Raw genomic sequence first — 55,590 nt, forward strand, 5'->3', positions numbered from 1 at the left:
GGCCGGGTTCGCCCCGGCCGGCGCCGGTCGCGTCAGGCACGCAGGTGCCGGGCCAGGAACCCGTCGTCGACGCCGGTCCAGCGGATCGTGCGGTGGTCGCCCGGGTTGGCGTGCAACGTCTTCTCCGGTGAGGCGAAGGCGTCGAACAACGCGAGCGCGGAGTCCCGGCTGACGTGCTCGTCGTCCCACGGCAGCAGGAACTGGACCGGCACGGTGATCCGTCGGGCCGCCGCGATCAGCGCGTCGTAGGCGAAGAACCCGCCGCCGAAGATGGCCGCGGTGATCCGGGGGTCGGCCGCCGTCAGCGGCACCCCGATCGCGGTGCCGAGCGTGATCCCGCCGCCGTAGCCGACGGGCGAGTCGGCGAACTCCGGCAGCGCGCGCAGCGCGTCCAGCGTGGCCTGCCATTCCGGCACGGCGCGTTCCACCAGCGAGGCGGTGTAGCGGACGCCGGCGGACTCGAACCCGGGCTTGTCACCGGAGTCCAAAGCCTGCCGGAGCGCGGCGCGGGCCCGCTCGTCGTCCGCGGTGCGCGGGCGGTCGCCGTGCCCGGGCGCGTCGATGGCGGCCACGTGGAAGCCCCAGGTGGTCACGGCGTGACGGGCGCGCGCGGCGAGCGCCGGGGTCTTCTTGTGCAGGCCGCCGCCGTGCCCCATCAGCACCAGGGGCGCGTGATCGGGAGCGGACGGGGGCGACCACAGCACACCGGGAACCTCGCCGACGGTGAAGTCGCGCTCGACGACCTCGTCGCCGGAAGATTCCGCGGTGAACCGGAAAGATTGCATGGGTTGACGCCTTTCGGGAGTGCTGCGGGAAAACAGGCGCTCCCGGCGATCCCTACGTCAACCGCCCAGCCGTGACGCCGAGGGGAGCACCCACGTGCGTGCCAGGTTCATGGGTCTCACCTCCTCGCGGTCCGTCACAGCAGCAGGCAGGTTAGCCGGTCTCGTCGCGCTCCGCACCGGCATTTCCGGTCGCGGCGATGACGCGGGCGAGCGCGGCGTGCAGCTGCTCCAGCTCCGCGACCTCCATGCCGAGCGTCTCCACGACCCGGTACGGGATCTTCTCCGCCTCCGCGCGCAGGTCCCGGCCGGACTCGGTCAGGTCGACCATCAGCGCCCGCTCGTCGGACCGGTTGCGTTCCCGCGTCAGGTAACCCAGCGCCTCCAGCCGCTTGAGCAGCGGCGAGAGCGTGGCCGGCTCCTGGCGCAGGGTCTCGGCCAGGTCCTTCACCGACCGGGGCGCGCGGTCCCACAGCGCGAGCAGCACCAGGTACTGGGGGTGGGTGAGGCCGTAGGGCTTGAGCAGCGGCCGGTAGATCCCGATGACGCTGCGGGAGGCCACGGACAGGGCGAAGCACACCTGCCGGTCCAGCGCCAGCGGGTTCTCGCCCAGGTCGATCGCGGTCATGTGGCCGAGCCTACTCCATCCGTGAGGGCACTGATAATTAATGCACTAACTTTTAGGGTACTGTGGGGCACGTGACCGAGCGCCGACGCCCCAATCCCCTCCAGTGGCTGTGGTACGCCCTCGGCGGCCGCCTGCCCGAGCAGCACCGCACCTGGGTCCTGCACGACGTCACCGCCAAGACCTGGCTGTGGCGGCACGCGGCGCGGGCCTCGGTGCTGCTCCTGCCGCTCATGCTGGTCTGGCTGCTGCTGCCCGGCCCGCTCACCCTGCGGCTGAGCCTGGTGCTCATGGCCGGGATCGTCGGGTTCTTCTACTCCCTCGTCTACGCCGAGGAGAGCGTCGAGAACCGGATCCGCAAGCACGGCTACCCCTACGGCACCGCCCGCAAGGTGCGTGCCGAGGCCAAGGAGGAGGCCGAGCGGGAGGTCAAGGAGCGCTACATCGCGCGCTACCGCTCGCCGCAGTAGGACACCAGCCAGTCCACCGTCCGGTCGAGCACCTCCCCGCCCGCCTCGCGGAACCCGTGCCCGGCGCCGGCAATCGTGCACCAGCTCGTGTGGTCGCGCGCCAGCGCGGCATCCCGCGCCACCTCGTAGGGCACGTGCTCGTCGGCGTCGCCGTGCAGCACCAGCGCGGGCACCGTGCTCGCCAGGAACGCCGCACGCGGGTCGAGCCGGGCGAACTCCTCGAACAGCTCCGCGCCCAGCTCGAACCGGCCCTCGATGTCCAGGAAACCGTTCTCCCGCAACGACGACCGGTCGCCGTAGAGCAAGCGGCCCCGCGGCAGCGAGGGCTCCAGGAACGTCGCGCGCAGATCGAGCACCGGCTGCCACAGCACCAACCCGGACAACCGATCGCCCAGTTCCGGCAACGACAGCGTGGTGCTCACCGCGCCGAAGCTGGACGCCACCACCGCGACCCCGCGGCCTCGCGCGGCCGCCCAGTCCACCGCCGCCCGCAGGTCCAGCCGCTCCCCCGCGATCGTCATGTCCCGGGGCCGGCCCGCGCTCGCGCCGTGCCCGCGGAACGAGAACCGCAGCACCTCGAAGCCGTGCCCGGTCAGCCGGTCCGCCAGCGCGCCGAACAGCCCGTTCTCGGTCAGGTCGCCGGTGATCCCGTGCGCCAGCACCACCACCGGGCCGTCCCCGGGGTGCCGACGGGCGTCCAGTGTCAGCCCGTCGGCCGTCCGCAGCTTCACGGCAGGTACAGCACGGCGGTCAGGATCATCCCGCCCAGCGCGACCACCCACGTGTAGGGCAGGGTCGAGATCATCGCCCGCTCCGGCCGCACCCCGGCGTACTGCGCGCTCCACACCGTCTGCGTGCTCGTCGGGTCGGAGACGCTGAACACCTGGTTGTAGGAGGCCATCAGGCCGACCACCGCGGGCATCGGGTAGATCCCGCCAGACACCAGGACGCCGGCGACCCCGGCGCCGAGGCCGAACACGTTGAGCGGCCCGCGGAACAGGCACAGCGGCACCAGCACCGTGAACACCAACACGAACGCGACCGCGCCCGCCGGGCTGATCGCCGACACGATCGGCGTCAGCGCGGACTTCGCGCCGGGCAGCTTGACCGCGGCCAGCAGCATCCCGATCGCGATGAACAACACGATCGGCGGGGCGGCCACGTCGAACGCCTTGTAGAGCGAGCGCAGCGCCTGCCCGTTGAAGTTGCCCCACCGGGTCGTGGTCAGCAGCGCGAACACCACGCCCGCCAGCAGCGACGGCACGATCGGCACCTTCAGCCCGAGCGCGAGCACGATCGGCACCAGCGGGGTGAGCAGCGCGTACCAGGGCGCGTCGCCGCGGCGGACCCGCGCGCTCGGCCGGGCGGCCTTGACCGACCAGGTGTGCCGGGCGCCGCGGCGGCGGGTCTCGATCAGCACGTAGGCGATGCCGGCGGCCAGGGCCAGCGGGAACAGCTTGATCATGATCGAGCGCACGTCGGACACCGGCGCGCCGAGCGCGTCGGACAGGAACTGCCACACCGGCAGTTCCAGCGGCGAGCCCGCGGCGATGCCCATCAGCACCGTGCCGCCCGCCACCACCGGGGCGACGCCGACCGCGATCATCGCGGGGATGCCGACCACGCCGGCGAGCATCGCGGCCGGGGCGGACCCGGTGATGCTGCCGCACAGGATGGCCACGGCGAACACGCCGAGCGCCACCACCGAGGGCCGCTCGCCGCCGAACTCCACGATCTTGCGGACCAGCGTGGCAGCGATTCCGGTGTCGTCCATCAGCGCGCCCAGCCAGGACCCGAGCAGCACCGCGATCATCGTCGCGGCCAGCGCGGGCGCACCGTTCTGCAGGACGGTGGTGAGGATGCTGTTCTTGTCCCCGGTCAGGGGCGCGCCGGACAGCACGGCGATGCCCAGCGCGAGCAGCACGAGCGCGAACGCGGTCGGCAGCACGCGGGTGAGCATCAGGACCACGCCGGCGGCCATCAGGGCCAGGATCGCGATTCCCATGGTCAGTCTCCAGCTCGCAGGGAGGCGGCGAGTGCCGCGGTGAGGAGCAGCGGGCTCTTGCCCAGGCCGCTGCGGCGGTGGGCGAAGCGGTGCGCGACGAGCTCGTCGGCCCCGGCGACGTGGCCGCGCACGCGGAACCGCCCGAGCCGCATGGCGGTGTGCCCGAGGCGCCGGTTCAGTTCGCGCCCGGCGCCGTGGTGCAGCCGGTGGTGGACCAGCTCGTGCGCGACGGCCGCGGCGCGCAGGGCCTCGGCCGGCACGTCGGCGTCCCAGCCGTGGCGGACCGCGATCCGGCGCAGCAGGGCCAGCGAGTCGCGGTAGACGGTGACGACGCCGCGGCGCGCGTGGTACTCGGCCAGCAGAACTTCGCCGTCGCGGCGGCCGCCGACGGCTTCGGTCACGCGCACCGGCGGGTCCGGCTCGTCCCGGTCAGCCAGTTCGTCGCCGAAGGCCAGCGCCGTTTCGGCCCACCGGGCCAGCTGCTCCGCGGGCCGGTTCTCGTGCGTGGGGGTCTCGCGCAGCAGCCGGACGGCGAGCTCCACATCGGACTGCCCGGTCACGGCCGGTCCGCCACGACAGCCACCACCGGCTCCTCCGGCGCGCGGGTCTTCAGCTCGGCGCCGATCAGGGCCACCAGCTGATCGCGGTCGAGCACCCCGGACAGGTCGGCGATCTTCGGGCCGACCAGCAGCCACACCGCGGGCGCGCGGGACCCGCCGTCGCCGTAGCGGGTGTGCCGGTCGACCACCGTCGCGAGCCGGCCCGGCGCCTCGCCGACCGTCGTGCTCTCCACCAGCGCGCCCGCGCTGTGCAGGCGGATCACGCCCTCGCCGTCGACGACGCGGACGTGCTGCACCGGACGGCGGAACCGGCGGCGCGCCCGCGCGCCCCACACCCGGTGCTGGGGCGTGGCCGCGAGTTCGGTGACCTCGGCGGCCGGGACGCCCATGCTGCGGGCCACTTCGGCCCGCACCGCGGCTTCGTCCACAGTGGCCGCCCGGTCCTTCGTGCGCAGCTCGGTGGCGCCGGTGGCGACCGCGCGGATCAGGTTGCGCCGCGGGTCGACCGTCACGTCCACCTCGACCCCGGCCGGGTCCGCGCCCTGCTCGATCACCGCCGCCTCGGCCGCGGCGCGGGTGGCGAGGATGTCGGCGTTGGACGGGCTGGGCACGATCCGCTCGACCGACTCGCGCACCAGTGCCAGCGCCGCGCCGAGCGGGCTGATCACCTCGCTGTGCGCGGCGAGCTTCCAGTCGTGGCCGGTGTCCTGCCCGAGGAACGGCGTCACCGCGGCCGCTCCCCCGCCCCCGCCGACGAGCGTGATGTGCTCCAGGCGGTAGGCACGCACCAGCTCGTCGACCACGGCCCGGACCGGTTTGACCGCCTGCCGCAGCACGGCGCGGGCGGCCTCTTCGACCGAGGTGCCGAGCGCCTGGGCGAGCGGCAGCAGCGCGAGCCGGGCGGACTCGGCGTCGCTGCGGGCGTAGGCCCCGGACGGGACCGCGCCGAGGGCGTTGGCCGCGCAGGTCAGGGTCAATGCGTAGCGGGCGCCGGACGGGGACTCCAGGGCGACGTAGTCGGCTGGGTCGTCCGGGCGCGGCGCGATCGTGATCAGCTTGGCGCCGGCCAGGGCGGAGGCCGGCGCGAAGCAGGCGTAGGACAGGCCGGCGATGTGGGCGCTGCGCGGCCCGACGTCGGTGACCGCCCGGCCGGAGAACCGGACCAGCGAGCCGCCGCCGATGCCGACCGTGCGCACGTCGAGCGCGGGCAGGTAGGTCTCCCGGCCGCCGAGGTGCGCGTGCCCGACCTGGACCCGGCCGCGGCGCACCACGCTGATGTCGGTGGAGGTGCCGCCGGTCTCCAGGAAGATCCCCTCGGACAGCTTCTCCCCCATCAGCGCGCCCGCGACACCGGCGGCCGGCCCGGACAACGCGGTCAGCAGCGGGCGGCGGCGCATCTCGGGCAGCGACATCACGCCGCCGTCGCCACGCATCACCATCAGCGGCGCCGTGATGCCGGCGCGGGTGACGCTGCGCTCGACCAGGTCGGCGGTGGTGATCATGCGCGGCATGATGCCCGCGTTGAGCACCGCGGTGCGGGCGCGCTTGGCCAGCCCGTACAGCCCGGTGATCTCGTGGGTGGAGGTGCCGGGCAGGCCCTGCTCGTGCACGGCCGCCATCACCAGCCGCTCACCATCGGGATCGTCCACACTGAACGGTTCGACCGCCACGACCACCTCGGCGCCGTCCGCACGCAGGCTCGCGATCGCCTCCTTCACCGCGACCGGATCACCCGGATCACGCACGGCGGCGAACCGGACGGGCAGTTTGCGGCCCGGCGCGAGCTCCAGCCTGCCCAGCGCCCGCAGGCGTTTCGTGGCGAAGCCGTCGAAGCCGGAGCCGATCCCGGCGATGCCCACGGTCGCCACGTCGCCTTCGAGCAGCGCGTTGGTGGCCTGCGTGGTGCCGTGCGCCAGGAACGACACGTCACCGGCCCCGATTCCAGCACTGGCCTGCAGTTTCTCCAGCGCCTCGAGGATCCCGGCGGCGACTCCGTCGGCGTGGTCGTGGCTGGTGGGAACCTTGACCTGGGCGAGAAATTCGAACGAGCGCGCGTCGACGGCGACGGCGTCGGTGAACGTGCCACCGACGTCGATGCCGATCCGGACACCAGCCCGGCGGGGATGTTGCGTCATTGCCACACCTCCTTGGTGTGAGGGGTCAGTAGCCGCGGACCTCGGGCCAGTGGCGTTCCACGCCGGACTGGTCGAGCAGCCGGGCGAACTCGTCGAACAGCTTCTCGTCGTCGCGGACCTGGTGCGGTTCCACTCCGCGGCGCAGCGCGAAACCGGCCAGGTGCCCGGCGACCTCGCCGACGTTCCACTCCACCGGGTGCAGCCGGTAGCAGCCGTTGGTGATGTGCGTCGTGCCGATGTTCTTCGCGGCCGGCACCAGGTTGCGCACCCGCCGCGGCAGCAGCGCCCCGAGCGGGATTTCGAACGGCACGCTGGCGACGTCGACGTAGTTGTCGCCGGAGGTCGAGGGGTGCAGGTCGATGCGGTAGCTGCCGATGCCGACCGAGTCGGCGTGCCGCTTGCGCCCGTGCGGGCCGAGGACGTCCAGCGAGACGTCCTGCTCGGTGACGGTGGTGACCGCCTTGATCCGCCGCGATTCCCGCACGTAGGCGGACTTCGCGAGGCCGTCCGCGGTGCCGGTCACGTCGTGCCGCAGCTTCAGCCCGGGGAAGCCGGTGCCGCCGTCCGCGCGGGGCGCCTCGGTCTGCAGCCAGTACAGCACCGACAACGACAGCTGCTTGGCCTCGTGGTGGGCGCGCGCGACGTCGTCGGGCCCGGTGTGGCCGTCGATCTCCAGCGCCGGCCGCAGCCAGTAGTCGTTGAGCGGCCAGTTGACCAGGGTGATGTCGGAGTCGAACGCGCCCGCGTCGTGCAGGCCGCGGGCCAGGATCCGGCGGAAGCCCCACAGCTCCTTGTCACCGGCGTCGGCGCTCTGGTCGGCGGTGATCGCGAGCGGGTCGCCGTCCGGGTTGGGCACGAAGGTGCGCTCGACCGGCTCCAGCGTGCGCGGGTCCGGCGCGAGGAACCCGAGCAGCGGGCCGGGCCAGAACTCCGGGGCGTAGGAGCGCCAGAAGTCGTACATCTCCGGCCGGTCGATCACGTGGTCCTGCCCGGCGTGGTGCGACAGCGCGAAGCAGTAGGTGATGCCCTGCAGGTTGGCCGGGTCGGCGTGCTCGGGGGCGTGCGGCTCGCCGTGCTCGTCACGCGACTCGGCGCCCACGGCGAACTCGGTGCCGGTCATCGGCAGCAGGTCGCCGTTCTCGGTGGCGTCCAGCACGTAACCGGCGCGGACGGTGGTGCGGGTGCCGTCCCGGCCCTCCAGGGTGACCGCGTCCACCCGGTCGCCGGTCGTCTCGGCCGCCACCGGGCGGTGTTCGAGCAGGACGGTGACGCGCCCGGCCGCGCGGTGCGGGGCGAGCATGGCCTCCAGCACCGCCAGCGCGACCCGCGGCTCGTGGCACAGCTTGCTGACCCGGCCGGCGCCGGGGTTGAGGTCGGTCAGGCGCGCGGCCTCCGCCCGCAGCGGGTAGTGGCGCCGGTAGTAGTCGCGGATGCCCTCGCGCAGGCGGCGGTAGGTCGCGGTCGAGCCGAACCGCTCGATCCACGGGTTCTCGTCCGGCGGCACGGCTTGCGCGGTGAGCTGGCCGCCGAGCCAGTCGGTCTCCTCGGTGAGCACGACCCGGTGCCCGCCGCCCGCCGCGGCCAGCGCGGCGGCGACGCCGCCGAGTCCGCCGCCGACGACGAGGATTTCGGTGTCGAGTTCAGGCATGGTCCCTCTCCGGTGCGGGGCCGGCGGTCGTGCCGGCCACGGGCGGGCACCGCAGCAGCTGCTGCGGCGTGGTCTCGGTTTCGGTGATCAGGTCGACGAGCAGGCGCACGGCGCGCCGGCCCATCTCGCGGCGCGGGATGTCGAAGCCGCTGACCGGCTCGTCTCCCGGGGGGCGGCCGAGCACCGCCAGCGACAGATCGTCCGGTGTGGACAGTCCAGCGGCGTCGAGTGCCTGGCGCACCGCGGTGTAGGCGGCGCCGGTGTCGGTTTCCTCCACGACGATCGCCGTCACGCCGTCGGCGAGCCAGCCGCGGACCGTGTCAGTGGTCAGCGCGGGCCCGTCGAGGCGGACGATCCGCGCGTCCGGCGCCGCCTGGCGGAGGCCGCGTTCGCGGTCGGCCGAGGAAGGCGCCTCGTCGGCTTCCCGCACGTACAGCAGGTTCCGGTGCCCCAGCCCGGCCAGCCGTGTGGCGACCTCGGCCGAGGCCGCGACGTAATCCGCGCCCACGTAGGGGATGCGGCCGCCGAGTTCCTCGCGCCGTCCGATGTAGACGAGCGGGAACCCGGAGTCGACCAGCTTCGCGATCGGCTCCTCGGGCACGTGCCGCCCGAAGAACAGGCAGCCGTCGGCGACGCGGGTGCGCCGGATCGCGGCCTCCCCGGACGCCTCGGCGCCGCTCAGCCCGGTGAACAGGATCAGGTCCTGGCCGAGCGCGGCCGCCTCCTCCTCGACCCCGACCAGGATCGGGTAGTAGGAGTCGGCCACCTCCATCGGGAACGTGGCGCGGAAGGTGTATAGGCCGAGCATGTTCGAGCGCGCCGACGCCAGCCGGGTCGCGACCGGGTGCGGCACGTAGCCTAGGTTCTCCGCCACTTCGAGCACCCGGCGGCGCGTCGACTCGGCCATCCGGACCCCGGACCGGCCGCCGAGCACGACCGACACCGTGGCCTGCGAGACGCCGGCGATGCGGGCGATGTCGGCCTGCCGGGGCATGTCACGCCTGGACGGCACGGTACCTCCTGCTGTTGCTAATGCGGATTAGCTGAGGCTCTGGCACGAGCAAAGCGGTGTCAAGGAACTTGTCCGAAACCGGACAAGGACGGGACTAATACGTATTAGCACCTTGACGCCACTCGAACGGGTCACGGACAGTCCCGTGTCGTCAACGCCGACGAAAGGGAGTCACCGAATGACCGAGCTCTCCCGCCGGGCCACGCTCAAGGTCGCCGCCGGGCTGGGCCTGGCGGCCTTCGCCGTCCCCGCCCTGCCCGCGCAGGCCGCCCCCGCGGGCTTCCCCGACTACCGGTTCCTGCGCACCGCGTTCGACAAGAGCGCGCTGAAGTACAACCCGACCGGCGAGCTGATCTTCCCGTGCATCCGCGGCACGGTCGGCCGGGTGCGCAACGCGCTGGGCCGCTACTACCTGTACTACGCGCCGCACGACGCGCCCGGTGGGATCTGCCTGGCCTACGCGGATTCGCTGGAGGGGCCGTTCACGGAGTACCCGGCCAACCCGATCGTGTCCAACGTGTGGGCGCCGCACTACTCGGTCAGCCACGTCTCGTCGCCGCACGTGATGTGGCACGCGCCGACGCAGGAGATGTGGCTGTACTTCCACGGCGAGAACACCACGACCCGTCTGGCGCGGTCGAGCGACGGCATCGACTTCACCTACGACAAGGTCGTGCTGTCGGCGTCGATGCTGCCCGCCGGCACCAGCGAGACGTCCTACGCGCGGGTGTTCGAGCACAGCCTGCCCGCGCTGGGCGCGAAGTACGTGATGGTCTTCATGATCAACAACCAGACGAACCGGCGCACGATCGGCTGGGGCTGGTCGGCCGACGGGCGGAACTGGGAGTTCGCGCAGGAGCCGCTGATCCGCCCGGAGGAGGTCGGCGCGCGCGACATCAGCGGGCCGTCGGTTCTGAAGCGCAACGGCAGCACTTACGTGGTGTACCACTGCAACATCGAGGCCGGCGGGTCGATGCTGATCACCGAGGTGGGCAACGACTTCAGCCTGCGACGGCACCTCGGCGTGTTCCACGCGCCGCTGCCCGGAGCCCCCGACAACGGCCGGTGCGCATCGGCGTCGTTCGGCACCGAAAACGGCGTGGAGTACATGTTCTACGAGGCGGGCGCCCGTTTGGAGGGCTCGATCGCGATCGCGCGAGCGGTCTAGGCGGCCATCGCCTGGTGGGCGCGGCGCAGCTGGAGGGCGAACCACAGGGCGCCGGCGCCGCGCAGCACCAGGGCGATTCCGAGCCAGATCGCGAGCGTGAGGATGGTCAGGCCGGGCCACACCAGGGCCACCACCCCGATCAGCAGGGTCACCACGCCGAGGCCGAGCCACAGGCCCCACATCGGCAGGCGCCGCCGCCACGCGAGTGACGCCGCGATCTGCCCGGCGCCCGCGACGACGAACCCGATCCCGACCACCACGGCGAGCGTGAGCAGCGTGATGCCCGGCCAGGCCAGCGCGATCACGCCGATCCCGATCCACACCACGCCGAGCAGGTAGAACGGCCACCGGGTGCGGTGCCGGTCGGCGGTGAGGATCTCGTCGAAGCCCTCGAACAGCAGGGCGATCGCGACGATCACGGCGAGCGTCCCCACCGCCACGGCCAGGTTCACCAGCAGCAGCACCCCCAGCACCGCGGTGGCGACCCCCAGCAGGGCGACCATCCACCACCGCCCGGTGACCCGCCGCAACTCACCGCCCGTCCCCTCGCCGAGCGTCACCCGGAACGCCCCGTAGGGCTGGTGCACGGCCATGACGGTTCCCCTTTCCGCAGCCGGAACAGCCACCGTAGGCCCGCGCCGCACACCCCGCCAGTCCGGTGGGATACCAATGGAATCCGGCTCGGCCCTTAGATCATTCGGCGGCTTGTGCAACCGCGCGCCCCCTGATTGCGTCGTACCCCGGACGAGTCATGGGGGTGGCGCGTGTCGAATCCACTGGTGGCGCAGGCCCAGTCGCAGACGACGGGCGTGACGGGGATCGGCATCGCCGAATCCGCGACCGACCTGGCCAACGGCATCAAGGACGGCTCCTGGGTCGAGGGCGGGCTGGGCGCGCTCGGCGTCGGCCTGGAAGTGCTGTCGATGGTGATCGACCCGCTCGGCACCCTCGCGCAGTACGGGGTGTCCTGGCTGATCGAGCACGTCCGGCCGCTCAAGGAAGCCCTGGACTGGCTGGCGGGCGACCCGCCGGTGATCCAGTCCTTCGCCGACACCTGGGCCAACGTCGCGACCGAGGTGAACACGATCGCGCAGGACCTGACCACCGAGGCGAACACGGGCACGGCAGGGTGGACGGGCGAGGGCGGCGACGCCTACCGCGCCAACGTCGCCGCCCAGACCGACGCGATCGCGGGCGCGGCCACACTGGCCGACGGGATCTCCACGGGCGTCCTGATCATGGGCCAGGTCGTGGCCATGGTGCGGGAGATCGTCCGCGACCTGGTCGCGGAACTGGTCGGCAAGCTCATCACCTGGGCGCTGGAAGCCGTGTGCACCCTGGGTTTCGCGACCCCGCTGATCGCAGCGCAGGCCACCACGGCGATCAGCAGCGCCATCACGCGGATCGCCGACCTGATCCGCAAACTGGTGAAGACCGTGGGGAACGCGGCGCCGAAGATCCGCCGGGTGATCGACAAGCTGGGCGAGATCATCGAGAAGCTCTCGGCGCTGGGGCGGAAGTTCGGCCGCCACGGCGACGGCCCGACCACCCCGTCGGCCGCGCGGAGCGGGGACGGGATTTCCACCCCCGACGTGGACGGCACACCGTCCACTCCGGACACCCCAGCGAGCCCGGACACCCCGGGCACACCCGGCACCGCAGGCTCGCTGCGCACGGCGGTGAGCAACGCGGGGAACAAGCTCCGCGATCTGGCCGTCAGCGCGAAGGAGAAGATCGGGCGCGCGCTGGGCGACCCGGTGGACATGGTCAGCGGCGAGGTGCTGCTGACCCAGACCGACCTCGACCTCCCCGGGGTGTTCCCGCTGCGGCTGGAGCGCATCCACCTGTCGAACCACCGTTCGGGCCGGTGGTTCGGCCTGTCCTGGGCGTCCACACTGGACCAGCGGATCGAGGTCGACGCCGCCGGGGTGGTGTTCGCCGCCGCCGACGGGAAGCTGCTCGTCTACCCGCGGGGCGACGACGGCAGCCTCGCCAAGGTGCCCATGGCGGGGCCGAGGCACGTCCTGGCGGGGAGCCAGCGCGACGGATACACGATCACCGACCCGGAAACCGGCCGGGTGCTCAGGTTCTCGGTGGTCGACCCGCGCTCGCCGGGGACCATGCCGGTCACCGCGATGTCCGACCGCAACGGCAACACCGTGGAGTTCCGGTACGACGAGGCGGGCGCCCCGGTCGAGCTGCGGCACTCCGGCGGCTACCGCGTCGGCGTCACCACCGAGTCCGGGCGCGTCGTGGCGCTGACGATGCTCGGCGCCGGCGCGGGCGGCGCCGACGTCCCGGTGATGCGCTACGACCACGACGAGGACGGCAACCTCTCCGCGGTGGTCAACTCCTCCGGGCTCGCCATGCGCTTCGCCTACGACGGGCAGAGCCGGATGACCCGCTGGAAGGACCGCCGGGGAACCTGGTACGAGTTCACCTACGACGACGCCGGCCGTTGCGTGCGCGGCACCGGGGCCGACGGCATGCTGAACAGCACCTTCGCCTACGACGCCGCGCACCGCCTCACCCGGCACACCAATTCGCTCGGCCACACGACGACCTTCCACTACGACGAGCGCGGACAGGTCGTCCGCCGCGTCGACCCCCTTGGCGGCACCACCACCAGCGAGTGGGACGACCGCGGGCGGCTACTCGCCGAGACGGACCCCGTAGGCGCGACCACGCGGTACGTCACAGACGAAGCCGGCGATCTGATCGAGGTGGTCCAGCCCGGCGGGGGCCGCCTGCGCGCCGAGTACAACTCGCTGCACCAGCCGGTCGCCGTCACCGACGCCGCCGGCGCGGTCTGGCGCTGGACCTACGACGAGCGGGGCAATCCCCGCACCAGCACGAGCCCCACCGGCGCCACCACCACCTACACCCACGACGGCCGTGGCCACCTGCTGGCCGTCACCGACGCGCTGGGGCACACCAAGCGGTTCGAGACCAACGCGGCCGGCCTCCCGGTGACCGTGATCGACGAGGTGGGCGCCACCACCCGGCACACCTACGACGGGTTCGGCCGGGTCGTCAGCACCACCGACCCGCTGGGCGGGGTGACGCGGTTCGGGTGGACCGTCGAGGGCAGGCCCGCGTGGCGGACCCTGCCCGACGGGTCGACCGAGCGGATGACCTACGACGGCGAGGGCGACACGGTGGAGCACGTCGACCTCACCGGTGCGGTCACGCGGATCGAACACACGCACTTCGACCTCAAGTCGGCCGAGACGACCGCGGACGGCGCGCGCGTGGAGATCCGCTACGACACCGAGCTGCGCCCCGTCGCAGTGGTGAACCAGCAGGGCCTGGAGTGGCGCTACTCCTACGACGCCGCGGGCAACCTGGTCCGGGAGACCGACTTCAACGGCCGGGTCCTGACCTATCGGCACGACGCGGCCGGCCGGGTGGTGGAACGGGTCAACGCGGCCGGCGAGGTGATCCGCTACACCTACGACGCCAGGGGCGCGGTCGTCGAACAGGTCACCGGTGAGGAGGTCACGACCTTCGAGCACGATCCGGCCGGGCGCATCGTGCGGGCCGTGAACTCCGCGGCCGAGGTGACCGTCTCCTACGACGCGGCGGGGCGGGTGCTCGCCGAGACGTGCGACGGGCGAGCGGTGTCCTCGGTGTACGACGCGCTGGGCAGGCGGGTGCTCCGCACAACCCCGTCCGGCGGCCGGACGGTGTGGAGCTACGACGCGGCGGGCCGCCCCCGCGCCCTGGAGACCGCGGGCCGGGCGATCACGTTCGCCCACGACGCGGCCGGGCGGGAGACCGAGCGGCGGTTCGGCGCCGCGGCGCTGAGCCAGACCTGGACCGACAGCCACCGCCTGCACACGCAGGTGCTCACCGCCACCGGCGGGGGCCGGGGGCCGCGGGTCACGCAGCGGCGCGCCTTCACCTACCGCGCCGACGGCGGTGTCACCGCGATCGTCGACCAGCTGGCCGGGCCGCGCCAGTACTCGCTGGACGTGCTGGGCCGGGTCACCGAGGTGCGTACGCCGGGCGGGACGGAGCGCTACTCCTACGACCCCGCGGGCAACATCACCTTCGCCGCGTCCGCCGGGGCCGGCGAGGACGGGCCGCGCGCCTACCGCGGCACCCGGCTGGACCGGGCCGGCGGCCTGCACCTGGTGCACGACGCCGAGGGGCGCGTCGTGCTGCGCAGGCGCCGATCGCTGTCCGGGCGGGACCGGACGTGGCGCTACGAGTGGGACGCCGAAAGCAGGCTCACCGCGGTCGTCACCCCGGACGGCGTCCGGTGGCGCTACTCCTACGACGCGTTCGGGCGGCGGGTCGCCAAGGAGCGCCTGGCCGCCGACGGCAAAACCGTGGTCGAGCGCACCGTGTTCAGCTGGGACGGCACGCGCCTGGCCGAGCAGGTCACCTCCGGCGACGGCAGCGCGACGGCGACGGCGTGGGATTGGCACCCGGAGAGCTGGCGTCCGCTGACCCAGGTGGAGCGGACCTCCGCCGCGGACGCGCCCCAGGGGTGGGTGGACAGCCGCTTCCACGCCATCGTCACCGACCTGGTCGGCACGCCGACCGAGCTGGTCGACCCGGGCGGGACGGTCGCCTGGCGCGCCACCACCGCGTTGTGGGGCGGCGCGGCCGGCGGTGACGGGGCCGCCACGCCACTGCGGTTCCCCGGCCAGTACCACGACCCGGAAACCGGCCTGCACTACAACCTGCACCGCTACTACGATCCGCTCACCGGCCGCTACCACAGCCCCGATCCGCTGCACCTGCTCGGCGGCCTCGGCATCCACTCCTACGTCCGCAACCCGCTGACCTGGCTGGACCCGCTCGGGCTGCACGGGTACGACGACTCGCACAAGACCATCGCCTTCACCGACCGCGTCAACACCCTCAGCGGCTGGGGCAGGCACGAGCCGCACTTCACCCGGCCCTCCTTCAACGACATGCGGCAGTTCCACCAGCAGATCGGCCACCCGCTGGTCGCCGAGCCGAACGGACGGGACCTGGGAGTGTTCGGGCGGTACTTCGCGATGCACGCCGAGCGCCAAGCCGCCTACCTCGACCCCGACGCGCCGATCCGCGTGTCGTCCACGATGTGCGACGACTGCCAGGGGTTCTTCCTCGCCCTTGCGCAGCACCGCGGGATCCCCCAGCATGTCTCCGACCCGCACCACGATTTCACCTTCCACACCAACGGGACGATGAGTGCCACACCTCGACACTGACACCCTGACCCGCCTCGCGGACGCGTTGCCGCCCGACGGCGCACTGCCCTACGCCGACCGGCGCGCCATCCACACCGAACTGGGCGACGACGCGCTGTCCAGGCTGGAACTGCTGTGCGCGCAACGGGTCCGGCCGATCTGGGACGCCGCGTTCCCCGGCGACGACGAGCCGGTGCGGCTGCTCGCCGCCGCGCAGGCCGACCCCGCCGCCACGGGCCTGAAGCAGGCCGTCCGGGACGCGCACACCCACCTGGACAACCTCTCGCTGCGCGGCGGCACCGCCGTGTCCGCCGGTCTCGCATACTGGGCCGTGGCGCGCAACCTGGTGTTCGGCAGGCCAGAGGAACCCGGCGACGTCGACGACGAGACCGACCTCGACCCCGACGACTGGTCGCCCTGCTTCTACGCGGCCAACGCCGCGGCGGGCGGTCCTACGTGGCTGGACGGCAGCGACTCCGCCGCCCGGCGGGAGTTCTGGCGCTGGTACCTGCTCGAAGCCGTGCCGGCGGCCGCGCGGTCCTGACCCGCGCCCGGTGACCGTCCGCACCGACGGCTCCTCCATCGGAGCCGCGCGGATCACCGGACGAGTGCCCGCGCCGTGCCCGTCGTCACCGCACCGGGCACCGCGCGCGGCCCGAAGGGAGGAGATTAGTCCCTCCACCGCCCGGGTAACTCCTGCGCCGTGGACACGGCAGGCAAGATCACCAAGGCCCGCGAACCCGACGACCCGCCCCGCCCGCGCCGGCGGCCCAGGACCGCGAGAGCGTTGACCTGCCTGGGAATCCTGCTCTCCTCGGCGCTGCTGCCGGGTGCCGTGGCGCAGGCCGCGCCCGCCCCGCGGGTGCTGCTGAACCAGGACTTCCCGGACCCCGACGTGCTCAAGATCGGCACCGACTACCACGCCTTCGCCACCGGCGGCCCGTCCGGCCGGATCCCCGTCGCCGTCGCCAAGGACGCCGACGGGCCGTGGCGCGTCACCGGCGACGCGCTGGCCGCCGATCCGTCCTGGGTGGACCCCAAGGGCGGCTACTGGGCGCCCGACGTGACCCGCCGCGCGGACGGCACCTTCCTCATGTACTACGCGGCGGTGTCCAAAACGGACCGGCACCGCTGCATCGGCACGGCGGTCGCGAACTCCGTGGCGGGCCCCTACCAGCCGGCCGGGGACGCGCCGCTGATCTGCGACCCTGGCGACAAGGGCGACATCGACCCGCAGACCTTCCAGAGCCGCGACGGCACCCGCTACCTGCTCTACAAGGGCGAGCACCCCGGCGGCGGCGCCTCGGCGATCTTCGTGCAGAAGATGACCCAGGACGGCACCGCGCCCGACGGCCCGCGCACCGAGATCCTGCGCGCGGACCGCCCCGAGGAGAAGGGCATCGTCGAAGCGCCGGTGATCACCCAGCGCGGCGGCCAGTACGTGCTGTTCTACTCCGCCGACGACTACCGCAACGCCACCTACCAGACCCGCTACGCCACGGCGTCCTCGCTGACCGGCCCGTACACCAAGGCCGACCAGCCGCTGCTGACCACCGAGTCGGTCGGCCACGCCACCGAAGGCCCCGGCGGGGCGGACGTCGTCGGCGGGCGGATCTACTTCCACGGCTGGCTCAACGGCCAGCGCGCCGCACGCGGCCTGTTCGGCCTCAACCTGGAGTTCGTCAAGGGCGTGCCGCAGGTGTCCTAACCGGACTCCCCCGCGAACCGCGCCTCGAGATCGCTCACCTCGGGCAGCCCGACGAGGTCGGTGAACTCGCCGAACGACGGCAGTCCGGGCAGCGCGGCCGCGGGGGTCCCGTCCCGGCGCACGGTGTCCAGCAGGGCGCGGACCCCCGCGGTCGCGGCGAGCAGCGTGCCGATCGGGTAGAGCACGAGCGAGAAGCCCAGCTCGCGGATCCGCTCCAGGGACAGCGGCGGGGTGCGGCCGCCCTCCGCCCAGTTGAACACCAGCGGGGCGGCCCCGGACAGCTCCCGCGCGACGGTGGCGATGTCCTCCTCGCTGGTCGGGGCCTCCACGAACAGCAGGTCGGCGCCGGCCTCGGCGTAGGCGCGGGCGCGCTCGATCGCGTCGGCGAGCCCGTGCACGGCGGCGGCGTCGGTGCGCGCGATCAGCACGAAGTCCGGATCCCGGCGGGCCGCGGCGGCCGCGCGCAGCTTGCCGGCCATCTCCTCCCGCGGGATGACGGCCTTGCCGCTCAGGTGCCCGCACTTCTTCGGGCTGACCTGGTCCTCCAGGTGGATGCCCGCCACCCCGGCCTGCTCGTAGGCCTGCACGGTGCGGACCACGTTGAGGGCGTTGCCGTAGCCGGTGTCGGCGTCGGCGATCACCGGGACGTCGACGGCCGACACGATCCGCCGCGCGTTGTCGATCATCTCCGTGCCGGTCAGCAGGCCGACGTCCGGCCGCCCGATCAGCGAGGCGGTGGTGCCGAACCCGGTCATGTAGACCACGTCGAACCCGGCCTGCTCGACCAGGCGCGCGGTGAGCGCGTCGTAGGCCCCGGGCGCCACCAGCGGCCCCGGCGCCGCCAGCAGCTCCCGCAACCGCTTCCTCGGCGCGGGCCCGCGGCCCAGCAGGTCTCCCACCACGTCCTCCTCGTGCCCGGTCGCCCCGGCGTCCGTCACCTACGCTAGTCCGCAGGGCGGCAGGCTCACCGAGTGGACAACGGCGCAACGTTCGTGCAACGTTTTACCTGTCCGGGTAGTCGAGTGAGGGGTGGCTGGATGCGGACCGTGACGGGCCCGGCGGATCGGATCGTCGTGGTGGGGGCGGGACTGTCCGGGCTGGCGGCGGCGCTGCACCTGGCCGGGCGGGGACGGCAGGTGACCGTCGTGGAGCGCGAGCCGGTGCCCGGCGGCCGGACGGGACGCCTGGACCTGGGCGGTTACCGCATGGACACCGGGCCCACCGTGCTGACCATGCCCGACCTGGTCGACGAGACCCTCGCCGCGGTCGGCGACAGCGTCGCGAACCGGCTCGACCTCGTCCCGGTCACCCCCGCCTACCGCGCCCGCTTCGCCGACGGCAGCAGCCTCGACGTGCACAGCGATCCCGAGGCGATGACCGAAGCGGTGCGGGCGTTCGCCGGGCCGTCCGAAGCGGACGGGTACCGGCGGCTGCGCGAGTGGCTGACCCGGCTGTACCGGACCGAGTTCGACCGGTTCATCGCCGCCAACTTCGACTCCCCGCTCGCCCTGGTCACCCCGCACCTGGCCCGGCTGGTCGCGATGGGCGCCTTCGGGCCGCTGGACCGCAAGATCGGCCGCTTCCTCCGCGACGAGCGGCTGCGCCGGGTGTTCTCCTTCCAGTCGCTCTACGCCGGGCAGTCGCCCCAGCACGCGCTGGCCGTGTACGCGGTGATCGCCTACATGGACACCGTGGCCGGGGTGTTCTTCCCGCGCGGCGGCATGCGCGCGCTGCCCGACGCCCTGGCCGCGGCGGCCGCGGACGCCGGGGTGGAGTTCCGCTACGGCGCCGAGGTCACGGCGCTGCGGCGGTCCGGCTCCCGGGTGACCGCGGTGGAGACCACCGGCGGCAGCCTGCCCACCGACGCGGTCGTGCTCACCACCGAACTGCCCGCCGCCTACGAGCTGCTCGGCCGGACCCCGCGACGGCCGGTGCCGCTGCGGCCCGCGCCGTCCGCGGTCGTCGTGCACGTCGGCACGCGGCGGCGGTGCGACACCGCGCACCACACCATCCTGTTCGGCGCGGCGTGGCGGCGGACGTTTCACGAGCTGATCCACGAAGGGCGGCTGATGAGCGATCCCTCCCTGCTGGTGACCCGTCCGACGGCCACCGACCCCGCGCTCGCGCCGGACGGGCGCGACCTGCTCTACGTGCTGGCGCCCGCGCCGAACCTGCGGCGCGGCCCGGTGGACTGGGACCGCGTCGGGGACGCCTACGCCGACGAGGTCCTCGGCCACGTCGCCGAGCGGCTGCTGCCCGGGCTCGGCGACGGCATCGAGGCCAGGCACGTCGTCACCCCGGCCGACTGGGCGCGGCAGGGCATGCTGGCCGGCACGCCGTTCGCGCTGGCGCACACCGTCGCGCAGACCGGCCCGTTCCGGCCGCGCAACCTGGTGCGCGGCACCGGCAACGTGGTGCTCGCCGGCGGCAGCACCGCGCCCGGGGTGGGCGTGCCGACCGCCCTGGTGTCCGGCCGCCTCGCCGCCGACCGCATCACCGGCGCCCACGTGACCCGCCCACTGGTGGCGGCGCGATGACCGGGGCCCTGGACGCCGCCGGGATCACCGAACCGCGCCTGCGCGAGGCCTACGTCCGCTGCCGCCGCCTCAACGCCGAGCACGGCCGCACCTACTACCTCGCCACGCGCCTGCTGACCAAGGCGCAGCGCCCGGCCGTGCACGCGCTCTACGGGTTCGCCCGCTTCGCCGACGACATCGTCGACTCCGCTCCCCCTGGCAGCGATCCGGCCGGCCGCCTGGAAGCGCTTTCCGCGGAGCTGTTCGCCGGGCTGGACAGCGGCCGCAGCGACGACCCGGTTCTCGCGGCCGTGGTGGACACCGCGGGCCGCTACGGGATCCGCCGCGACCTGTTCACCGCGTTCCTCGACTCGATGCGGATGGACCTCACCGTCACCGGCTACGCCGACCGCGCCGCCCTGGACCGCTACGTGTACGGCTCGGCGGAGGTGATCGGCCTGCAGATGCTGCCCGTGCTGGGCACGGTCGGCGAGCCGGCGGAGGCCGCGCCCTACGCGGCGGCGCTGGGCAAGGCCTTCCAGCTGACCAACTTCCTGCGCGACGTCGCCGAGGACCTCGACCGCGGCCGCGTCTACCTGCCCGCCGACGAGCTCGCCGCGTTCGGCGTCGACCGGGACCTGCTGCTGTGGTGCCACCGCAACGGCCGCACCGACCCCAGGGTGCGCGAGGCGCTGGCCGCCCAGCACGCCACCACCCGCGAGATCTACGCCTACGCGCGCGACGGCATCGACCGGCTGCACCCGGTGTCCCGGCCGTGCATCGCGACCGCTCTGGTGCTGTACTCGGAGATCCTGGACCGGATCGAGGCGGCCGGGTTCGCGGTGTTCGCCCACCGGGCCCGGGTCGGCCGCGCCCGCCGGGCGCGGCTGGCGCTGTCCGGGCTGGCGCGGGCGATGTGGGCGCGGCGCGGCCGGCGGGCGGCGGACCTGACCGCGGCCGCGACGGAGAGGTGGGCGTGAATGGACCACTACCAGTACCTGCTCGTCCTGGCGGGGTGCCTGGCGATCACCCTGCCGCTGGAGTTCCTGGGCGCGCGCGTCTACCGGCGCCCGGTCGCGCTGGCGCGCGCGGTGCTGCCGGTCGCGCTGGTGTTCCTCGTCTGGGACGCGATCGCGATCGCCGCCGAAGTCTGGTGGTACAACCCCGACTACGTCACCGGGGTGCGGCTGCCGTTCGCCATCCCGCTGGAGGAGCTGCTGTTCTTCCTGGTCATCCCGGTGTGCGGGGTGCTGACCTACGGGTGCGTGCAGGCGATGCTCGGCCGCCTGCGGGAGCTGCGGAAGGTGCGCCGGTGACCGGGCTGGGGTACACGCTGCCCGCGGTGCTCGCGGTGATCGCCGTGTGCGCGTGGGAGTTGCTGCACCTGCGCACCGGGCTGTTCCGCAAGCCCGCGTACTGGATCTCGATGGCGATCGTGGTCGGCTTCCAGATCCCGGTGGACGGCTGGCTCACCAAGCTGTGCGCGCCGATCGTGCTGTACGCGCCCGAGCACACCAGCGGGCTGCGCTTCCCGTGGGACATCCCGGTCGAGGACTTCCTGTTCGGGTTCGCGCTGGTCACCGCCGTGCTGCTGCTGTGGGAACGGCGCACCGCCAAGGAGGAGGCATGACCCTGGACCGCACCGGACTGGCCCGCCACGAGGTGCCCGGCGCGTTCGACACCGGCGCCGCCGCCTACGACCGGCTGGTCGGCGCGAACCCGGGCTACCACGAGCACCTGCGCCTGTCGGCCCGCCGGATGCGCCTGCCCGGCGGCGGCCGGGGCCTGCGCCTGCTCGACGCGGGCTGCGGCACCGGCGCCTCCACCGCCGCGTTGCTCGCGGCCGCGCCGCACGCCGAGATCGTCGCCTTCGACGCCTCCGCGGAGATGCTCGCCCAGGCGCGGCGGAAGTCCTGGCCCTCGACCGTCCACTTCGTCCACAGCCCGGTCGAGGAGCTGGCCGCGTCCGGGATCTCCGGGCCGTTCGACGGGATCTTCGCCGCGTACCTGATCCGCAACCTCGCCGACCCGGACGGGCAGCTGCGCGCGCTGCGGGCGCTGCTGAAGCCGGGCGGCACGTTCGCCGCGCACGAGTACTCGGTGCGCGACTCGCTCGCCGCCCGCCTGGTGTGGCACGCGGTGTGCTGGAGCATCATCATCCCGGCCGGGCGGGTGGCGACCGGCGACGCGACGCTCTACCGGCACCTGTGGCGCAGCGTCCTCGCCTTCGACGGCGCCGCGCGGTTCCGGCAACGGCTCGCCGGCGCCGGGTTCACCGCCGTGCACAGCGAGACGATGACCGGCTGGCAGCGCGGCGTCGTGCACACCTTCCTGGCCACCAACCCCGAGGAGCCCGCGTGACCGACCGCCGCGCCGTCCGGCACCGCGCCCCCGCCGGTGCGGCGGACGCCCGCACGCTGCCGCACCGGCCGGAGGTCGTGGTGGTGGGCGGCGGGATCGCCGGGCTCACCGCCGCCACCGGGCTGGCCGAGCGCGGCGTGGCCGTCACGGTCGTCGAGCGGGAGGACGAGCTCGGCGGGCGGGTGTCGGCCTGGACGGACCGGCTCGCCGACGGCAGCACCGTGTCGATGAGCCGCGGCTTCCACGCGTTCTTCCGGCAGTACTACAACCTGCGCGCGCTGCTGCGCCGCGCCGACCCGGACCTGTCGCGGCTGCGCCCGGTCGCCGACTACCCGCTCGTCGACGGCGAAGGACGCCGCGACACCTTCCGCGGGCTGCCCAGCACGCCGCCGTGGAACGCGCTCGCCTTCGCGCTGCGCAGCCCCACCTTCCGCGTCCGGGACCTGCTGCGGCTCAACGCCCGCGCCGCCGCGCCGCTGGCCGCGGTGTCCGTGCCGGGCACCTACGACCAGCTCGACGACGTGGACGCGGCGACCTTCCTGGAGCGCATCAACTTCCCGCCCGCCGCCCGGCACCTGGCGTTCGAGGTGTTCTCCCGCAGCTTCTTCGCGCCGCCGTCGGAGATGTCGGCCGCGGAGCTGGCGACGATGTTCCACCTGTACTTCCTCGGCTCGTCCGAGGGGCTCGTGTTCGACGTGCCGGACTCGGCCTACGACACCGCGCTGTGGGAGCCGCTGCGGGCGTACCTGGCGGGTCTGGGGGTGCGGTTCCGCACCGGCGCCGAGGCCGGATCCGTGGCGCGGGACGGCTCCCGCTGGTCGGTCGACGGTCTCGCCGCCGACGGTGTGGTGCTCGCGGCGGACGTGTCCGGGCTGCAGTCGATCGTGTCGGCGTCGCCGGATCTCGCCGACGAGGAGTGGCGGTCGCGGGTGCTCGGGCTGCGGATCGCGCCGCCGTTCCTGGTGCACCGGCTGTGGCTGGACCGCCCCGTCGCGCCGGACCGGCCCGCGTTCCTCGCCACCGGCGGGCTCGATCCGCTGGACAACATCAGCGTGCTGGACCGCTACGAGCGCGAGGCCGCGACCTGGGCCGCCGAGCACGGCGGGTCGGTCGTCGAGCTGCACGCCTACGCCTGCGCCGACGAGCTCGTCGCGCTGCGCAAGCAGCTGGTCGACCGGCTGCACCAGCTGTACCCGGAGACCGCGGGCGCGCGGATCGTCGGCGAGCTGGTGCAGTGGCGGCGGGACTGCCCGCTGTTCGGCGTCGGCGACTTCGCCCGCCGCCCCCGCGTCCGCACCCCGTTCGACGGGGTCGTGCTCGCCGGGGACGGGATCCGCATCGATCTTCCGGTCGCGCTGATGGAACGCGCGGCCGCGACCGGCTGGCACGCCGCGAACTGCCTGCTCGCGCGGTGGGGGCTGGCCGGGCACGAACTGACCACCGTGCCGGTCCGCGGGCGGTTCGCGCCGCTGCGGGCCCTGGCCGCGTTAGGAGGGTGAGATGGCACCGCGCTGGCCCCGGAACTGGCCGCTGCAACCGATCCCGCGCACGCCGTGGGCGCGCCAGGAGCCCACGTACCGCGACGCGAAGCCGTCGCTGATCGAGGCCGCGCTGAAGCGGGCCGAGGCGCGGCCGTCGGGGAACTGGTACGTGTTCGCGGCGAGCCGGGACGTGCGCGGCGACCGGCCCTACGGGTTCTCCGTGGCCGGGATCGAGCTGGTCGCGTGGCGGGACCGGGCCGGGAAGCTGCTGGTGGGGCCCGGGGCGTGCCTGCACCTGGGCGCGCCGATGGCGCTGGGCGCGGTCGACGACGGCGGCCTGCTGTGCCGGTGGCACGGGCTGCGGCTGGACGAGCGGTCGTGCCGCCCCGCGTTCGACGACGGAGTGCTGGCGTGGGTGCGGCTGGACCGGGCCGGCGGCGAGGAGCCGTTGCCCGCGCCGGTCGTGCCCGCCCGGCCTGCAGGTGGGGTGGACTCGGTGGCGCGGCTGGAGGGTGTGTGCGAGCCGCGGGACGTGATCGCCAACCGGCTCGACCCGTGGCACGGCTCGTGGTTCCACCCGTACTCGTTCACGCGCCTGAGGGTGCTGTCCGCGCCGGCCGAGGTCGACGTGGCCGAGGAGGACGACCGGTTCGTCGTGTCGGTGACCTTCCGCGTCACCCCGACGCTCGGCGTGCCCGTCCAGGCGGAGTTCACCTGCCCCGGCCCGCGGACGATCGTCATGCGCATCACCGAGGGCGAGGGGGTCGGCAGCGTGGTCGAAACGCACGCCACGCCGCTGGGCCCGGGCCGCGACGGCCGCCCCCGCACGGCGGTGATCGAGGCGGTGGTGGCGGCGTCGTCCCGCCCCGGCTTCCGGTTCGCCCGGGCCGCCGCGCCCGCGCTGCGCCCGCTGATGCGCCACGCGGCGGCCCGCTTGTGGAAGGACGACCTCGCGTACGCCGAGCGGCGCTACCAGCTGCGCAGCGAGGACTGGAGCCCCCGCGACACCCGGGCGTGAGGGCTCGTCCAGCCGCCACCTGGAATCCTGCCGCCCCGCCGACCGGGCCGCCCGCGCCCGCCTTCACGGGTGGACCAACCGCGCAGGCAGGCCGGGTTGGCGGCGGCGCCCCCGCACCAGCCCCCGCCGACCGGTCCCCACCACCACCGGCGCCTTCACGAGTGGACCAACCGCGACGGCCGCCCCAAGCCGTCCACCACCAGCACGCTCATCTACCCCACCCGCACCTTCACGAATGGACCAACCGCGACGGCCGCCTAGGCCGTCCTCTACCAGCGCGCCCTTTCAATCCCGCCACCCCACCGGGCACTCCCCCACCACCGGCACCCACACGAGCGGACCAACCCGCGACGGCCGCCCCAGGCCGTCCACCACCAACGCGCCCATCCAATCCCCGCACCACCCCACCGGCACCTTCACGAGCGGACCCAACCGCGACGGCCGCCTAGGCCGTCCTCTACCAGCGCGCCCTTTCAATCCCGCCACCCCACCGTGCGCTCCCACCACCACCGGCACCTTCACGAGCGGACCAACCGCGACGGCCGATCCGATGCCGGCCACACATAAGGCAGGTCGTCCGGCACCCCGTCGAAGAACCGCCGGTAATGCTCCGGATCCTTGTGCAGCAGCGCCGACTGGTGGCTGCGGTGGAACTCCGGGTCACCGAGCCACGGCGGCATCTCCCCCGCCTCCCGCAGCGCCTGCTCGTCCCGCGGCTGCGGCACCCCGACCGCGCGCGCCAGGTCGTCGGTCAGTTTCACCGCGCACGTGTCGGTGTGCCCGGCCGCGCACCACACCCGGCACACCTCCAGCCCGTAGCGGGTCAGGGCCTCCTCGTAGCCGGTCCACATCTTCGCCGCCGGGTGGTGCCGCCACCCGTAGTTCGGCACCGTCAGCGCCCGCAGCACCTGCAGCGTCTCGACGCGCTGCTTGCCGAGGCGCCGCGTGTCCAGCACCCGCGCGGTTTCGGCGAAGCCCGGGTAGGGCAGGAACGTCTGCATTCAGCCCACCCGCTCGTCCGGCGTCGCCTCGTGCCCGGCCACCCCCCGCGAGCGCCGCTCCCGTTTCAGCTCCGCCTCGAACAGGTGCCGCCGCCCGCCGGTCAGCTCGCGCGCCTGCCGCTCGAACGCGCGGAACGGCTGGTAGTAGGTGTCGTCGAAGTCCTCGACCACCTGGAACGTCCACCGCCCTGGCAGCACGTTGCGGCCCACCAGCTCGCGGGCGATGCGGTCGGCCAGCTCGTCGTGGCCGGCCTTGCGCAGCAGCTCGACGGCCTCGCCGACGGCGAAGTCGGTGGTGCCGGTCATGCGGTGGAACTGGTAGAGGTGCCCGCGCGCGACCTCGAGGGTCTCCAGGGCCTCGGTGAGCTTGCCTACTGCCTCCACCGTCGCGCGGTCGTACCGGTCGGCCTCGGGGTTCTCGTCGTCGAGACGGGCGTCAGTCATGCCGGCGGGGTACCCACCGCGAACCGTCTCACAACCGTTGCCGGACGAGCACGGGTTCACGTTTCGTGCGCGAGACCGCCACCCCGGCCAGGCAGAGGACCCCGCCGGCGAGCGAGAGCCAGCCCGGGACCTCGCCGAGCACCGCCCAGGCCATCAGCACCACCACGGCCGGCACGGCGTAGGTGGTCGAGCCCATCTTGCCCGCGGTCGTGCGGGCAAGCGCGTACGCCCAGGTCGTGAAGGCGAGCGCGGTCGGGAAGACGCCGAGGTAGAGCATGCTGAGGGTGGCCTCGGCGGGCGCGGTCGCGAGGTCGTCGAGGAGCTGCCCGGCGAATGGCAGGCACGCGAGGGCGCCGATCAGGCAGCCGAAGGTGGTGACCTGGAGGGCCGAGGCGTGCTTCAGAGCGGGTTTCTGGCTGACCACGCCACCCGCGTAGGTGATGGCCGCGAGCAGGCAGAGCACCACGCCGAGGACGGGCGCGTGGCCGCGGCCGGACATCGACAGCCCCACGACCACGGCGCCTGCGAAGGAGACGGCGAGCCCCGCGAGCAGCCGCCCGGGGAAGCCTTCGCGCAGCAGCCAGCCGCCGAGCAGGGCGATCAGGATGGGGCCGACGTTGACCAGCATGGCGGCCGTGCCCGCGTCGACGAGCTGTTCGCCCCAGTTCAGGACCACCATGTAGGCGCCGAACCACAGCACGCCCGCCCCCGCGATGCCCGGCCACGCCTCGCGTTTCGGCAGCTCTTCGCGCCGGATGACCAGGAAGACGAGGAGGGTGAGCGCGCCGGCGACGAGCCGCCCGAGCGCCAGCGCGCCCGGCGCGAAGTGCTCACCGGCCGCCCGGATGGCCACGAAGGCCGACGCCCACAGGACGACGGTGGTGAGGGCCGCGACCATCGCGCGGCGGTCCATGCTGAGATCCACGACCCGGACGCTATTCGCCGGACGTGTCGGTGTCCGGCGATTTTTCGCCACGACGCCCGACGAGCCGGTCCAGCAGCTCGCGGTTGCCCGGCCAGGCCTGTGCCAGCACCTCTCGTGGTACGAGGCGCGCCGCATACCGCAACGCCAGCGCGACGACGAGAACGTCGTCGAGAGGCCCGATGACCGGCAGGAACTCGGGAATCAGGTCGATCGGCGAGAGCACCCAAAGCCCCGCGACCACGACGGCGACCTTCGCCCGCCGCGGCACGCGCGGATCCTTTCGGAGCCGTTTGACGGTGATCACACAGTCCGGCAGGAGCCGCGCGAGATCCCTGGCCAACCCCGGCGGCAGCAGCTTCGCGAGGAGAATCAGCAGCGCCCACGTGGCGAGGACAACCCCAGCCGCGATCAGGACGCCCGTGAGCCAACCAGGCACTTCGCGCTCCTCCGGGTAGGCCTCGGCAGGAGCCTACCCGCCTCACCCTGTGTGACCGGCCGCTCTTATAGCGCACTGTTGATCACGCGCAGTGACCCACCCCCCGTGAACGAGCGTCCGCGGATGGGCTACTCTTGTGCGCACAAGAGAAGAACAGGTCCGAGTGGCGGAATGGCAGACGCGCTAGCTTGAGGTGCTAGTGCCCGTAAAGGGCGTGGGGGTTCAAGTCCCCCCTCGGACACACGCGCTAGCCACACGGGGCGACACCGTAGCAATCACGGTGCGCCCCTTTGGTTCGTAGAGGAGCCCTACGCCGAGCTCGCCGCACAACTGGTTGAGCGCTCCTGGGTCGGCTTCCGTCAGCTTCGCCCCCACGTCACCGAGCGAGTCGATCATGGCGTGTATCTCGGCGTCGGTTACGGCCGCCGGGGCGGGCGCACCTTCCAGTTCGGCTCTGGCAGCCGCCCCGCCAGCGTCGAGAACAGCTCGCGCCGCACGGCGAACAGCAACCGGCCCGCGAGCACGCCCAGGTCGGGGTTCGTCGCGTTGCGTTCCGCCCGGGTCACCATCCGCCGCTCCTCGCCGTCGCCTTCCGCGGACAGCCTAACGATCAGCCCGGCCGCCGCCCGGTGACGGTTTCCCCGATCCACCCGGTGATCTCCACCCAGACCGGGTGGCCCGGGTGGACGACGTCGAAGTGCGTGCCGCCTTCGACCTCCAGGTAACGGGCGGTGCCGCCCTCGGCGGTCACCTTCTCCGCGTAGCGGCGGCTCCATTCGGCGGGGACGGCCTCGTCGGCGGTGCCGTGCACGGCGAGGACCGGGACGCCGTCACCAGCCAGTTCCAAGGGCGAGGTCCAGGCGTAGTGCCCGTCGGCCAGCAGCGGCACGATCCCGTCGCCGACGGCGCCGGAGACCGCGGGCCACACATCGGGCCGGGCCGGTTCGGGCGCGTCCTTCGGCGGCTCGGCGTCCGGGTCGGCGAGGACCTTGCCGAAGCCTGCCGCGTCGGCGGCCCGCAGGTCGAGCGCGCCGGCCAGTTCGACCAGGCCGACCGGGGTGATCTTCGGGCAGGCGCCGGGTGTTTCGGGCGGAAGCGCGCCGCGGTGGGCGGCCCAGGTGGCCAGGTGCCCGCCGGCAGAGTGGCCGAGGAGGACGACGCGGGTGGTGTCGAGGGCCGGGTCGAGGCCGTCGAGGGCGTCGATCGCGGCAGCGACGTCGAGGAAGGTGCCGGGCCAGCCGCCGCCGGGCTCGCCGATCCGGCGGTATTCCACGTTCCACACCGCATAGCCGCGCCCGACGAGGTCGTCGGCGACGTCGGTGATCTGGCGGCGGTCCCACATGGCGGTCCAATAGCCGCCGTGGAGGACGGCGACGACGGGGAAGGGGCCGTCGCCTTCGGGCAGATACAGCTCGCCGACCTGCGACGGCTCGGGGCCGTAGGCGACGGTGCGGACCCGCCGGGCGGCGTCTTCGGCGTCGTCGTAGCGCACGCCGCGTTCGGCGCCGACCAGTGAGCCAATGGTGGCGAAGAAGGCACCGATCGCGGGGAGGTTGGCGCCCTTGGCCTTCGACTCGTCCCACGCGGCGTCGTCGGTCCACTCGACGAAGTCCAGCCACGTCCGCTCGTCGAGGCGGACCAGGCGCGCGGCGAGGAAGCCGCGCCGGTCCTCCCGGAACGCGGCCACCATGCCCGGGCGCGCGGCCAGCATCGCCTCGGTGTTCTCCGGTGCCACGGTGAACGTGGTCAGCTCGATGACCGACATCGTCAGCTCCTCAATCTGCGGTCCGCCAGGTAGTACTCAACTATGATAGTCATAAAGCATGACTAAATTCGACGCTGTGGCGGCCGTCTCCCTGCGGTTCGGCGTGTCCCTCACCCCGGCCCTCGACATCGCCTCCGTTTGCGCTCGCGCCCTGGCCGCCGAAGAAGGAGGCTTGGACCTGGTCGGCGTTCAGGACCACCCCTACGTGCCGTCCTATCTGGATGCGTTCGTGGTGCTGGACCAGATCCTGGCCGCGACGCGGACGATCAGCGTCTTCCCGGACGTCGCCAACCTGCCCCTCCGCCCGCCCGCTGTGCTGGCGAAGACGACGGCCGCGCTCGACATCGTGTCCGGCGGACGGTTGGAGCTGGCGCTCGGCGCCGGCGGGTACTGGGACGCGATCACCCGGATGGGCGTGCCCCGGCGCACCCCCCGCGAGGCGAACACCGCGTTGCGGGAGGCAATCGTCCTGATCCGCGCGCTGTGGGCGGACGACGTGGCACCAGTCGAGCTGGCGGGAGAGCACTACTCGCTCGCCGGCGTGCCAGCGGGCCCGGCTCCCGCGCACCCGATCGAGATCTGGACCGGAGCCCAGGGCCCGAAGGCGCTGGCTCTCACCGGCGAGATCGCCGACGGGTGGGCCGCGCCGATCGCCGCCTACCTGCCCTACGAGAGATGGGGTGAAGCCAACCGGTTGATCGACAAAGCCGCCGTCGCCGCAGGCCGCGATCCGGCGTCCGTGCGCCGCATCGCGCAGGTCGTCGGCACCATCACGACAGCCAAAGGCCGGCCACGGCTCGACGAGGGCACCTCGCCCGTGCGGGGCACCGCCGGGCAGTGGGCGGAAGTGCTGGCGCGGCTGGGCTCCGAGCAGCCGTTCACCTCGTTCGTGTTCTGGCCCGAGCACGAGACGACCGACCAGATCACCGCGTTCGCCGGCGAGGTGGTGCCCGAGGTCCGTCGGCTGCTGGGCGAGCAGAACGTGTCGAGAGACGAATCCGACGGAAAACGAGCCGATCACGTGAGGCTGGATCGCGCGGACCGCCGGATGATGGGCGCATGAAGGACACGCACTTCGACCTGCTCGTGATCGGTTTCGGCAAGGGCGGCAAGACGCTCGCGGCGACGATGGGCCGGCTCGGCAAGCGCGTGGCGATGGTCGAGCAGTCCGCCGCGATGTACGGCGGCACCTGCATCAACATCGGCTGCGCCCCGACGAAGGCGCTCGTCCACCACGCCGAGCACCCCGGGGCCGGCAGCCCGGGAGAACGCCACCGCCAGGCCGTCGAGGACACCCGCTCGCTCACCAGCGCCCTGCGCGGCAAGAACTTCGCCATGCTCGACACGATCGACTCGGTGGTGGTGATCACCGGACGGGCGGAATTCCTCGACCCGAAGACGGTCCGGGTCACCGCAGGCAACGACGTCCTCGAACTCGGCGCGGACACGATCGTGGTCAACACCGGCGCCGAGCCGATCGTCCCGCCGATCCCCGGGCTGCGCACGAGCGCCCACCTGCTGACCAGCACCGAACTGATCGACCTCGACCACCTGCCGCAGCGCCTGGCGATCCTCGGCGGCGGGTACGTGGGCGTGGAGTTCGCGTCCGTCTACGCCCAGTTCGGCAGCGCCGTCACCGTGCTGGACGCAGGCCCGCGGATCATGCCCCGCGAGGACGACGACATCGCCGCGGCGGCCACCGGGATCCTGCGTGACGCGGGCGTCGAGTTCGTCGCCGGCGCCCACGTCACGGACGTGCGCGACACCGGCGAGGGCGTCAAGATCACCTACGAAGCCGGCGGCCGGACGCACACGCTGGCCGCGGACGACGTACTCGCGGCGACCGGTCGCCGCCCGGTGACCGAGGGGCTCGGCCTCGACCGGGCCGGCGTGCGCACCACCCCGTCCGGCGCGATCGAGGTGGACGAGTCCCTGCGCACCAGCCAGCCACACATCTACGCCGTCGGCGACGTCAACGGTGGCCCGCAGTTCACCTACATCTCCCTCGACGACAGCCGGATCATCACCGACCAGCTGATCGGCGCGGGCCGTCGGTCCACTCTGGATCGCAGGTTCGTGCCGTACACGGTGTTCATGACCCCAGCGCTGTCGCGCGTCGGACTGACCGAGCGCGAAGCGGTCGAACAGGGACTTCCAGTGAAGGTCGTCGAGAAAGCCGTGGCGGACATCGCCGGGATGCCCCGGGCGAAGATCGTCGGCGAGACGCGCGGGCTGATGAAGTTCGTCATCGACCGCGAGACGGATGAATTGCTGGGTGCGGCCTTGCTTAGCATCGACTCTCAGGAGCTGATCAACGCGGTCACGCTGGCGATGCGCCACGGCGTGACCGCGAGCGAGCTGAGGGATGCGATCTACACGCACCCGTCGTCGACGGAGGCGTTCAACGAGGTCCTGGCGGCCCCGCCGGTCCGCGAGGCGTAGTGCGAGACAGAGCGCAGCCCGGACGGGTGTGTTCTCGATGAAAGATCTGCAACGGTCGCAAGCCCAGTTGGCGCCAGATCGCGGAGTGAAGCTATTGTGGGCGCAGGAGTTCGCTGGTGCGCCCGGAGCGTGCGCCGGGATCCAGCGCCCGATCCGGGGCAGGCGCGCGTAGCGCCAAGGACCCGTTAGGTAGCGGACCGAGTCGGTCATCTGCCGTTCGGTCAGCGCCATCTCCCGATCGCCCCAGACACCCAGCACCCGGCAGGTCATGGGCGGCAGGTCGGCGTGCCGGTCCCACAGGGCGAACGTGTCCGCGGGGACGTTGGCGCGGTACCAGTTCAGGCCGGCGGTGAGGGCGCCGGGCCGGGCCAGATCGGTCAGCTGACAGTCGAGGCCGGGGTCATCCGTCCGCGACGCGCCGTCGTAGGCCCAGTCACGGAACCACCTCCAGTCCTCGCACGCCCGCCAGGGCCCAGGCCACCAAGGCACCCCAATCGTGTGCGGCCACGGCGGCACACCAGACGTCCAGCACGTCCAGGAGACCGGTGACGTCACCGAGAATGTGCTCCAACGCGTAGGCGTCCACACCGTCCGGGCGATCACTTTCACCGAAACCCCGCAGATCGGGGGCGATCACCCGGTAACCGACGGCACTGAGCGCCTCGATCTGGTGACGCCACATCGTGGCGCGGTCCGGAAAGCCGTGCAGCAACAGCACCGCGGGCCCCGTGCCGACGTCGATCACGTTGAGGGTGATCAAGCCGACGGTACTCTCCTGCTCGGGAAATCCACAGAAGACGACCTCTCTCACCTCACCGGCCGGCTGTCAGCTTGGCGAGCACGTCCGGGTACCGGCGCGTGTGCGCATCACCGTCCAGGGTCAGCGTCTCCCCGGTGATCCACGAGTCCCGTGTGGACAGGAAGTGGACCGCGTTGGCGACGTCCTCCGGGATCCCGCTCCGGCCGAGCGGCGTGTTGTCCGTGAACTCCTCAGCCAATCCGGGGACCCTCAGCAACGGGGCGACCAGCGGAGTATCCACCAGCCCCGGAGAGACCGCGTTGACCCGGATCTTCTGCGGCCCCAGTTCCAGCGCCGCGACCTGGGTCAGCATCACCACCCCGGCCTTGGCGGCGCAGTAGGCCGCCATGCCCGCGGCCGGCTGGGTCGCGTTCAGGGAGGCGATCGTGACGATCGACCCATACTCATCCATGCGGCGGGCCGTGTGTTTGATCACCAGGAACGCACCGGTCAGGCAGACGTCGACGACCCGCCGCCAGTCGTCCGCGTCGAAGCCGGTCAGGGGCGCGACGGCACTCGTTCCCGCACAGTTGACCACCGCGTCTACACGGCCCGAGCGGGATCCCACCAGGTCGAACATCGTGTCGACCGCGTCGTCGTCGGTGATCCGCACCTGGTGGGCCCAGCTGCGGCCACCCAGTTCGCGGGCGCGGGTCGTCGCGAGGTCGCCGTCGAGGTCGGCGACCACGACAGTCGCGCCATCACGGGCGAACCGCTCGGCGGTCGCCAGCCCGATCCCGGACGCGCCGCCGATGACGACCACCACCCGCGGATCCGTTGTGCTGCTGGGGTTCATGCTGCTCATCCGATCGGAATGTTCTCGTAGTAGGGGACGACGATCAGGTCGGTCGCCGTGACATCACCCACCATCGCCGTGGTCGTCGGGTGCACCGGCTCGGCGGCGACGGCGATGTTGAGGCAGACCGGCCGCCCGGAAGCGAACGCGCGCGCGACCGCCGGACCGATGTCCTCGAGCCGCTCGATCCGTTCCCCGTAAGCACCGAACGCGATCGCGACCTGTTCGTAGGCGCTGTCGGCGAGTTCGGAAACCACCACCCCGGACTGGCCGAACACGGCTTGCTGCCCGTGGATCGACATGCCCCAGACCGCGTTGGTGAACACCACGGTGACCACCGGGATTCCGTGCCGCACCATGGTGTCGAACTCGGACAGGTGGAAAGCCGCCGAGCCGTCGCCGGTGAACAGCAGGACCGGGCGGTCGGGGTCGGCGCGGTGGGCCCCGATGGCGAACCCCTGGCCCACGCCGAGACATCCCGGGTAGCCCAGGCGCAAGACGCTGTTCGGCTCCTCGGCGGCGAAGTGGTATCCGGCCCACGCCGGGACTTCGCCACCGTCGAACACACCGACGGTCCGGGGCGGCAGCGCGGCCATCACTTCGCGCGCCGCATGGTACGGGTGCAGGCGGCCGGACTCGGTCGCGGTGCCGGCACGCCACCTCCGCCTGCGGGCGGTGCTTCGCCGTGGTCTGATGGCCACGGTCATGGTCAGCGCACTGCCCATGAGCGCGATGCCGCGCGGCCCGTTCCCGCTCTCGTCCTCGCCGACGCGGCTTCGTCGATCAAATGCCTCAACACGGAGCACCTGATTGCGACGTGCATCAGACCCATGCCGTGGACCGGCGCAGGTGATATCCGACGGCCAGGAGGACCTGGCCGACCGTCGGGGGACCAGTCATCTGACGGGCCCTGCCGGGCGGAGCCGGGCCCAAGATAGTGACACCTTCGGATGGCGAGGCGAAGGCTTCGCCGCTAGGAATGGAGAGTGCATCATGCCGACGATCACGACTGCTGATGGCGTGGAGATTTTCTACAAGGACTGGGGTACCGGTCAGCCGATCGTGTTCAGTCACGGCTGGCCTCTCTCGGCGGACGATTGGGACACCCAGCTGCTGTTCTTCCTGGCCCACGGCTACCGGGTCATCGCCCACGACCGGCGCGGGCACGGCCGCTCCGCGCAGGTCGCCGACGGGCACGACATGGACCACTACGCCGACGACCTGGCCGCGCTGACCAGCCACCTCGACCTGCACGACGCCATTCACGTCGGCCACTCCACCGGCGGCGGCGAGGTCGTGCGCTACCTCGCCCGCCACGGCGAATCCCGCGTCTCCAAAGCCGTCCTGATCGCGGCCGTGCCGCCGCTGATGGTGCAGACCGACGCCAACCCCGGCGGCCTGCCCAAGAGCGTCTTCGACGACCTGCAGGCCCAGCTGGCCGCCAACCGGGCCCAGTTCTACCTCGACCTGGCCTCCGGCCCGTTCTACGGCTTCAACCGCCCCGGCGCCGAACCCTCCCAGGGTCTGATCCGCAACTGGTGGCGCCAGGGCATGGAAGGCGGCGCGAAGGCCCACTACGACGGGATCGTCGCCTTCTCCCAGACCGACTTCACCGAAGACCTGAAGAAGATCACCGTCCCGACCCTCGTCATGCACGGCGACGACGACCAGATCGTCCCCTACGCGGACTCGGGCCCGCTCTCGGCCGGGCTGCTGCGCAACGGCACCCTCAGGACCTACCCGGGATTCCCGCACGGCATGCCCGCCACCGAGGCCGACACCATCAACGCCGACCTGCTCGACTTCATCCGGTCATGAGCAGCCCGATCGCGGTGCTCGGCGCCACCGGCCGCCAAGGCGGCGCCGTGGCCCGCCACCTTCTCGAGCACGGCGCACACGTCCTCGCGCTGGTCCGCGACCCCGACAGCGCGAGCGCGCACCGGCTGCGGGAGGCCGGCGCGGACACCGTCCGCGCCGACCTGGCGGACGCGGGCTCGCTGGTGGCCGCTTTCCAGGACACAGCCGCGGTCTTCGCGATGACGACGTACAACGCCGACGGGGCGGATTCGGAAGTCCGGCAGGGATCGGCCATCGCGGACGCCGTCGTCGCCGCGAAAGTGCCGTCCGTGGTCTACAGCTCCGTCGGCGGCGCGGACCGGGCGACCGGGATCCCCCACTTCGAGAGCAAGTGGGCGATCGAACAGCGGCTGCGCTCGACCGGCGTGCCGCTGACCGTGATCCGGCCGGTCTTCTTCATGGAAAACCTGATGCGTGCCGGTGTCGTCACCGCCGAGGCGGACGGGCAGGTCTTCCGGTACGCCTTCGCGCCAGGGGTGCCGGTCCAGATGATCGCCTCCGACGACATCGGCGCGATCGCCGCCCGGGCGGTCCTCGACCCCGACGCCATCCCGGGCGGTCAGCTGGAGATCGCCGGCGACGAGCTGACGCCGGAGCAGATGGCGGCGGCCTTCGCCGAGGCTTCGGGCCGCCCCACCCGGTTCGAGCCGACGCCGATCGACGCGGTCGCCGACGCGGACCGGCAGGCGATGTACACCTGGCTCGCGACCACGCCGGGGTACCAGGCCGACTTCGCCACCACCTCGGCGCTGCGGCCCGGGATCCGGTCCTTCCCCGCCTTCCTGTCCGGCGCCAACCCGTGAAGGAGCCCGTGATGACACCCCGGCCGCATCACCTCCCCCGCGCGATCGAGGTCCGCGGCGTGCGGCACAACTCGCTGCGCGACCTCGACGTCGACGTGCCGCTGTGGCGGACCGTGGCGGTGGCCGGGGTGTCGGGGTCGGGGAAGACGTCGCTCGCGATGGGGACGCTGTACGCCGAAGGGCTGCACCGGTTCCTCGAGGGCCTGTCCACCTACAGCAGGCGGCGGATCGGCCAGGCCCAGCGGCCGGACGCCGACCGCATCGACCACTTGCCACCGGCGCTCGCGTTGCGGCAGCGGCCACCGGTCCCCGGACCGCGCAGCACGGTCGGGACGATGAGCGAGGTCCTCAACGTCCTGCGGTTGATCATGTCGCGTCTGGGGACCCACCGCTGTCCCAACGGCCACGATGTGCCACCGGCGGTCGCCACGCAGGGGATGGAGATCGTGTGCCCGGTGTGCGGGGTGCGGTTTGAGCACCCGGGCGCGGAGTCGTTCGCGTTCAACTCCGTCGGTGCCTGCCCGGGCTGCGACGGGACGGGCGTGCGCACCGAGGTCGACCCCACGGCGCTGGTGCCGGACCCAGGCAAGACGATCGACGAGGGCGCGGTGCTGTCGTGGAACGTCGGCGGGCGGCGGCTGAGCCGGTACGCCGCCGGTGAGCTGGGAGTGCGGCTGGACGTGCCGTACCGCGAGCTCACCGCCCGGGAGAAGGATTTCGTCATGCACGGCGAGCCGGTGCGGCAGCAGGTCGTCGTCTCGGGCCGCAACGGCAGGCAGGTGACCCTGGAGGTCACCTACGACAACGCCATCACCGCCGCCCGCCGCTCGGAGAAGAGCAAGTTCCTCGTCACGCACACCTGCCCGGTCTGCCACGGCTCCCGGCTGCGGTCCGAGGCCCTGACCAGCCACCTGGACGGCCGCGACCTCGCCGAACTCAGTGCTCAGGACCTCGACCACCTCGCCGCGTTCGCCGGCGGCCTGCCCGCGCTGATGCCGGCCGAGCTGACCCGGCTGACCACCGGGCTGGTCGGTGAGCTCACCGGTGCGCTCACCCCGCTGCTGGAGCTCGGCCTCGGCTACCTGAACCTGGACCGGGCCGGATCGACGTTGTCCACCGGCGAGCGGCAGCGCATCGAGCTCACCTCGACTGTCCACGCGAGCACGACCGGCATGCTGTACGTCCTGGACGAGCCGTCCGTCGGGCTCCACCCGAGCAATGTCGCGGGGCTGCGCAAGGCCATCGACGCCCTGGTGCGCAACGGCAACTCGGTGGTGCTGGTCGAGCACGACCTCGACGTGATCCGCACCGCCGACTGGATCATCGAGCTTGGCCCTGGTGCCGGGCGGCAGGGCGGCACGGTCGTCGCCGAGGGCACCCCGGCCGAGATCGAAGCCGACGAGCGGTCGATCATCGGCCCGTTCCTGACGGGCCGCGAAACGGTCGAGCGCGCGCCACGACCGCGCGCCGGCGAACCGGCCACCATCACCGTCAGCAGCCTCCACAATCTGTCCGGGGTGACGGCCACGTTCCCGCTCAACCGGCTCACCGCGATCGCCGGCCCGTCCGGCACGGGCAAGACCGCCCTGGTGCTGGAAAGCCTGGTCCCCGCTGCGCGGGCACAGTTGGCCGGCACGCCGCTGCCCGGCCACGTCGCCCGGCTGGAGCTGGGACCGCTACGCGGCGTCGTGGAGATCGACGCGACGCCGATCGGCCTCAACGCCCGGTCCACTCCGGGCACCTACACCGGTGCCTTCGACGCGATCCGAGCCCGCTTCGCGGCCGCGACCGGACAGGCCGCCGGGCAGTTCTCCTTCAACACGAAGGAGGGGCAGTGCCCGACCTGCAAGGGCCTCGGTTCGATCGACCTGGACGTGCAGTACCTGCCCGACATCACGGTGGAGTGCCCGACCTGCCACGGCGCGCGGTTCGGTGAGAAGACGCTCGAGTCGCGTATGGACGGTCTCACGATCGCGGACGTTCTCGAGCTGACGGTCGACGAAGCCCTGGAACGCTACGCCGACGTGCCCACCATTGTCCGGCCGCTGCGGCCCGTGGCCGAGGTCGGGCTGGGGTACCTGCGGCTCGGTGAGCCGACGCCGGCCCTGTCCGGCGGGGAGTCCCAGCGCCTGCGCATCGCCGCGCGCCTGCGCAGCAGCCAGCGGAACGTGCTGTATGTGCTCGACGAGCCCTCGACCGGACTGCATCCGGCCGACATCCGCGCCCTGGTGGCGGTGTTCGACCGCCTCCTGGACGCCGGGGCCACTGTCGTCGTCATCGACCACGACCTCGACCTGATCGCCGCGGCCGACCACGTGCTCGACCTGGGCCCCGTCGGCGGCCCCGGCGGTGGCCGCATCGTCGCCCAGGGGACGCCGGACCAAGTCGCCGCCGACCCCGCCAGCGTCACCGGCCCGTACCTCACCGAACGCGTCGGGCTTCGGGGGCGTCGCGAGTGAGGTAGCACCACATGCGCTCCTCGATCCCGCCGGTCCACACCGCACGGGCTGTGGCTTCGTCCGCGCTGAATTCGACGGCGCCGGCACCGGTGGACCGCACGGCCAGATCCATTTCGCTCGCGGTCTCGAGGAACTGCGCGAGAACCACAGCCCGCGGCAATGACTCACCCACGACGACCGCACCGTTGCCGCGAAGCACGATCGCCGGCGCGTTCCCCAGCGCTTCCGCCACCGACTCCGCGGCCATCTCCGTCCGGACCAGCCGGGGATCGGGCCACAACGGCGGTCCCGGAGCGAAGTACGCCCCGGTACCGTCGAGCGGACGCGCGGTGCACCCGAGCGCCGACAGCGCCCGCACCGCGACGGGTAGCACTCGCGCGATACCACCGACGTCGGCTCGGCGCCGGTAGATCGCCTGGTGCAGCCGGACCTCACCCGGAACATCGCGGGGCAGCTCGCCGGTCACCGCGGCGACGATGCCGGGTCGTCGCCCGATCTGTCCCAGTGGGACGGCCGGCGTGACGAGGAAAGTGGACTCGTCGCGCCGGAACGAGCAGTGCCCGTACGCCGTGACGAGTCCCGCCCCGGACAGCGCCCTGGCCGCGGTCCGGAGCATGCGCTGCAGGTCCGGTTTCACGGCCGGTAGACCGCGAACACCTTGGACGAGTTGAAGACGTAGGACTCCTCGAACACGCTCCAGTCCGGCTTCGGACGGCCGAGTTCCTCCATGGCCCCGGCCAACGTGTACCAGTTGAGCAGCTCCTGCTGGCCGCTGTCCTCGATCTCCGTCGTCGTCCGGGTGCGCCAGACGTCGTAGTCGCCCTTGGTCATCGCGTCGTACAGCACGCGGTCGGCGGCGACGTCGGGCTGGAGTCGCCACGTCTTGTCGGTGTTGAAGGCGTGGCTCCAGCTGGAGGACGCGACGAGGACGACCCGAAGGTCGGTGGCGGCGAACGCCCGCGCCACGGCCCGGCCCACCTCCATGAACCGCCACGGCGGCGGCGACGGCGGATCCAGCTGCGCGGGCGTCTCGCCGAGGGACACCGCGAACCCCTTGTTCGCCACGACGAGCGATCCGTAGCAGTTCAGCGGGAACGCGATGACCGGATAGGGGAACCCGCGGCGGTGGTAGTCGAGGTAGAGCAAGGTGTTGAGGAAGGCGTGCGCGAACCCTTCCTGATGGAGAGGCCGGTACGCGTACGAGACGTCGATCCCCTGCTCCAGGAGGTCCTTCGCCAAGCCCCTCGCGATGTCCGGAGCGCCCTTCACCTCCAGCACCGTGTCGGGGCCCTCGTTCCACACGTTCGGCTTGTCGTCCATGCCCGACGAGTGCGCCATGGTCGCCCACGGCTTGATCGTCAGGTCGGGATAGGCCAGGACCGCGTACGGCGGGATGATGTCCTCGCGGAAGTTCTCGTATTGGTCGTCGCCCCAGATCAGGACGACGTCCGGCTCGAAGGCGTCGATCTCCGAGCGGCAGTGGTCGAGGGCGGACACCAGCCGTTCCCGGTGCCGGGTCGCCGCGGCCCGGCCCTCGTCGGAACCCCACTCCTGCCGCATCCGTTCCGGCCACGAGGCCGGATCTTTCGCGTGCTCGGGCACGAGCGGATCCTGGAGGTTCTTCCGCAGCAGCCACGCCATGTCCTCGTCCACCCCGGACAGTGGCGGGTAGTGCGTCACCCCGATCCCGAGAATTTCGCCCACGGTGTTCCTCGCAATCGTCGTGTCCGTCGGGAAGAAGCGCAGTGAATACCGGCTTCGCCGGAGCGTCAACGGTTGCCGTTTCGATGAGAGAAACGGTCCGCTTCGGCTTTGCGCCCGCGGCCACGAACCTGGGTCGTATGAGCCGAACGAAGGTGACGGCAGCGATCGTGGGGCCGGGGAACATCGGGACCGATCCGCTGGCCAAACTGCAGCGAAGCCAGGTGATCGATGTCCGTTACGTGGTCGGCGTGGTGGAGTCCGACGGCCTGGCGCGGGCCCGCGCGAAAGGCGTCGGAGCGTCTGCGGAGGGCGTGGATTGGCTGCTGCGGCAGGACCCGCTGCCGGATCTCGTGTTCGAGGCGACCTCCGCGAAGGCCCACATCGCGAACGCCCCGCGCTACGCGGAGGCCGGGATCCAGGCCGTCGACCTCACCCCGGCCCACCTCGGGCCGATGGTGCGCCCGCCGGTCAACCTGCACGCGCACCTCGATGCACCCAACGTCTCGATGATCACCTGCGGTGGGCAGGCCACGATCCCCGTGGTGCACGCGGTCTCCCGGATCACCCCGGTGCCCTACGCCGAGATCATCGCGTCGGTCGCGTCGCGCGGCGCCGGCCCCGGCACCCGCGCGAACATCGACGAGTTCACCCGGACCACCGGCAACGCCGTCGCAGAGGTCGGCGGAGCCGGCCGCGGCAAGGCGATCATCATCCTCAACCCGGTCGAGCCGCCGATGATCATGCGCGACACCGTGTTCTGCATGATCGGTGCCGACGCCGACCGGGCGGCGATCACGGCTTCGGTCCACGAGCCCGAACTGCCGCACGCCGTGCGGATCGTCGACACCACCCTGCGCGACGGCTCGCACGCCATGACGCACCGGTTCACCGAGACGCAGGTCCGCGACACGGTCCGGGCCCTCGACCGCGCCGGCGTCGAGGTCATCGAGGTCACCCACGGCGACGGGCTCGGGGGCTCGTCGTTCAACTACGGCTTCTCCCGCACCGACGAAACGCGCCTGATCGCCGCCGCTCGCGACGAAGCGAAGCAAGCGAAGATCGCGGTACTGCTGGTTCCGGGAATCGGGACGGTCGGCGACCTCAAGCGGGCGCGCGACCACGGCGCCGACCTGGTCCGGGTCGCCACCCACGCCACCGAGGCCGATGTATCGCCACAGCACTTCACCGCCGCCCGTGACCTCGGGATGGAAACCGCGGGGTTCCTCATGATGGCCCATCGCGTCTCGCCGGAAGACCTGGCGAAGCAAGCGCGGATCATGGTCGACGCCGGCTGCCAGGCACCGTACTGCACCGACCCGGCGGGCGCCTTGCTCATGCACGAAGCCCGGGCCCGGTTCGAGGCTCTCGTCGCGGAAGTCGGCGACGAGGCTTGGGTCGGCTACCACGGCCACCAGAACCTGTCCTCCGGCGTGGCCAACTCCGTCATCGCGTACGAGTCCGGCGTCCGGTACATCGACGGATCGCTGTGCGCACTGGGGGCCGGGGCAGGCAACAGCCCGACCGAAGTGCTCGCCGCGGTGTTCGACCGGCTCGGAATCGACACCGGGCTCGACGTCGGGGCCCTGCTGGACGCGGCCGAGGACGTCGTGCGCCCGTACCTGACCCGCTGGCCGAAGATGGACCGCAACGCCGTCGTGCAGGGCTGGGCCGGGGTGTACTCGTCGTTCCTGCTGCACGCCGAAACGGCCGCCGAGCGGTACAAGGTGCCCGCTCCCGACATCCTCCGGCGGTGCGGCGAGCTGGGCCTGGTCGGCGGCCAGGAAGACATGATCACCGACATTGCGATCGAACAGGCGGGTGAGCGGCGATGACCTCGTTCGGGCACATCATCGATGGCCGGGAGCAGGACTCGCTCGACGGCTCGCGATTCGACTCGATCGACCCGTGGACGCGCGAACCGTGGGCCGACGTGGCCCTTGGCGGACCAGCCGAGGCCGGCCTCGCGATCGCCGCCGCCCGGCGCGCGTTCGACGAAGGACCGTGGCCGCGCATGGGATACGCCGAACGCGGTGCGCTGCTGCACCGGCTCGCCGACCTCGTCGAGGAGCACGCCGACGAGCTGGCGCTCGCCGACTCCCGCGACATGGGCAAACCGGTCGCCGACGCCCGGGACAAGGACGTCCCCCGTGCGGCGCGGAACTTCCGTTTCTTCGCCGACCACGCCCGGCTCGCGACCTCCGAGGCCTATCCCTCGGACACCGGGCACCACGCCTACGCCCGCTTCGAGCCGGCCGGGGTCGTCGCCGCGATCGCTCCCTGGAACTTCCCCCTGATGCTGGAGACGTGGAAGGTCGCACCGGCTCTGGCCTGGGGCAATACCGTTGTGCTCAAGCCGGCCGAGGACGCACCGGCCAGCGCGACGATCCTGGCCCGGCTGGCGACCGAGGCCGGGTTCCCGCCCGGTGTGTTCAACGTGGTGCACGGCTACGGACCCGCGTCGGCCGGGGAAGCGCTCACCACCGATCCGCGGGTCGACCGGATCACCTTCACCGGCGAATCCGGCACCGGCCGGATCATCGCCGCCGCCGCCGCGCGCAACCTGACGCCGGTGAGCCTCGAACTCGGCGGTAAGGGCGCCAACCTGGTCTTCGCCGACGCCGACCTGGACAACGCCGTCGACTGGTCGATCAGGGCGATCTTCACCAACGCCGGGCAGGTCTGCCTGGCGGGTTCACGCCTCTTCGTCGAGCGTCCCTTGCTCGAGGAGTTCACGGCCCGCTTCGTCACTGCCGCGGAGGCCCTGGTGATCGGCGACCCGCGGGACCCGGCCACGCAGGTCGGCCCGTTGGCGTCGGAGACACATTGGCGCAAGGTGTCCGGCTACCTCGACGATCCCGGCGGCAAGGTGCTCACCGGCGGGCGCGGCGACGGATGGGTCATCCGGCCGACGATCGTGTCCGAGGTCCCCGCCGATTCGCCGCTGCAGTGTCAAGAGGTCTTCGGGCCCGTCGTGACGATCACGCCGTTCGACACCGAAGCCGAGGCCGTCCGGGCGGCGAACGACTCGCCGTTCGGCCTGAACGCCATGGTGTTCACCGAGAACCTGTCCCGCGCCCACCGGGTCTCCGCGGCCCTGCGCGCGGGCACGGTCTGGACGAACTGTTTCTTCGTCCGTGACCTGCGGGCGCCGTTCGGCGGCGTGGGCGACTCCGGCTGGGGCCGGGAAGGCGGCAACTTCAGCCGCGAGTTCTTCACCGAGCCCAAGGCCGTGGTCATGGCCATCCGGGACGAACGGTGAAAGACACGCGGGACAAGGCCCGCGCGCTCTACGACGCCCGCAGCACCCGGACCCCGATCCCCCCGTTCACCGACGACGAGCCGGGTCTCGGGATGGCCGACGGCTACGCGGTACAACGTGAACTGATCGACCTGCTGCTCGCCGACGGCGACCGCATCGTCGGCCACAAGGTCGGGCTGACGTCCGAGCCGATGCAGAAGATGATCGGCGTCGATTCACCGGACTACGGGCCGGTGCTGGTGTCCACCGTCTACCGCGACGGCGACGAAATCCCGCTCAGCCGGTTCATCGCTCCCAAGCTCGAAGCCGAAATCGTGTTCGTGCTCGGTGATCGCCTGGAAGGCCCGGGAGTCACCATCACGGAAGCGCGGGCGGCGGTCGCCGGGGCGGTGGCCGGGATGGAGATCGTCGACTCCCGCATCGAAGACTGGCGCGTCCGGCTCGCCGACACCGTCGCCGACCTGGCGTCCAACGGCGCCGTGGCGACGTCGAGCCGGATCGTCCCGATCGATGGGTTCGACACCCGGCTCGTGGGCATGACATTGACCCGCAACGGCGTGGTGATCGACACCGGCGCCGGTGCGGCCGCCTTGGGTGATCCGGTGGCTGTCGTCGCCTGGCTCGCCAACGTCCTGGGTGCCGACGGAGTAGCCCTCGAACCCGGGCACCTGATCATGACCGGCGCGCTGCACGCGGCCGTCCCCATGGCCCCGGGGGACGTCTTCCGCGCCGACTTCGACCGCCTGGGACCGGTGACCGTGCGGGTGAGCGGATGAACAACGTCGGCAAGTGGGCTGAGCAGCTGGCGAAAGCGGTCGCCGACCGCATCGCGATCCCCAGGCTGTCCGCTGAATCCCCGGAACTCGACCTCGAGACCGCCTACCGCGTACAGCGCGAACTGCGCGCGGCCGCCGGCCCCCTGGCCGGCCGCAAACTGGGTGTGACGTCCCGGGCAAAGCAGGCTCAGGTGGGCGTCTCCTCCCCCGTCCACGGATATCTCGCCGCAGCGGATGCCGTCGACCTCGGCGAGCCTTTGGACACCGCGCCGCTGATCCAGCCCCGGTGCGAGCCGGAGATCGTCTTCCTCCTGGGCCGTGAACTCGCCGGGCCGCACGTCACCGCCGCGGACGTCCTCGCCGCGTCCCGCGGCGTCGCTGTGGGGATCGAGGTGCTCGACTCCCGTTACACCGACTACGAATTCACGATGCCGGACGTCGTCGCCGACAACACCTCCGCCGGCCGATACGTGGTCGGCCCGCCCGTGGATCCGTCCGGCTTCGACCTCCGTCTGGTCGGCGTGCTGCTGGAGAAGAACGGGAAGGTCGCGGCCACCGCGTCCGGCGCGGCCGTGCTCGGCCATCCGGCCGCCGCGGTGGCGTGGCTGGTGCGCCGGTTGTGGACGGAAGGCGAAGGACTGCGCGCGGGTGAGATCGTGCTGTCCGGCGGACTGACCGCCGCCGTCCCGGTGGCTCCGAAAGACGTCGTCGTCGCCTCGATCGACCGGTTGGGCTCGGTCGAGCTTGCTTGCCGCTGACCCACCGACGAAAGGCACACACCATGCCACTCATCCAGGTCACGCTCGTCGAAGGGCGTTCCCCCGAGCAACTCCGCGCGCTGGGCGAAGCACTCACCATCGCCGCCGAGCAAGCCATCGGCGCGAAGCGGCAATCGATTCGCGTGGTGCTCACCGAGTGCAAACCGGAGCACTGGTTCATCGCGGGCGACTCGATGGCGCACCTTCGCGACACCGGTGCCAGGTGACCGTCACCGTCACGGTCATTCGACGGGCGCTGCCGGTGGCAGTTCCGACCACCATGGGTCCGGCACGCGACCGAACCGACCTTGGGAGGGCACCATGCCGCACCGGTACCTCAGCACACTGACAACGCCGGCCGTCGAAGCCGCACAAAAGCAGTACGGCAGCTACTCCGCCATCCAGCGGATGACCAGCGGCTGGCACACCGACGGTGTCCTCGGCGAGGACGAGATCGGCTTCATCGCCGAGCGGGACAGCTTCTACCTCGGCACCGTCGGCGAAACCGGCTGGCCGTACGTCCAGCACCGCGGTGGACCGCCCGGCTTCCTCAAGGTGCTCGGCGTGGAAGACGGCGCGAGCCTGCTCGCCTGGGCCGACTTCCGGGGCAATCGCCAGTACGTGTCCGTGGGGAATCTCGGCGCCTCGGCCAAGGTGTCGCTGTTCCTCATGGACTACCCCCACCAGCAACGCCTCAAGATACTGGGAGAGGCCCGCTCTCACGACGCCCGGACCGAAGAGGCCGCGTCGCTGCTGGAAAAGGTCGCCCTTCCGGGCTACCGGGCCCACGTGGAGCGCATCATCACCGTCAGGGTGCGCGGCTATGACTGGAACTGTCCCCAGCACATCACCCCGCGCTGGACCGAAGCGGAACTCGCGCCGATCCTCAACGCGGCCGGCCACCACCCCGACGATCGCCGTCCCCGGTGATGGCCACCGGAACCTGGGACCTGACCCGGTCCTCGCTCAGGGAGCTGTTCCTGTTCAGCAGCCTGTCCGATGCCCAGCTCGACTGGCTGCTCGGACACGCGTCGCTGACGCAGTGGCCGGCCGGCACCGAAGTCGTCCGCGAAGGCGACCCCGCGGCTTCGTTCCACGTGCTGCTTTCCGGCACCCTCCGGATGACCAAGCAGGACGCCGGCGGCGAAGTGGAGCTCAAACGCTCTGGCCAACGTGGGGCCTACTGCGGCGCGATCCGGTTTTTCCACCTCGAAGAACACCAGACGTACCCGACGTCAGTTCACGCGCTGAGCGACCTGGTCCTGCTGACCCTGCCGGCCGATGAACTCGCCGCGCAGTTCCGCAGCTGGTTCCCGATGTCCGCGCACCTGCTGGAAGGCTCGTACGCGAACTGGCTCACCACGGACGCGATCGTCGGCCGCAGACGTCAGCTGCTGGCCCTCGGGCAGTTGTCGGCAGGCTTGACCCATGAGCTGAACAACCCGGCAGCGGCCGCCGAGCGCGCCACCGCGGCCTTGCGCCGGCAGGCCACCGCCACGCAGGTCGCGTTCGTGCAGCTCATCGAGGACGGTGTTGGTCCACGCGCACTCCGGGAGTTGCTGCGGCAGCGAGACCGGCTGGTCAACCGGTTGTCGTCTGTTCCTTCTTCGACCGCGCTCCAACGGACCGACCGAGAGGACGAGATCGACGGCTGGCTGGAGACCCACGCGCTGGAGCAAGTGTGGGAGGCACCCTCCATCTTCGCCGGCGCGGGCGTGACCACGGCCGACTTGGCCGAGGTCACGCACTCGGCCGGCCCCTCGTTCGCGAGCGACGCCCTGCGTTGGCTGGCTCACGCGTTGGAGTCCGAGCTGCTCCTCAGCGAGATCCAGGAGTCGATCAGCCGCATGTCGGCTCTCGTGGGAGCCACCCAGGAGTACACCCACCTGGACCGGACGCCCTACGCGTGGATCGACGTCCACGATGGGCTGCGGGCCACGTTGGCCCTGCTCCACACCAAGATCGGTCCGCGAATCCGGGTGACCGAACTCTACGACCGCCGGCTGCCGCGCATCCCGGCCTACCCCGCCGAGCTGAACCAGGTGTGGACGAACCTCATCGACAACGCCGTCGCGGCGATGGATGGTGCCGGCACGCTGACCCTTCGCACCACTTTGGTCTCCGATCAGGTGTGTGTCGAGATCCGCGACACCGGCCACGGCATCCCCTCCGAGAACCGGCGGCGGGTCTTCGAACCGTTCTTCACCACGAGGCCCGTCGGTGAGGGCGACGGGCTGGGCTTGGACACCGCCTGGCGCATTGTGGTGGAGCGCCATCACGGCGACCTGAGGGTCGAGTCCGAACCCGGCGACACGAGATTCCAGGTGCTGATGCCCACCGCGGAGCGGCAACCACCGAGGTGACGCGCGTCGCCGGCTACTCCCCTGCCCGCTCGGCGGCGGCCTTCAGCGACGCGTGGGTCGGCGCGTCCGGCACGTGCGACGGCCGCAACGACTCCATCTCCTTACGCAGCACCGGAACCACTTCACTGCCGAGGATCTCGAGCTGGTCCAGCGCGGTCTTCAGCGGCAGCCCCATGCCGTCCACGTTGAACAACTGCCGCTGGTAGTCGCCGAAGTCCTCGCGGAAGCGCATCGTGCGGTCGATGACCTGCTGGGGGCTGCCGACCGACAACGGGGTCTGGTCCATCGTTTCCTCGAGCGACGGGCCGCCGCCGTAGACCGGCGAGTGGTCGAAGAACGGCCGGAACTCCCGGATGGCGTCCTGGGAGTTCGCGCGGAGGAACACCTGCCCGCCGAGGCCGACGATCGCCGTGTCCGCCGGGCCGTGACCGTGGTGCTCGAACCGTTCGCGGTAGAACGAGACCATGCGGCGCGTGTGGTCGACCGGCCAGAAGATGTTGTTGTGGAAGAAGCCGTCGCCGTAGTAAGCGGCCTGCTCGGCGATCTCCGGGCTGCGGATCGACCCGTGCCAGACGAACGGCGGTACACCGTCCAACGGCCGCGGCGTGGAGGTGAACCCCGCAGCGGGGTGCGGAACTTTCCCGTCCAGTCGACGACGTCCTCGCGCCACAATCGCCGCAGCAGGGCGTAGTTCTCGACCGCCAGGGCGATTCCGTCGCGGATGTCCTTGCCGAACCACGGGTACACCGGCCCCGTGTTGCCACGGCCCAGCATGAGGTCGACGCGGCCGTCAGCCAGGTGCTGCAGCGTCGCGTAGTCCTCGGCGATCTTCACCGGGTCGTTCGTGGTGATCAGCGTCGTCGACGTCGACAACAGGATCCGGCTCGTGCGCGCGGCGACGAAGCCCAGCAGCGTGGTCGGTGACGAGGGCACGAACGGTGGGTTGTGGTGCTCCCCTGTCGCGACGACGTCGAGGCCGACCTCCTCGGCTTTGACCGCGATGCAGATCATCGATTTGATGCGCTCGGTTTCGGTCGGCGCGACTCCCGTCGCGGGATTCCGCGCGAGATCGCCGATCGTGAAGATGCCGAACTGCATGGTGACTCCTATTCCGCCTGTGCCGTGGCGAGGTCTTCGCGCACGAGGGGGACGAGTTCCTCGGCGAAGATCTCCAGCTGGCGTTCGTGGTCGTCGCCGGGCCAGAAGACGATGCCGTTCATGCCGTGCTCGGTGATGCTCGTGACGACGTCGTCGCGCCACCGGGACAGTGGGCCGTGGAACGCGCCGCGATCGGCGCCGCCGATGACCCCGGAAACGTTGTAAACCTTGCGGATGCCCGCCGGGTCCCGACCGGCTCCGGCGGCCGCGTCGTCGATCCGGCGGACAGCGTCGCCAAGGCGGTCGAGCCCGAGGTAGGCGTGCGACGGGAGCCAGCCGTCGGCGCGGGCACCGGTCAGTGCCAGCGTCCGCGGCCCGTACGCGCCGAGCCACAGGCCGAGGCCGGGACCCGGCCGCGGCCCCGGGTGCACGCCGGACAGGGCGTAGTACCGGCCGGTGGTGCGCACGCTGCGTTCCCCGCTCCACATCGCGCGGACCACGGTCACGGCCTCGGCCAGGGCGTCGACCGCTTCCTTCCGGTCGCGCCGCGGACCGCCCATCGCCTCGATCGCCTCCCAGAAGGCACCGGCGCCGAGTCCGAGCTGAATCCGCCCGCCGGACAGCAGGTCGAGGCTCGCGGCCGACTTCGCCAGCACTGCGGGCGGGCGCAACGGCAGTGAGGACACGGTGGGGACCAGCGTGACGCGCTCGGTGCTCGCCACCAGGTAGGTGACCAGCGTCCAGGTGTCGTAGAAGGCGGACTGGTACGGGTGATCCTGCACCGTCACCAGATCGAGCCCGAGCCGTTCGGCCGCTCGCGCCTGGCGCAGTGGTGCGTCCGGTTGCCGCCACACCGGGTCGACGTTGGCTCCGAACAGGACGGGAAGGGCCATGATCTGCTCCTGGTGGGTGAGCGGGCCCCCGGCGGGCCGGGGGCCCGTCGCGGTCAGACGCCCGCGGGTTCCGGCTGGGAAGCGACGAAGGAGACCAGCGAACCGTAGAACGGCAAGGCGTGCTCGGCGAAGATCCCGGCCAGCTCGGCGCCGCCCTGCTCCCGCCAGTCGTGCAGCAGCTCGGCGGCGACCGCGACCGTGCTGTTCAGCACCACCCCGGCGGCCTGCATCCGAAGCGCGGCCGCTTGCGAGGCCAGCGCGTTCCACGTGCCGGAGGCGTCGAGCACCGCGTGCACCTGGTAGCCCTTGGCGACCCCGGACAGCGCGGCGAACGCGACGCACACGTCGGTGCTGATGCCGGCGACGATCAGCTGGTCGCGGCCGGTGGCGCGAACGGCCGCCTCGAACTCGGCGTTGTCGAAGGCGTCGATCTCCCCGGGACGGCGCACCACCCGGACGCCGGGCAGGAGGGCCTGCAGTTCCGGCAACAGCCGGCCGTTCGCGCCTTCGTCAGCGCTGGTCGTGACGATCACCGGCAGGTCTTGCGCCTTCGCGATCTTGGCGAGCGCCAGCACGTTGCGCCGAAGCTCCTCCTGATCGTGGTCGTGCACTCCGAGCAGCAGGCCGACCTGGTGGTCGACGAGCAGCAGGGCGGCACGTTTCCGGTCGAGGCGGGCGGCGGGGTAGGTGTTCGCGGTCATGTCGGGCAACCTCTCTACGGGCGAACCTGATAAAACCAAGTTACTTTTTAAAACTCGCGATGGCAACCGTCGGAGCGTGACGTGCGCGACACGCGGTCACTTCACCGCGTAACCCGCGTCGACCGGGAGTGCGACCCCAGTGATGTAGCGCCCCTCGTCCGATGCGAGAAACAGCACGGCGTTGCTGACGTCGTCGGGATCGAGGTAGGCGACCGGTAACGCGTTGAGCGACCGGTAGACCGGTAGCACGTCGTCCTCCCCCGGGCTCTCCAGATCGGGCCGGAAGAGCGCGAAGTTGGTGGGGTTCAGCAACATCGGAGTGCCGACCGTGGTCGGGTTGACGCAGTTGACCCGGATCGAGTGCTCCGCCAGCTCCAGTGCCAGCGTCCGCATCAGCCCGGTCAGTCCGGCTTTGGCCGCACCGTAGGGAGCGAGGTTCGGCACCGACCGCAGTCCGATCGACGAGCTGGTGATGACGATCGCCCCGCCCCCGCGTGCCACGAGGTGGGTGATCGCCGGGCGCACGGTGTGGAACACCCCGCTGAGGTCGGTGTCGATGACCGCTTGCCAGTCCGCCGCGGTCGTCCGTGCCGCCGGCCCGGGTTGGCCCTGGATACCGGCGTTGGCCACGACGACGTCCAGGCCACCGAGCTCGGCGACGCCGCGGTCCACCAGTTCGGCGACGGCGTCCGGGTCCCGGACGTCGGCCCGGGTGGCGATGATGCGGCGGCCGAGCCGTTCCACCAGGCGCACGGTTTCGGCCAGGTCTGCCGGTGACGCCGCCGGCGCCCCTTGCGCGGGCACCGCGGCCGCCACGTCGAACGCGATGATGTCGGCGCCTTCCTCCGCGAACCGCACGGCGTGGTTGCGTCCCTGCCCACGAGCCGCGCCGGAAATCAGGGCGACCTTGCCCGTCATGCGTGCTGTCACTGTTCTCCCTGGGGTGCTGCGAAGGCTTTCACGCGAAGGCGCGATCGAGTCCGTGCGTGGTGAATTGGTTCGAGGAAAGCCGTTGCGAGGCCTCCGCGGCGGCCAAGCGGACCGCCCGGACCGACGACGCGCGGTGGGTGTCGTGGGTCCGGGCGGTCACCGACACCGCGCCGACCACGTGGTGACCGGCGTCGAACACCGGTGCCGCCACGCAGGAGACGCCGATCTTCGACTCCTCGTCATCGCGGGCATACCCGTGGCGCCGCGCGGTTTCCAGCTGGCCGAGGAACACTGCCGGGGCGACAATCGTGCGCGGCGACTGGCGACGCAAACCCTTGTCGAGGACGGCGTGGGTGTACTCTGTCGGGGCGTGCGCGAGCACCGCCTTGCCGACCGCCGTGCAGTGTGCGGGCATGCGGCCGCCGACACGCGAGGACATCGGCGGCCCGTCCGGGGCCTGCAGTTTGTGCAGGTACACGACCTCGGTCCGGTCGAGCACCGCGAGGTGCACGGTGAGCCCGGTGCCCGCGTGCAGCCGGGCCAGGACCGGGGACACGATATCCGGGATTCCCTGCTGCCGCGGAACGAGCTGGCCGAGTTCGAACAGCCGCAGCCCGAGCCGGTAGCCGTTCGCCTCCCGGGCGAGCAGCCGCCAGCCGACGAGCTGGTTGAGCAGCCGGTAGGCGGTGGGCTTCGGCATCCCCGTGCGGCGGTGCAGCTCGGCCAGGGTGAGGGCGTCGTCGTCCGGGCGGAACGCGTCCAGCAGCTGCATGCAGCGGCCGAGCACCGAATCCTCGGACGGCGCTGGTTCCGGCATCCTCATCGCGGCCGTCAGACGAGCGCCCGGTCCTGCCAGCCGGCGAGAAGCTTGTCCTGGCCGTCGATCCCGGGGGTGCCGTAGACGAAGTAGGTCTCGGCAGGCAGGGTGCCGCCGCCGATCGCCAGGCCGGTGTCGAAGTCCGACAGGTCCCAGGTCACGGTCTCGTGGTCGGGTTCGAACTGCAGGATGCCGGAGTTGCCGAACAACTCGATGCGGTTGCCACCGGGTTCGAACACGTACAGGAAGGCACCCTGGGTGATGCCGTGCACGTCCGGTCCGGCCTCGATCTGGATGCCGTACTCGCGGCACAGCTCGGCGGCGTCGGAATTGTGCTGCGGCACGCCGTACCAGAACGCGAGGTGGTGCAGCCGGCCCTTGGTGCCGGTCTGGTCGCGCATGATCGCCATTTCGTGGCCGAGGGCGTTGACGCTCATCCACGCGCCGATCTCGGTGCCGCCGGAGGCGCTGTCGACGACCCGCTCCCGGGTGCCGAACCCGAGGGTGCGCTCGAACAGTTCCTTTTGGACGGTGACGTCGGAGGCCATCAGGTTGACGTGGTCGAGCCGGCGCGGCGGCAGGCCCTGGAGCGGCCGCTTCGAGCGGCGGGTCAGGATGCGGCTGCGCAGTTCGGTGGGGGCGGTGTACTTTTCGACCTCCCACACCAGTTCCATCGGGTGCCCGTCGGGGCTCTGGAACGCGAAGGTGCGGCCCACCCCGAGGTCGCCCTTCGTCCACCCCAGGCCGAGCCCGGCGGCGTCGAGCGCCGCGGCGCGGCGTTCGAGGGCCTCGGCCGAGGTGGTGCGCCAGCCGACGTTGCCGAGGCCGGGCCGGTCCCGTTCGGTCAGCTTGAGGCTGTGGTGGTAGGGATCCTCGTAGCAGCGCAGGTACACCGAATCCTCGTGACGGCCGGTCTCGCGCATGCCCAGCAGCTGCGTGAAGAACCAGAGGCTGCCCTCGAGGTCCGGGGTGTACAGCTCGGCGTGGGCCATGTGCGCCAGCTCGAACCGGGCGGCGGCGGTGTCGCGTGTGGTCATGGTGGTGCCTTTCACGGGCTCAGGCTTGGAGCAGCGGTTCGCGGTGGTCGTAGGCGTGGATCCAGCTGAAGTCGTCGACGAGGTTCGACAACCGCCGATCACGGGTGGCGGCGGCGTCGCCGTCGGGCAGGTGCAGCAGCGACGAGGTCACCCAGGAGCTGCGCTGCACCTGACGGGTCCGGCAGCGGCGCAGGCGTTCGTAAGCCTTCAGCGCCACCGAGACGTCGTCGTACCGGTGCAGGCAGCCGGCTAGGACCGCGGCGTCCTCGATGGTCTGGTTCGCGCCTTGGCCGTGGTGGGGCAGCATGGCGTGGGCGGCGTCGCCGAGCAGCACCACTCGGTCCGCGCTCCACCGCGCCAGCGGTGGCAGCGCGAAGAGGCCCCACCGGGGACTTTGGGGTACCGCCTCGACCATGGTTCGGATGGCGGGGTGCCAGTCCCGGAACGCCTCGGCCAGGGTGCCGTCGGCGGCTTCCGCCGTCCCGCCCGGCGCGTCCCACCGTTCGGGCCCCTCGACGACAGCGAGGAAGTTGATGAACTGGCCCGTCGCGTAGTGCAGCAGGTGCGCACCGGGCCCCATCCAGAACTGGACGGCGTCCGGGTCCGGCAGGTTGGGCACGGCGTCCCGCGTGACCAAACCCCGAAACCCGCTCGTTCCCGAATAGACGGGAACCACGTCGGTGATCGACGCGCGCACCCGCGATCGGATGCCGTCGGCTCCGACCACGAGTCCGGCCGTGGCGGCGGAACCGTCGGCGAACACCAACTCGCTCCGATCGCCCTCCCGGTGGAGGCCGGTCAGCTCCTTGCCGAGGTGGAGGTCATCGGTCCCCCAGGCCTCGGCGAGGGCCCGCTGGAGGTGAGCCCGGTGCACGCCCCAGAACGGGGCTCCGAAGCGTTCCTCGTACCACCTGCCCACCGGGTGGGCAGCGACCCGGCCACCCTGGGCCCAGTGGCGATAGATCAGCTCCGTCGGAACCGCCGACGGCGGTTCCAACGCGGCTCCGAGGCCGAGTTCACGCAGGATGCGCGTGCCGTTGGCGGCCAGTGCCACCGCGGCGCCGACCTCGGCGAGCTCGGGTGCCTGTTCGTAGATCCGTACGCGGATGCCGTGCCGGCGCAGCGCCAGGCCCAGGGTCAGCCCGCCGATTCCGGCGCCGATCACAGCGATGTCGGGACGGTCCATGGTTCACGCGGCCTGGGTCGGGGTCGGGTCGATGAAGACGCGCAGGTCGTCGATGAGCCCGTCGCGGTGTTCGATCACAGTCAGCGCCGGGACGGTGACGTCGCGGCCGTCGGGGCACCCGTAGGTGACGTTGGCTTCCAGCAGCATGACCGGTCCGGCAGCCCAGACGTTGAGGAACTCGTGTTCGATCCTGCGGTAGCTGGTGAACAACCAGTCCAGGCCCGCGCGGATGGCGTCGTGGCCGGGCATCGGGGCGTTCGCGCCGTAGGTCATGCGTGCGTCCGGGGCGAAACCCGCGAGCACGGCCTCGGTGTCGCAGGCGTCGACCTTGGCGTAGAAGTCGCTCACCCAGGCCGGGACCTCGACGGCTGTCGCCGCGCCCCCCGTCATCGGACCGGCTCCGAGATCCGCCACCGGACGGCGGCCAGGGTCGTCTCGACGGCCGCCTGGTACGCGGTGGCCATGTCGTGGGCCAGCTCCTGGTCCGTGACGGGCAGCTCGTCGCCCGGCCGGACGGCCAGCGCGAACTGGAACCGCAGGGACAGCTCGCCGTTCTGCTCGAGGATCTCGTTGGTGATGGTGCCCAGCACCGGCCCTTCGAGCCGGGTGAACACCACGCGGTTCGGCTGGTCTAGCCACACCCGCTCCACGTACCGGGCGCCCCGCAGTTCGATTTCCCGGTCGAACACCGTCGGGCTCTGCCGCGCGATCTCGCGGCAGGAGGTGATCGCCTCCACGTAGGGGACGGCGTCCACCGCTTTCTGCTCCAGCCCCTGCCAGATCTGCTCGCGGTCGAGCGGCTCGGCGCCCGGCGGGTTGGCGGGCAGGGTCAGTTCACTGAAGATCATGGTTCCTCCACGTCGTTGTGCGAGTTGCTGGATCAGTGATCGAGGATTTCCGGAAGAACGGGGCCCCACGCGTTGGCGGTGGCGATGTCGACCTCCCACGTCTTGGGGACCTGGGGCCGGTCTTCGTGCCAGGGCCGGGGCTCGAAGTAGCCGTTGGCCTCGTCGATCATCTGGTCGAGCTGGGTGAACAGCTCGATGGTGTTGCCGTCGGGGTCGCGGTGGTAGGTGAACACGTTGTGCCCGGGACCATGCCGGCCCGGACCCCAGTGCAGCCGGAAGTCGTTGCGCGCCAGGTGGTCCAGCGTCGTCTGCAGGTGGTTGAGGTCGCGCATCTCGTAGGCGACGTGGTGCATGCCGGAGAACTTCGCGCTCTCCAGGAAGTTCGCCGCGTGGTGGTCGGCGTTGCACCGGAGGAAGACGAAGAAGTCGCCGATGGTGTCCGACCAGCGGAAGCCCAGGAGGTCCTGGTAGAAACCCTGGATCTGCTTCAGGCTAGGGCTGAACGCCGCGACGTGGCCGAGCTTGGTCGGCCGGTACGCGGGGCTGGGTTCGGCTCCGCCCTCCGCCGGTGCCTGCGATTCGTACAGGTGCAGTGGAACGTCCGTCCCGGGCTCGGCCAGGACGAGGACGTCCGGCGTGCTCGGCGCGATGTCGCTGCGTCGCGACACCTCGTACCCCGCGGCGGCCAGGCGCTTGTGCGCGTCGTCGAGGTCGCGGACGACCTCGTAGCCCACCGACGTGCGGGCGCCTGCCTCGCCCTTGCGGATCACGACGCTGTGGTGGTCCAGTCCGGTGTTCAGGTAGACGACGTCGCGCGA

54 protein-coding genes, 1 tRNA gene and 2 pseudogenes (1 of these 57 only partly in view) are annotated in these 55,590 nt (G+C 72.0%); 26 read left to right on the plus strand and 31 right to left on the minus strand.

Translation table 11 applies throughout. The features are described from left to right. Window positions 1-32: 32 nt before the first annotated feature. Window positions 33-785 carry an alpha/beta hydrolase gene (locus ABZ193_RS21505; protein WP_354711227.1) on the minus strand — a complete coding sequence of 251 codons (753 nt, stop codon included), beginning with the start codon at window positions 783-785 and terminating at the stop codon, window positions 33-35. A 151-nt stretch (window positions 786-936) separates the two neighbouring features. Further along, window positions 937-1,410, minus strand: coding sequence for a MarR family transcriptional regulator (locus ABZ193_RS21510; protein ID WP_017982263.1), 474 nt, complete (start codon window positions 1,408-1,410; stop codon window positions 937-939). A 71-nt stretch (window positions 1,411-1,481) separates the two neighbouring features. Between ABZ193_RS21510 and ABZ193_RS21515 the strand changes: the two genes are divergently transcribed. Further along, a complete protein-coding gene (locus ABZ193_RS21515) occupies window positions 1,482-1,877 on the plus strand; it encodes a DUF5313 family protein (RefSeq protein WP_237335069.1) in 396 nt (131 codons plus the stop codon). Here the strand turns inward: ABZ193_RS21515 and ABZ193_RS21520 are convergent. From ABZ193_RS21520 to ABZ193_RS21545, 6 genes are read right to left on the minus strand one after another with little or no spacing between them, the layout of a single operon-like run. Then, window positions 1,859-2,608 (minus strand): alpha/beta fold hydrolase, encoded by a 750-nt coding sequence (locus ABZ193_RS21520; RefSeq protein WP_354711228.1) that lies wholly within the window; start codon window positions 2,606-2,608, stop codon window positions 1,859-1,861. The two genes, ABZ193_RS21515 and ABZ193_RS21520, sit on opposite strands and share 19 nt — an antisense overlap. After that, the gene (locus ABZ193_RS21525; protein ID WP_020423237.1) at window positions 2,605-3,882 is read right to left on the minus strand and encodes a hypothetical protein; all 1,278 of its coding nucleotides are present in this window, start codon (window positions 3,880-3,882) and stop codon (window positions 2,605-2,607) included. Before ABZ193_RS21525 ends, ABZ193_RS21520 begins: the two co-directional genes overlap by 4 nt. Window positions 3,883-3,884: 2 nt before the next feature. After that, window positions 3,885-4,442 (minus strand): hypothetical protein, encoded by a 558-nt coding sequence (locus tag ABZ193_RS21530; protein WP_354711229.1) that lies wholly within the window; start codon window positions 4,440-4,442, stop codon window positions 3,885-3,887. After that, complete coding sequence (locus ABZ193_RS21535; protein ID WP_354711230.1) at window positions 4,439-6,577, minus strand: hydantoinase/oxoprolinase family protein; 2,139 nt, start codon at window positions 6,575-6,577, stop codon at window positions 4,439-4,441. Before ABZ193_RS21535 ends, ABZ193_RS21530 begins: the two co-directional genes overlap by 4 nt. Before the next feature lie 25 nt (window positions 6,578-6,602). Further along, window positions 6,603-8,225 carry an FAD-dependent oxidoreductase gene (locus tag ABZ193_RS21540; RefSeq protein WP_354711231.1) on the minus strand — a complete coding sequence of 541 codons (1,623 nt, stop codon included), beginning with the start codon at window positions 8,223-8,225 and terminating at the stop codon, window positions 6,603-6,605. Continuing rightward, window positions 8,218-9,219: a LacI family DNA-binding transcriptional regulator gene (locus tag ABZ193_RS21545; protein WP_272881978.1), complete on the minus strand. Its 1,002-nt coding sequence runs from the start codon at window positions 9,217-9,219 to the stop codon at window positions 8,218-8,220. The genes ABZ193_RS21540 and ABZ193_RS21545 overlap by 8 nt, the downstream gene beginning before the upstream one ends. Window positions 9,220-9,415: 196 nt before the next feature. Here ABZ193_RS21545 and ABZ193_RS21550 point away from each other — a divergent pair, with 196 nt between their 5' ends. Beyond that, complete coding sequence (locus ABZ193_RS21550; protein WP_354711232.1) at window positions 9,416-10,405, plus strand: hypothetical protein; 990 nt, start codon at window positions 9,416-9,418, stop codon at window positions 10,403-10,405. Here ABZ193_RS21550 and ABZ193_RS21555 read toward each other — a convergent pair. Next, window positions 10,402-10,998, minus strand: a complete 597-nt coding sequence (locus ABZ193_RS21555) for a DUF308 domain-containing protein (protein ID WP_020423231.1) — start codon at window positions 10,996-10,998, stop codon at window positions 10,402-10,404. The genes ABZ193_RS21550 and ABZ193_RS21555 overlap by 4 nt on opposite strands. 171 nt (window positions 10,999-11,169) lie before the next feature. Between ABZ193_RS21555 and ABZ193_RS21560 the strand changes: the two genes are divergently transcribed. The 3 genes from ABZ193_RS21560 (at window position 11,170) to ABZ193_RS21570 (ending at window position 17,299) form a co-directional block, all read left to right on the plus strand. After that, complete coding sequence (locus ABZ193_RS21560) at window positions 11,170-15,612, plus strand: RHS repeat-associated core domain-containing protein (protein WP_237335077.1); 4,443 nt, start codon at window positions 11,170-11,172, stop codon at window positions 15,610-15,612. Further along, window positions 15,593-16,135 carry an Imm5 family immunity protein gene (locus ABZ193_RS21565; protein ID WP_237335078.1) on the plus strand — a complete coding sequence of 181 codons (543 nt, stop codon included), beginning with the start codon at window positions 15,593-15,595 and terminating at the stop codon, window positions 16,133-16,135. The genes ABZ193_RS21560 and ABZ193_RS21565 overlap by 20 nt, the downstream gene beginning before the upstream one ends. Before the next feature lie 159 nt (window positions 16,136-16,294). After that, window positions 16,295-17,299: a glycoside hydrolase family 43 protein gene (locus tag ABZ193_RS21570; RefSeq protein WP_237335079.1), complete on the plus strand. Its 1,005-nt coding sequence runs from the start codon at window positions 16,295-16,297 to the stop codon at window positions 17,297-17,299. Here the strand turns inward: ABZ193_RS21570 and ABZ193_RS21575 are convergent. Then, complete coding sequence (locus ABZ193_RS21575) at window positions 17,296-18,237, minus strand: oxaloacetate decarboxylase (protein WP_354711234.1); 942 nt, start codon at window positions 18,235-18,237, stop codon at window positions 17,296-17,298. The two genes, ABZ193_RS21570 and ABZ193_RS21575, sit on opposite strands and share 4 nt — an antisense overlap. Window positions 18,238-18,336: 99 nt before the next feature. Between ABZ193_RS21575 and crtI the strand changes: the two genes are divergently transcribed. Genes crtI through ABZ193_RS21610 form a run of 7 tightly spaced genes read left to right on the plus strand, consistent with a single transcriptional unit; the run spans window position 18,337 to window position 24,675 of the window. After that, window positions 18,337-19,836 (plus strand): phytoene desaturase family protein, encoded by a 1,500-nt coding sequence (gene crtI / locus ABZ193_RS21580; RefSeq protein WP_354711235.1) that lies wholly within the window; start codon window positions 18,337-18,339, stop codon window positions 19,834-19,836. Beyond that, on the plus strand, window positions 19,833-20,795 hold the full coding sequence (locus tag ABZ193_RS21585; RefSeq protein ID WP_354711236.1) for a phytoene/squalene synthase family protein: 963 nt from the start codon (window positions 19,833-19,835) through the stop codon (window positions 20,793-20,795). The genes crtI and ABZ193_RS21585 overlap by 4 nt, the downstream gene beginning before the upstream one ends. Continuing rightward, on the plus strand, window positions 20,796-21,131 hold the full coding sequence (locus ABZ193_RS21590; protein WP_020419109.1) for a lycopene cyclase domain-containing protein: 336 nt from the start codon (window positions 20,796-20,798) through the stop codon (window positions 21,129-21,131). Beyond that, entirely contained in the window at window positions 21,128-21,445 is a 318-nt protein-coding gene (locus tag ABZ193_RS21595; RefSeq protein ID WP_354711237.1) for a lycopene cyclase domain-containing protein, read from the plus strand. Before ABZ193_RS21590 ends, ABZ193_RS21595 begins: the two co-directional genes overlap by 4 nt. Continuing rightward, entirely contained in the window at window positions 21,442-22,176 is a 735-nt protein-coding gene (locus ABZ193_RS21600; protein WP_020419107.1) for a class I SAM-dependent methyltransferase, read from the plus strand. Before ABZ193_RS21595 ends, ABZ193_RS21600 begins: the two co-directional genes overlap by 4 nt. Further along, on the plus strand, window positions 22,173-23,675 hold the full coding sequence (locus tag ABZ193_RS21605; RefSeq protein ID WP_354711238.1) for an NAD(P)/FAD-dependent oxidoreductase: 1,503 nt from the start codon (window positions 22,173-22,175) through the stop codon (window positions 23,673-23,675). The genes ABZ193_RS21600 and ABZ193_RS21605 overlap by 4 nt, the downstream gene beginning before the upstream one ends. A 1-nt stretch (window position 23,676) precedes the next feature. Next, window positions 23,677-24,675: a DUF5914 domain-containing protein gene (locus ABZ193_RS21610; protein WP_354711240.1), complete on the plus strand. Its 999-nt coding sequence runs from the start codon at window positions 23,677-23,679 to the stop codon at window positions 24,673-24,675. Between the two features lie 518 nt (window positions 24,676-25,193). On the opposite strand, the gene ABZ193_RS21615 is transcribed toward ABZ193_RS21610, so the two are convergent. The 4 genes from ABZ193_RS21615 to ABZ193_RS21630 are packed head-to-tail and all read right to left on the minus strand — an operon-like array spanning window position 25,194 to window position 27,481. After that, window positions 25,194-25,676 (minus strand): MSMEG_6728 family protein, encoded by a 483-nt coding sequence (locus ABZ193_RS21615; RefSeq protein ID WP_020419104.1) that lies wholly within the window; start codon window positions 25,674-25,676, stop codon window positions 25,194-25,196. Then, a complete protein-coding gene (locus tag ABZ193_RS21620) occupies window positions 25,677-26,120 on the minus strand; it encodes a hypothetical protein (RefSeq protein WP_020419103.1) in 444 nt (147 codons plus the stop codon). Window positions 26,121-26,148: 28 nt separating this feature from the next. After that, window positions 26,149-27,033: a DMT family transporter gene (locus tag ABZ193_RS21625; protein ID WP_237335131.1), complete on the minus strand. Its 885-nt coding sequence runs from the start codon at window positions 27,031-27,033 to the stop codon at window positions 26,149-26,151. Window positions 27,034-27,055: 22 nt separating this feature from the next. Further along, the gene (locus tag ABZ193_RS21630) at window positions 27,056-27,481 is read right to left on the minus strand and encodes a DUF1232 domain-containing protein (RefSeq protein WP_237335089.1); all 426 of its coding nucleotides are present in this window, start codon (window positions 27,479-27,481) and stop codon (window positions 27,056-27,058) included. A 157-nt stretch (window positions 27,482-27,638) separates the two neighbouring features. Here ABZ193_RS21630 and ABZ193_RS21635 point away from each other — a divergent pair. Then, window positions 27,639-27,722 (plus strand) — tRNA-Leu (locus ABZ193_RS21635). Between the two features lie 175 nt (window positions 27,723-27,897). On the opposite strand, the gene ABZ193_RS21640 is transcribed toward ABZ193_RS21635, so the two are convergent. Both ABZ193_RS21640 and ABZ193_RS21645 read right to left on the minus strand, forming a co-directional pair. Continuing rightward, entirely contained in the window at window positions 27,898-28,050 is a 153-nt protein-coding gene (locus ABZ193_RS21640) for a hypothetical protein (protein ID WP_237335090.1), read from the minus strand. Window positions 28,051-28,091: 41 nt separating this feature from the next. After that, entirely contained in the window at window positions 28,092-29,246 is a 1,155-nt protein-coding gene (locus tag ABZ193_RS21645) for an alpha/beta hydrolase fold domain-containing protein (RefSeq protein WP_237335091.1), read from the minus strand. A 58-nt stretch (window positions 29,247-29,304) separates the two neighbouring features. Here ABZ193_RS21645 and ABZ193_RS21650 point away from each other — a divergent pair, with 58 nt between their 5' ends. Both ABZ193_RS21650 and ABZ193_RS21655 read left to right on the plus strand, forming a co-directional pair. Continuing rightward, window positions 29,305-30,309 carry an LLM class flavin-dependent oxidoreductase gene (locus ABZ193_RS21650; RefSeq protein WP_237335092.1) on the plus strand — a complete coding sequence of 335 codons (1,005 nt, stop codon included), beginning with the start codon at window positions 29,305-29,307 and terminating at the stop codon, window positions 30,307-30,309. After that, the gene (locus ABZ193_RS21655; RefSeq protein ID WP_237335093.1) at window positions 30,306-31,688 is read left to right on the plus strand and encodes an FAD-dependent oxidoreductase; all 1,383 of its coding nucleotides are present in this window, start codon (window positions 30,306-30,308) and stop codon (window positions 31,686-31,688) included. Before ABZ193_RS21650 ends, ABZ193_RS21655 begins: the two co-directional genes overlap by 4 nt. Before the next feature lie 433 nt (window positions 31,689-32,121). Here ABZ193_RS21655 and ABZ193_RS21660 read toward each other — a convergent pair whose 3' ends face one another. From ABZ193_RS21660 to ABZ193_RS21670, 3 genes are read right to left on the minus strand one after another with little or no spacing between them, the layout of a single operon-like run. Then, complete coding sequence (locus tag ABZ193_RS21660) at window positions 32,122-32,448, minus strand: alpha/beta fold hydrolase (protein ID WP_237335094.1); 327 nt, start codon at window positions 32,446-32,448, stop codon at window positions 32,122-32,124. 52 nt (window positions 32,449-32,500) lie between these two features. Continuing rightward, window positions 32,501-33,292, minus strand: coding sequence for an SDR family NAD(P)-dependent oxidoreductase (locus ABZ193_RS21665; RefSeq protein ID WP_237335095.1), 792 nt, complete (start codon window positions 33,290-33,292; stop codon window positions 32,501-32,503). After that, window positions 33,289-33,990 (minus strand): thiamine pyrophosphate-dependent enzyme, encoded by a 702-nt coding sequence (locus tag ABZ193_RS21670; protein WP_354711241.1) that lies wholly within the window; start codon window positions 33,988-33,990, stop codon window positions 33,289-33,291. The genes ABZ193_RS21665 and ABZ193_RS21670 overlap by 4 nt, the downstream gene beginning before the upstream one ends. Before the next feature lie 286 nt (window positions 33,991-34,276). Here ABZ193_RS21670 and ABZ193_RS21675 point away from each other — a divergent pair, with 286 nt between their 5' ends. Genes ABZ193_RS21675 through ABZ193_RS21685 form a run of 3 tightly spaced genes read left to right on the plus strand, consistent with a single transcriptional unit; the run spans window position 34,277 to window position 38,402 of the window. Then, window positions 34,277-35,101, plus strand: a complete 825-nt coding sequence (locus tag ABZ193_RS21675; protein ID WP_027936037.1) for an alpha/beta hydrolase — start codon at window positions 34,277-34,279, stop codon at window positions 35,099-35,101. Beyond that, window positions 35,098-35,943, plus strand: coding sequence for an NmrA/HSCARG family protein (locus tag ABZ193_RS21680; protein ID WP_020419099.1), 846 nt, complete (start codon window positions 35,098-35,100; stop codon window positions 35,941-35,943). The genes ABZ193_RS21675 and ABZ193_RS21680 overlap by 4 nt, the downstream gene beginning before the upstream one ends. Window positions 35,944-35,954: 11 nt before the next feature. After that, on the plus strand, window positions 35,955-38,402 hold the full coding sequence (locus ABZ193_RS21685) for an excinuclease ABC subunit UvrA (protein ID WP_354711242.1): 2,448 nt from the start codon (window positions 35,955-35,957) through the stop codon (window positions 38,400-38,402). Here the strand turns inward: ABZ193_RS21685 and ABZ193_RS21690 are convergent. Both ABZ193_RS21690 and ABZ193_RS21695 read right to left on the minus strand, forming a co-directional pair. Beyond that, window positions 38,365-39,039 carry a class II aldolase/adducin family protein gene (locus tag ABZ193_RS21690; RefSeq protein ID WP_354711244.1) on the minus strand — a complete coding sequence of 225 codons (675 nt, stop codon included), beginning with the start codon at window positions 39,037-39,039 and terminating at the stop codon, window positions 38,365-38,367. The genes ABZ193_RS21685 and ABZ193_RS21690 overlap by 38 nt on opposite strands. Then, entirely contained in the window at window positions 39,036-40,106 is a 1,071-nt protein-coding gene (locus ABZ193_RS21695; RefSeq protein ID WP_020419096.1) for an extradiol ring-cleavage dioxygenase, read from the minus strand. Before ABZ193_RS21695 ends, ABZ193_RS21690 begins: the two co-directional genes overlap by 4 nt. A gap of 137 nt (window positions 40,107-40,243) precedes the next feature. Between ABZ193_RS21695 and ABZ193_RS21700 the strand changes: the two are divergent. The 8 genes and pseudogenes from ABZ193_RS21700 to ABZ193_RS21735 all read left to right on the plus strand — a co-directional run. Then, a pseudogene (locus ABZ193_RS21700) lies at window positions 40,244-40,915 on the plus strand (acetaldehyde dehydrogenase (acetylating)); the annotation flags it as partial. A 9-nt stretch (window positions 40,916-40,924) separates the two neighbouring features. Continuing rightward, window positions 40,925-41,938: a 4-hydroxy-2-oxovalerate aldolase gene (dmpG, locus tag ABZ193_RS21705; RefSeq protein WP_354711259.1), complete on the plus strand. Its 1,014-nt coding sequence runs from the start codon at window positions 40,925-40,927 to the stop codon at window positions 41,936-41,938. Beyond that, window positions 41,935-43,365, plus strand: coding sequence for an aldehyde dehydrogenase (locus ABZ193_RS21710; RefSeq protein ID WP_354711245.1), 1,431 nt, complete (start codon window positions 41,935-41,937; stop codon window positions 43,363-43,365). The genes dmpG and ABZ193_RS21710 overlap by 4 nt, the downstream gene beginning before the upstream one ends. Further along, on the plus strand, window positions 43,362-44,141 hold the full coding sequence (locus ABZ193_RS21715; RefSeq protein ID WP_020419094.1) for a fumarylacetoacetate hydrolase family protein: 780 nt from the start codon (window positions 43,362-43,364) through the stop codon (window positions 44,139-44,141). The genes ABZ193_RS21710 and ABZ193_RS21715 overlap by 4 nt, the downstream gene beginning before the upstream one ends. Beyond that, a complete protein-coding gene (locus ABZ193_RS21720) occupies window positions 44,138-44,899 on the plus strand; it encodes a fumarylacetoacetate hydrolase family protein (protein ID WP_354711246.1) in 762 nt (253 codons plus the stop codon). The genes ABZ193_RS21715 and ABZ193_RS21720 overlap by 4 nt, the downstream gene beginning before the upstream one ends. A gap of 23 nt (window positions 44,900-44,922) precedes the next feature. Further along, a complete protein-coding gene (locus ABZ193_RS21725; protein ID WP_020419092.1) occupies window positions 44,923-45,126 on the plus strand; it encodes a 4-oxalocrotonate tautomerase family protein in 204 nt (67 codons plus the stop codon). Between the two features lie 94 nt (window positions 45,127-45,220). Beyond that, entirely contained in the window at window positions 45,221-45,829 is a 609-nt protein-coding gene (locus ABZ193_RS21730) for a pyridoxamine 5'-phosphate oxidase family protein (protein WP_237335100.1), read from the plus strand. Continuing rightward, entirely contained in the window at window positions 45,829-47,262 is a 1,434-nt protein-coding gene (locus ABZ193_RS21735) for an ATP-binding protein (RefSeq protein WP_020419090.1), read from the plus strand. Before ABZ193_RS21730 ends, ABZ193_RS21735 begins: the two co-directional genes overlap by 1 nt. A gap of 13 nt (window positions 47,263-47,275) precedes the next feature. Here the strand turns inward: ABZ193_RS21735 and ABZ193_RS21740 are convergent. The 10 genes and pseudogenes from ABZ193_RS21740 to ABZ193_RS21785 form a co-directional block, all read right to left on the minus strand. Next, window positions 47,276-48,360, minus strand: a pseudogene (locus ABZ193_RS21740) (LLM class flavin-dependent oxidoreductase). An 8-nt stretch (window positions 48,361-48,368) separates the two neighbouring features. Then, entirely contained in the window at window positions 48,369-49,253 is an 885-nt protein-coding gene (locus ABZ193_RS21745) for an LLM class flavin-dependent oxidoreductase (RefSeq protein WP_354711247.1), read from the minus strand. A gap of 53 nt (window positions 49,254-49,306) precedes the next feature. Continuing rightward, entirely contained in the window at window positions 49,307-49,954 is a 648-nt protein-coding gene (locus ABZ193_RS21750) for an isochorismatase family protein (protein ID WP_354711248.1), read from the minus strand. 96 nt (window positions 49,955-50,050) lie between these two features. Beyond that, window positions 50,051-50,884 (minus strand): mycofactocin-coupled SDR family oxidoreductase, encoded by an 834-nt coding sequence (locus tag ABZ193_RS21755; RefSeq protein WP_027936035.1) that lies wholly within the window; start codon window positions 50,882-50,884, stop codon window positions 50,051-50,053. Window positions 50,885-50,912: 28 nt separating this feature from the next. Then, window positions 50,913-51,701 carry an IclR family transcriptional regulator gene (locus tag ABZ193_RS21760; protein WP_354711250.1) on the minus strand — a complete coding sequence of 263 codons (789 nt, stop codon included), beginning with the start codon at window positions 51,699-51,701 and terminating at the stop codon, window positions 50,913-50,915. A gap of 14 nt (window positions 51,702-51,715) precedes the next feature. Beyond that, window positions 51,716-52,738 (minus strand): VOC family protein, encoded by a 1,023-nt coding sequence (locus ABZ193_RS21765; protein ID WP_354711251.1) that lies wholly within the window; start codon window positions 52,736-52,738, stop codon window positions 51,716-51,718. A 19-nt stretch (window positions 52,739-52,757) separates the two neighbouring features. After that, complete coding sequence (locus ABZ193_RS21770; RefSeq protein ID WP_354711252.1) at window positions 52,758-53,924, minus strand: FAD-dependent monooxygenase; 1,167 nt, start codon at window positions 53,922-53,924, stop codon at window positions 52,758-52,760. Between the two features lie 3 nt (window positions 53,925-53,927). After that, on the minus strand, window positions 53,928-54,314 hold the full coding sequence (locus ABZ193_RS21775) for a nuclear transport factor 2 family protein (protein ID WP_020419082.1): 387 nt from the start codon (window positions 54,312-54,314) through the stop codon (window positions 53,928-53,930). After that, complete coding sequence (locus ABZ193_RS21780) at window positions 54,311-54,772, minus strand: SRPBCC family protein (RefSeq protein WP_237335101.1); 462 nt, start codon at window positions 54,770-54,772, stop codon at window positions 54,311-54,313. The genes ABZ193_RS21775 and ABZ193_RS21780 overlap by 4 nt, the downstream gene beginning before the upstream one ends. Window positions 54,773-54,804: 32 nt before the next feature. Beyond that, window positions 54,805-55,590, minus strand: the 3' portion of a protein-coding gene (locus tag ABZ193_RS21785) for a VOC family protein (protein ID WP_354711254.1). It continues 123 nt past the right edge of the window; the window shows 786 of its 909 coding nt (coding positions 124-909); the start codon falls outside the window, past its right edge; it ends in the stop codon at window positions 54,805-54,807.

This window comes from Amycolatopsis sp. NPDC006125 (assembly GCF_040614195.1).
Classification (GTDB): domain Bacteria; phylum Actinomycetota; class Actinomycetes; order Mycobacteriales; family Pseudonocardiaceae; genus Amycolatopsis_E; species Amycolatopsis_E tucumanensis.

What these genes read in the sequence shown, in the direction of transcription:
- ABZ193_RS21505 (WP_354711227.1), bottom strand. Translation starts at nt 785, where the DNA reads ATGCAATCTTTCCGGTTCACCGCGGAATCTTCCGGCGACGAGGTCGTC.
- ABZ193_RS21510 (WP_017982263.1), bottom strand. Translation starts at nt 1,410, where the DNA reads ATGACCGCGATCGACCTGGGCGAGAACCCGCTGGCGCTGGACCGGCAG.
- ABZ193_RS21525 (WP_020423237.1), bottom strand. Translation starts at nt 3,882, where the DNA reads ATGGGAATCGCGATCCTGGCCCTGATGGCCGCCGGCGTGGTCCTGATG.
- ABZ193_RS21535 (WP_354711230.1), bottom strand. Translation starts at nt 6,577, where the DNA reads ATGACGCAACATCCCCGCCGGGCTGGTGTCCGGATCGGCATCGACGTC.
- ABZ193_RS21540 (WP_354711231.1), bottom strand. Translation starts at nt 8,225, where the DNA reads ATGCCTGAACTCGACACCGAAATCCTCGTCGTCGGCGGCGGACTCGGC.
- ABZ193_RS21545 (WP_272881978.1), bottom strand. Translation starts at nt 9,219, where the DNA reads ATGCCCCGGCAGGCCGACATCGCCCGCATCGCCGGCGTCTCGCAGGCC.
- ABZ193_RS21550 (WP_354711232.1), top strand. Translation starts at nt 9,416, where the DNA reads ATGACCGAGCTCTCCCGCCGGGCCACGCTCAAGGTCGCCGCCGGGCTG.
- ABZ193_RS21555 (WP_020423231.1), bottom strand. Translation starts at nt 10,998, where the DNA reads ATGGCCGTGCACCAGCCCTACGGGGCGTTCCGGGTGACGCTCGGCGAG.
- crtI (WP_354711235.1), top strand. Translation starts at nt 18,337, where the DNA reads ATGCGGACCGTGACGGGCCCGGCGGATCGGATCGTCGTGGTGGGGGCG.
- ABZ193_RS21585 (WP_354711236.1), top strand. Translation starts at nt 19,833, where the DNA reads ATGACCGGGGCCCTGGACGCCGCCGGGATCACCGAACCGCGCCTGCGC.
- ABZ193_RS21590 (WP_020419109.1), top strand. Translation starts at nt 20,796, where the DNA reads ATGGACCACTACCAGTACCTGCTCGTCCTGGCGGGGTGCCTGGCGATC.
- ABZ193_RS21600 (WP_020419107.1), top strand. Translation starts at nt 21,442, where the DNA reads ATGACCCTGGACCGCACCGGACTGGCCCGCCACGAGGTGCCCGGCGCG.
- ABZ193_RS21610 (WP_354711240.1), top strand. Translation starts at nt 23,677, where the DNA reads ATGGCACCGCGCTGGCCCCGGAACTGGCCGCTGCAACCGATCCCGCGC.
- ABZ193_RS21615 (WP_020419104.1), bottom strand. Translation starts at nt 25,676, where the DNA reads ATGCAGACGTTCCTGCCCTACCCGGGCTTCGCCGAAACCGCGCGGGTG.
- ABZ193_RS21620 (WP_020419103.1), bottom strand. Translation starts at nt 26,120, where the DNA reads ATGACTGACGCCCGTCTCGACGACGAGAACCCCGAGGCCGACCGGTAC.
- ABZ193_RS21625 (WP_237335131.1), bottom strand. Translation starts at nt 27,033, where the DNA reads ATGGACCGCCGCGCGATGGTCGCGGCCCTCACCACCGTCGTCCTGTGG.
- ABZ193_RS21640 (WP_237335090.1), bottom strand. Translation starts at nt 28,050, where the DNA reads ATGGTGACCCGGGCGGAACGCAACGCGACGAACCCCGACCTGGGCGTG.
- ABZ193_RS21645 (WP_237335091.1), bottom strand. Translation starts at nt 29,246, where the DNA reads ATGTCGGTCATCGAGCTGACCACGTTCACCGTGGCACCGGAGAACACC.
- ABZ193_RS21650 (WP_237335092.1), top strand. Translation starts at nt 29,305, where the DNA reads ATGACTAAATTCGACGCTGTGGCGGCCGTCTCCCTGCGGTTCGGCGTG.
- ABZ193_RS21655 (WP_237335093.1), top strand. Translation starts at nt 30,306, where the DNA reads ATGAAGGACACGCACTTCGACCTGCTCGTGATCGGTTTCGGCAAGGGC.
- ABZ193_RS21665 (WP_237335095.1), bottom strand. Translation starts at nt 33,292, where the DNA reads ATGAGCAGCATGAACCCCAGCAGCACAACGGATCCGCGGGTGGTGGTC.
- ABZ193_RS21670 (WP_354711241.1), bottom strand. Translation starts at nt 33,990, where the DNA reads ATGACCGTGGCCATCAGACCACGGCGAAGCACCGCCCGCAGGCGGAGG.
- ABZ193_RS21675 (WP_027936037.1), top strand. Translation starts at nt 34,277, where the DNA reads ATGCCGACGATCACGACTGCTGATGGCGTGGAGATTTTCTACAAGGAC.
- ABZ193_RS21680 (WP_020419099.1), top strand. Translation starts at nt 35,098, where the DNA reads ATGAGCAGCCCGATCGCGGTGCTCGGCGCCACCGGCCGCCAAGGCGGC.
- ABZ193_RS21685 (WP_354711242.1), top strand. Translation starts at nt 35,955, where the DNA reads ATGACACCCCGGCCGCATCACCTCCCCCGCGCGATCGAGGTCCGCGGC.
- ABZ193_RS21710 (WP_354711245.1), top strand. Translation starts at nt 41,935, where the DNA reads ATGACCTCGTTCGGGCACATCATCGATGGCCGGGAGCAGGACTCGCTC.
- ABZ193_RS21720 (WP_354711246.1), top strand. Translation starts at nt 44,138, where the DNA reads ATGAACAACGTCGGCAAGTGGGCTGAGCAGCTGGCGAAAGCGGTCGCC.
- ABZ193_RS21725 (WP_020419092.1), top strand. Translation starts at nt 44,923, where the DNA reads ATGCCACTCATCCAGGTCACGCTCGTCGAAGGGCGTTCCCCCGAGCAA.
- ABZ193_RS21730 (WP_237335100.1), top strand. Translation starts at nt 45,221, where the DNA reads ATGCCGCACCGGTACCTCAGCACACTGACAACGCCGGCCGTCGAAGCC.
- ABZ193_RS21735 (WP_020419090.1), top strand. Translation starts at nt 45,829, where the DNA reads ATGGCCACCGGAACCTGGGACCTGACCCGGTCCTCGCTCAGGGAGCTG.
- ABZ193_RS21745 (WP_354711247.1), bottom strand. Translation starts at nt 49,253, where the DNA reads ATGGCCCTTCCCGTCCTGTTCGGAGCCAACGTCGACCCGGTGTGGCGG.
- ABZ193_RS21750 (WP_354711248.1), bottom strand. Translation starts at nt 49,954, where the DNA reads ATGACCGCGAACACCTACCCCGCCGCCCGCCTCGACCGGAAACGTGCC.
- ABZ193_RS21760 (WP_354711250.1), bottom strand. Translation starts at nt 51,701, where the DNA reads ATGCCGGAACCAGCGCCGTCCGAGGATTCGGTGCTCGGCCGCTGCATG.
- ABZ193_RS21765 (WP_354711251.1), bottom strand. Translation starts at nt 52,738, where the DNA reads ATGACCACACGCGACACCGCCGCCGCCCGGTTCGAGCTGGCGCACATG.
- ABZ193_RS21770 (WP_354711252.1), bottom strand. Translation starts at nt 53,924, where the DNA reads ATGGACCGTCCCGACATCGCTGTGATCGGCGCCGGAATCGGCGGGCTG.
- ABZ193_RS21775 (WP_020419082.1), bottom strand. Translation starts at nt 54,314, where the DNA reads ATGACGGGGGGCGCGGCGACAGCCGTCGAGGTCCCGGCCTGGGTGAGC.
- ABZ193_RS21780 (WP_237335101.1), bottom strand. Translation starts at nt 54,772, where the DNA reads ATGATCTTCAGTGAACTGACCCTGCCCGCCAACCCGCCGGGCGCCGAG.